Source organism: Pantoea sp. MQR6 (assembly GCF_022761075.1).
Classification (GTDB): domain Bacteria; phylum Pseudomonadota; class Gammaproteobacteria; order Enterobacterales; family Enterobacteriaceae; genus Pantoea; species Pantoea phytostimulans.
This window is the reverse complement of sequence record NZ_JAKYXB010000003.1, coordinates 113,081-169,269: the sequence shown is the minus strand read 5'-3', so window position 1 is coordinate 169,269 and position 56,189 is coordinate 113,081. Positions and strand designations below refer to the sequence as shown.

Below are 56,189 nucleotides of genomic sequence, written 5' to 3'. Positions count from 1 at the left end.
AGAAAACGCCCTGGCAGTCTGCAATAAACTCTTCTACCGTCAGGCTGTCGGCAAATCTGACAGCACCGACTTCTTCAACAAAAAAGTGACCACCTCCACCGACAGGCTCACTAAGTCGGCGGGGTCCATTTCGACAATTTCCTGCGCGGTCAGCGCCGGGGTCGTGACGCGCGGTAATACGGTCATCATGGCGTTCACGTCCATGTCCATCAGCGCCTGCAGACGGGTGCCGCGCAGTGCGCCGGACTGCGGCTTGCGCACGGTCACGCTGGTGATTTCGGTTTTGCCGCGCAGAATGGGGGTGTCCAGTTCGACGGCTTTTTCAGTGGTTTTCTCAGTCATGATTTATTCCAGGCTAATTAAGGTTTGGGTAACGGCACGGTTTCCCGTGCCGGGTTGATTACAGGCCGAGCGCCGAGCGGTGCGCTTCCATCAGGTCGGTGCCGCCCACGATGTGGATCATGTTCACCATATCGACCTCATAGAGCACTTCGCCGTTGATGGTCAGCTTCGCGTAGCTGTTGGTGCTGCTCACCTTCGTGCTGTTGCTGTCGCCGGTCTTCCATTCGCCGGAGTCAATTTCCTTATGACGCCCACGCACAACCAGCTCAACCGCCTGCACTTCGGCAGTGTCATCGCGCTGAATAGATCCGGTGTAGCGCAGCATGACGCCGTCCACGGTGGCGGTGCCCATCTGCTTGAACAGCAGCAGCTCCGTGCCGCCAATGGAGAATTCCGTATCCAGCGCGCCGTCGTCCAGCCCCATGTCAATATCCACCGCGCCCGGCATCCCGCCGCCGCGATACTTTTCAAACTTGCGCGTGAACTTCGGCAGGGTCACGGACTCAACCAGCCCCTGCCAGTTGTCCCCGTCGTTAAACAGGTTCAGGTGTTTCAGCTTGCGTGGTAACGCCATTTTTCAGTCTCCTTATGCGCTGACCTGGCTGGCGAAGTCGATCAGGTACTTGTCAGAAATGCGCTGGCGCAGCATGAGGTTTTCCAGCGGTGGCACCGGCGTGTAGTCGTAATCAAGCGTCAGCTTTCCGGCCTTGAGCGTGTCCTTGTCGTTCACGCTTTCGTCCAGCCAGCAGCTGCCGCCCAGCAGATAACCCTGCGCTACTAGGCTGCGCAGCTTGGCCTGCACGCCCTCGATGATGTCGCGGGCCAGTGACGGGGTCAGCGGCTTGTCCACCGCCCACATGTGCGCCTCTGCCATCGTGTCCATGAGCACCTGCGCCGTGCGGGTGTAGTTCTCAAACGCAAACAGTGAGTCATCGCTCAGGCTGCGGGAACCCCAGAAGCGGAAACCGTCCTGACGGATAAGCGTGGTGATGTCGTTCTGATTCAGCAGGCCCGCATCCGTTGCCGGGTTCTGCAAATCCCAGAACACGTCCGCCGAAATGCCGGTGACGCCGTTCACGCCAACGTTCGACAGGGATTTATGCCAGCCTGTGTCGTTGTCGATTTTGGCGCGCAGGCCGAGCGCGCGGGCGGTAGCGTAAGCCGTCGCATCCGCGTTCAGCACGGTGTCAAAGTTGATAAAGTCAGGCCAGATCAGCATCCCTTCGCGCTGGCTGAAATTAGCGCGGTACGCAATCGCCTCCTCAACGGACCTGCAGCCATAGGCGGACAGGTACGCGAACCCGCGCAGGCTCTGCGCCACGGATAAAAGCTCTGTTGCCACCGCCTGCGTGTCGTGACCCGGCACGCCGAGAATGCGCGGCTTCACGCCCAGCTGTGACTGCGCGGCCAGCAGAGCTTTCATGCCGGTGCGTTTTCCGTCGGTCACGCCGCCAATGATGTTGGACGTGGTTTCCGCTTCGGTCTCGCCCTGTGGGACGCGCACCACCACGGTGACGGGTTTAGCCTGGTCGCCGATGGCATCCAGTGCGCGGGCCAGCGTGCCGGACTCGCCAGCCTTGCCGCTTGCGGTCAGCACATCGGTGAGTAAAACGGGTTTGTTCAGCGGAAAGGCTGCCGCGTCGGCGTCGTCTGCGGTGCAGACCATGCCCACGATTGCGGTGCTTACCGTTGAGATGGTGCGGGTGCCTTCGTTAATTTCCGTAACGCGCACGCCGTGATGGTAATCGTCAGCCATAAGGCGAAATCTCCTGTTAAGGGGGGTTCGCTATGGTGAAAGGTGCGTGCGGATTGCGCATCCTGCGGGCGTTGTGTGGGGAATGGCACAAATGAAAAAGGCCCGCGAACGGGCCTGATGTTATGCGGCGGGTTTGTCCGGCCAGACCACGTAAGGGGCCAGCGTGACGTCCACGGCCTGCAACTGGTCCGCGTAGGTCATCCACTTAATCAGCTTCGCCTTGCTGGCATCGCTGATCATGCCGAGCGCCAGCTGCGTCTGCCACAACTGCGTCGTGGTGTTCACTTCCTGAATTTTGCTTTTACGCAATGCCTCCGCGCTCTGTTCCTGCGCGGCTTTCTGCGCCACTATGTCTGTTACCCAGGTATTATCCTGCCAGACGTCAAAGCCGGTTTCCGGCTCCGTCAGGGTCAGGCCATCATCCAGCGGGCCGATAGCCGTAATAATCACCGCATCGCGGGTTGTCTTGCGGTATGCCTTCGCGCCCCGGTAATCTTCGGTCAGCTCCCATCCGCTGCCGTCTTCGGTGCGGCGTGCCACAAACCCGGCGGACGCGTCAGGCGGCGCGTCCGGCCATGCATACGCGGGCAGGCCCACACCGGCGGAAACGTACTCACGCGTTGAGCCGGTATATTCGCGCGTCACCGGGTCAGCATTGTAGGCCATTGCCCATCCGCTCACCGTGGCGATGCCATTATCAAAAATCACTTCATCCATTATGCAGCCCTCACGATAAAGTTAAACGCCACGTTGCGCGGGCGCATGGTGATCCAGACTGCGCCGCCGGGAATGCCCGACTGAAATTGCGTCGCCTGAATAGAGTTGTCACTCAGGATTGAGCCTAATACCCCGTCGCCAGGGTTTCTGGCATCCGTTGGCTGCCCTTTAGAAACTGAATCCGCCTTACTGTAAGGCGTGCCCACCGTTGCGCCCTCGGTCGTCGTATCAATACCGGGGTAGTCCACGGCAGCGGTTCGGATACTGGTTGCGCCCTGACCGGTTGCGATAACGCGCCCTGAATCCACGCCGCGCCCGTCATCAAAGCCGCGAATAAACTCGCCGCGCAGGTCAGGCACTTTCAGATTTGTATACACTTTTGCCAGCTCCGGGTAAGCCGTGGCGCTGAATGCGGCCCCGTTGCACTTAATCCAGCCATCCGGGACGGTACTCGTCGGCCACGTCATAATGATGCCTACCGGCACCAGATTGCTGGCAATCAGGTCAGTCCGCGCCTGTTCAGCCCATTCACTCCAGCCATTTACAGAGGCGTTGTAAGAACGAATAAACTTTCTGTTGGCGGTCACGGCATGAACGGCCTGCGTGATTGCGCCGCCCGTACCGGTAGCAATGACCTCCACGCTGCCCCAGGCATTCACCATTACAGGCGGGCCGTTTACGAATCCCCCACCGTAATAAATACCGCTCTCAGTAAGGCTGTTCAGGTCTGTTCCGGCTGAAATTTCATTAGGCCGCATCGTGGTCTGCGTCCACGCTGTCCAGGATACGCCGCCGGAATTTGTACCGTAACGCACCCAGCGGCGGTTAGTTGTCGCAGCCGGTGCCTGCGCCGTGGCGAACTCCTGTACGAAGCGAGATGCGTTGTAGTTCAGGTGCGTCAGGACGCCAATTGCGCCGGGATAAGGATTATTCGGCGCATCACCAGAAACCGGATAAATACCGGGATCTGCAATATTGTTAAGGTCAGTTGTAATAACCGGCATGATTGCCAGCGCGCCCACTTCTTTTGCCGTTGGCGGCGCTGATTCGTCGTAAATCCTGCGCCAGCCGTTTGCATTCACCGGAGTGGCATCGAAAGAAAACTTGCCTTCACCGCCGGATGCGGTGCGGATATACATAGCTCCGCTCTGAAACATAATCTGCGTCAGGGACGTACCGGCATCCCAGACGCGGCGGATATTCAGCAGCGTGGCGGTATAAGCCACCGCACCCAGCGGACCATCTTCTATCGTGCCGGAAATGCTCACAAACTGCGTCTTTGACGTAACGGACGAGTCATCCAGCCGCGTAATGTTGGTTTCCATTGAAAACGCTTTGTTGCCCGCCGCACCGAGATTGCCCAGCAGGGTTTTTCGCGTGGTGTCATTCAGCCCGGCAAACTCTGATAAATATTTTGCTGTTTCCAGATACTGCGTGTGCGGGTCTGCCGCGTCCAGATGCGCTTTCAGCAGCGCCTGCACAAAGGCGGCGGTCGCAATCTGCGTGTTACTGGTACTGGCAGAAGGCGTTGGCGCGGTTGGCGTACCGGTCAGGGCCGGGCTTGCCAGTGGGGCCTTGAGCGCCAGCTGATTCGCGATGGTTGTGGCAAAGTTCGGGTCATCACCCAGCGCGGCGGCCAGCTCGTTCAGCGTGTCCAGCGCGCCCGGTGCGGAGGCAACCAGCTGCGCAATGGCCGTCTGCACAAACTGCGTGGTTGCCAGCTGCGTCGTGTTGCTACCTGCCGCCGCCGTGGGCGCTTTTGGTGAGCCGGTGAATGTCGGGCTGTCACTCGCGGCCTTGAGCGCCAGCGCGCTCGCCATTGTTTGATAAAAATTCGGGTCGTTGTTAATCGCCGCCGCCAGCTCTGCCAGCGTGTCCAGCGTCAGAGGTGCATCACCTTTCAGCAGGCCAATCGCTGCCTGCACAAACTGCGTGGTGGCAATCTGCGTGGTGTTGTTGCCGTTCGCCGCCGTGGGCGCTTTTGGCGTGCCGGTCAGCGTCGGGTCTTTCTTTGGCGCGTACTGCGTGTGCGGGTCTGCGGCGGACAGATGTTTCGCCATCAGGTCATCCGCGTAGGCTTTCACCTCGATCACCGCGTCGTCCACGTACTTGCGCGTTGCCAGCACCACGGACGGGTCAATTTTCAGCGTCACTGCGTCGGTGCTGCTGACAATCAGGATCATGCGGATAACCTGCGTGCGGCCCGAACCTTCGGCCAGCAGCGGCTTGTAGGTTTCCGCGCAGTTCGCCACCGCAATCAGGTCCCCGGCTTCGTCAAACAGGCCGATTTCCCGGATCCACCAACCGCCCTCGTTTTCAGGGATAACCTGCTCAGCAATAATCTGGCTGGTATTCAGCGGGTCAACCGACAGCGTGTTAATCGCCGCGCGGCGGTTTTCTTTTACCAGCTTCGTCTGTGAAGCATTTGGTGTCGGCAGCGTGCCGTTCCCGTCGCCCACGGCCATCTGCGTAATTTTCAGCTGCGTGCCCAGCGCGGCGGCCTGCGCCAGTTTCGCCTCGCCGCGTGCGGTCAGCAGGGCATAAAATTTTGCTGCCATGTTAAACCCTCAAAGTGTCGATAAAGTGAATAGCCGCGCCCGTCCATGCGGTGCCGCCCGTTTCAATAACTTCCGGCGTGTACGGGTAAACCGTCAGGACCTCGCCGACGTAGCACCCCGCGCCGGTAAACACGTCGCCGGTGGTCTGCAAATTGATACTCATGTCCAGCATGTGTCTGCTGCACGGCTTCGCGTCACTGATGACACGCTCAAGCTCCGCGTAGGTTTCCTCTGTAATGCCCTGTTCCTGCACGCCGATGTCCAGGCGAAACGTGCCGGGCGCTTCCCCGGTCTTCCACCACTCAATGACGCGGATCAGGAAGCCGAACGGCTGCACGGCCCGGCGCACGGCGGTGATCGTTCCCTTGTGCTGATGGATATAAAACGCATCCTGCACCACCTGCCGTTTCACGCTTTCCGCCCAGCTTTCGTCCCAGCGGTCTACCGAAAATGCCCAGGCGAGATAGGGCAGAAACGAAACCGGGCATTTCGCCGGGTTCCATAAATCGCGCAGCGGCACGTCCAGCCCGGAAATCCCGCTGCACGCCTGCGCAAGACGGCGCTCAAGCGCGGATGAGCCGGGCGGCAGAAGGCTGTTATTCATCGGTTCCCCCGTTCTTCACGCTCCAGTTTTCGCACCATGCGGCCTGCGTTTTATCCAGCACCACGTCTTCTGCCGGTGACGTCAGCTCAACGCGCTGGACGCCCTCAACGTGCAGGGCGGCGTAAATGGCTGACTGACGAATGTCACGCCCCAGCCGTGACTGACTGGCGATGTAGCTTTGCAGCTTCGCCTTTGACGCGGCCAGAATCGGCTCCGCCTCCGGGCCGGGGTACAGGTAGAGCGTGGCGTCAATTGTGTAGGGAACAATTTCAGCCGCCTGCACCGACACCCGGTCAGCCAGCGGGCGTACGCTTTCATCGTTCAGCGCATTGTCCACTGTATTCAGCAGGTCATCCGCCGCCAGCCCGTTGCCTTCACGGCTCAGCACGGTGATCACCACCTGCGCCGGGGCCGGGCTGGTTGCCGACACGTCCGCCACGCGCCCGTCCGCACTTTTGGCGTGAAACTCATAGGCCGCTGTCGGACCGGCAACGGACAACCCCTCAAAGGCGGCAGGCACGCGCAGGCGCAGATCGTCGTCCGATTCCAGTACCGCCTCCACCGGCGGCACGGCGTCCGCGTCGGCGGGCGTGACGGTCAGGCGCGACACGTTGTAATTTGCCGCCATCTGGTCCAGATCGCTGCCGAGCGCGTAAGCCACCATGACGGCCTGCGCCGCCTCATTGATGCGCTGGCGCAGCAGGATTTCCCGGTAGGTACTTTCCTGTAACTGCTTCACGACGGGTTCCGACTCCAGCGTGAGCGTGCGGCGCATGGCGTCCTGCTCGTCTGCCGGATGAAGCGCAATAAACGACTCTTTGCGCTCGGCCAGCAGCGTCTCAAAGTCGGGTACATCAACCACCTGCGGCGCGGGCAGCTGTGAAAGGTCAATTACTGCCACTGTTCACCCCCGTTGCGACAAACAGAGAAAGCGGCGCGCCATCGCTGCGCCGCCCGGTTAACTCAACAACCATTGAGCCGTCAAAGGCGCTGGTGATGTTGATGGTGTCCAGCGTGATGCGCGGCTCCCAGCGGCTCAAAGCCGAATAGGTCGCGGCCATCACCTGCAATTTCGTGGCGGGGTTCTGCGGATCGTCAATCAGCTTAAACAGCAGTGAGCCGTATTCCCGGCGCGCTATCCGGCTGCCTTCCGGGGTCAGCAGAATGTCGCGCACGGACTGTCGGATGTGATCCGCGTCGGTGATGGCTTTGCCGGTCTGCTGATTCATGCCGGTATACATTGTCATTGCGGCCCCCCGGTATTTGCGCTGCCTTTTTCCACACCACTGTGCGTATGAGCATCCAGCACGACGCCGTTTGAACTCATCGCGCCGCCGCCCTGCGTAACGTTGCCGTTCATCACGGAGTCGCCGTTAATCAGGGTCTGGTCAGCCTCAACGCCAAACAGGCTGGTTAATAACTGAATGCCGTCCTCCGCTTCTATCCGCACGCTTTTGATGTTCTTAATCAGCAGCTGCCCGGTTTCGGGTTCGTACTGAAAAAAACCGCCGTCTTTATATACGGTTGTGCTGCCGTCTTCTGAATAGTCAGGCGGCGGGAAGGCGTCGGAATAAATGGCGGGCAGCGCAAAGGCGGTTTCGAGATTGCCGCCGAGGCTCAGCAGCACGACCTGTTCCCCGACTGTCGGTTTCCACCACGTGCGGGTGTTACCGGCGCGCAGGGTCAGCCAGTTAATCCAGTTGGTTTCAAGCTCGCCCACTTTTACCCGGCACAGCCAGTTAACCGGGTCCACTTCGGACACGGTGCCGGTGCGGATCAGGTTGGTGATGAGGCGCATGATTTCGGTCAGTTGTGCATTCATGGCTTCATAGTGCAAGAAGCAAGATGAGAGATATAATCTGTTCAGTTGTATGGCTTACCACACAATAAGTTTTATATATTTTTATTAAGGAGTAATTAATGGAAAGCTATGTATTCCGTACAAACAATGGATTTTTCGGTTATCTTCAAATCGAAAGCGATCAGGAAAACTGTACTCTTTTGTTAAATTGCGGACACTTTAATCTATACAAAAAATACACCTCCAAAATATCAAGCGCCCAGCAACAAATTAATTCACCTCATGTTGATTTATCATGGATAAAATCGACAGACCCCATAATTAAAATGATAAATGTCCTTTGCTGGATAAATGGAGAGTGTAATTCTTTACCGGTAGAAGATGCCCATAAAAATACTTCGCCCGGTGAGTATTACCCAAGGAGTATAAGAGATGCTGCGCAATTATGTGGTGCTATCTCTTCTCCACCATTAAATGAAAGTGAAATACTAAATGAGGTTAGAACCTTTTCAAGTATCGCATCAGGTCTAATCAAAATATTTGATTACATTGAACCAGACGTTGCTAATCTCAATGTTTATGGCAATAAATTGCGAGAGCTACTCTTTTTAGCGTGTGCTGAGGTAGAATATCTTTGGCTTAAATTTTTACAGGCAAACTCATACCCCATTAAGAGGTCATACTCTACAGTTGACTATATAAAATGCCTCCCTCATTTGAAACTTGATGGCTATGAGGTGCAGCTTATCAATTTCCCTTTGCTTGGCAGTTTAAAACCATTTGATGGATGGAGTTCTCAACAACCAACGCAGTCATTATCTTGGTACGAAGCTTATAACTCTGTTAAACACAATCGTGGCGCAAACATGCCAATGGCAACACTTAAAGCTGTGATAAACGCTATTGCAGCAATCTATATTTTGCTAAAGGCCCAGCATGGGCATTCAGAGTTTGGAGCGGTAATCGACATGCCCAACATTGATTTATTTAAGACCATAACTAGCCCAAGCTGGACAATCAGCGAAATCGCGATGCCACTTTTAGGAGATGTAAGCACAAACTGGACTTCCCCAGTCAATATCACACTTTAAATTCTACTTAGTAAGTGACAGTTGAAATAAATGCGTTGACTCATTCAGCAAGCCAGCGCATCAGCGCCTCCCTGACGCTCGCTTCCACATCCCCGTTCACGCCCAGCAACGGACGGGCCGCATATTTCACTTCATCACCGCGTCTGTTTATCCGGTCACGCAGGCCGTAGTGATGCACGCGAGCAATGCGCTGCGCCCGGCCCGTAAACGTTATTTCAGCCTCATTAGTATTCGCCTTTGATTTCAGAAACTTTGCCGTTTTCAGCTTGGTGAACATTCTTCGCTTAACGCGTCCCTGCTTTGTCCGGGCCGTCATGCGGCGGGGTTCCCAGCCACTGCCATCCGGCGAACGCTGCGCGGTGATATTTGCCTGCTGAATGCGGCGCACGTCGCGGGCAACTTCGCGCAGCATCTTCGTGCGCTGCCCCGGCTCAAGCTGGCCCAGCAGTGCTGCCAGCCAGTCCTCAACCGTCTGCAGTTCAGCCACGATTCACCGTCCAGAATTCATCCGGCTGCTCTGGCTCTGGCGCGGCGCTGACCTGCATTGCGCCGTCAACTTCCTGCGCCACGATGCGTTCCGTCAGCTTCAGGTTCAGGCTTAAGTCACACACCCCGTTGCCCAGAATATCGACCTCAAAGGTAAATAGCTGTTCGCGTTCTGCCGCGTTCTGCAGCGCATCGGGCTGGTTGTCACGCAGCCAGAAAAGAATGGGTGCCATCAGCAGGTTCTGGTCTCCGGTGAAGTCCGTCACCACCACGTTCAGGGTGTAGCGGTACTCCCACGAAATCGACGCGGCAGAGGTGGCAACCAGCGAGCCGTTATCCACAAACAGGTGCAGCCGGTCCGGGTTGTCCCGGAGATAGGCAACGGCTTTATTCAGGGCTTTTCGTAAGGACTGCGGCTTGTTCATCGTCTTGTTCCTGGCAGTTCACAATGGTGTCCACTTTGTCGGCGCAATTCGCCCAGGCGGCCTCCGTGGCGTCCAGCTGCCGGTTCAGATCGCCGTTACTGCGCGGGGCTGACTCCGGCAGCTGGCAGCGCGTTATCTTTGGACAGCCACTCACGGTAAGCCTGACCTCCGGTGATGACCGGTCTTGTGCGCAGCCGGACAACAGCATCAGGCAGAGGGGCAGCAGCCCAGCGGCGAAACTCTTCATTTTCACGGGTCAGTTCCTCAATCCGGCGCTGGCGCGTTCGCAGCAGCGCATCCGTTTCTTCGGCAGCCGCATAGAGCCGGGTCTGTTCCCGGCTGTTGGTCTGCGTCAGGATATTCAGGGCAATAAGCTGGCTGTTTTTCTGGCTCAGCCTTTTATCCTGCGAATCAATGACGGCCTCCTGTGCGTGAATTTTCTGGTAGGCGTTGCGCAGATTCCATGACTGCCAAAGAACCAGCGCCAGAAAAAACAGGCACGTCACGATTATGTTTTTCACGCGGCTGTTCGCTTCAGCTCAGGGCCAAGCACCACGCGGATCCCCATAGCCGCGATGTAAACCACTGCTGTCAGCTTCCAGCCCGCCGCGCACATCACGGTGACAATCAAAAGCCGGTGATACCACTTAAGCCGTGCGCTACCGGCAAAAACTGCCAGCCTGCATACCCATGAAAATACCCGCTGACGATCGGTGCCCGTCAGGGTGCAGGCGTAAAGCCCGGCAAAGCTGATCAAGGCCCATGCAAAGAATTCAGCCCACATCAGGGCGGCCAGCGGACAGCCCGCAAAGCTGCCGCTGTGAATGCTGACGACCGTAAGCAGCACCGACAGTACCGCCACCAACCACCACTGTTTAAATAATTTCATTACGTCATACTCCCTTAAGGCACCATGCCAGTTCTCGTCCGCGCCGGTTATCCAGCCCCTGATTAAATACCCCTTTCACATACACCCAGCGCGGCAGCTGATAGCACGCATCGAGCCAGCGCTTTTTCTTCAGCAGCTTCACCATCGTTGAGCCGCACGCGTTGTCGGTCCCGATGTTGAACGCCAGCGACACTAGCGCGTCGTAGACCTGCTGCGGCATCGTGACCGCCACGCAGCGCGCCAGTGCAGCCTCCACTTTCAGCACGTTGGTAATAAACGCTCCCGCCGCCTGCCGCTCCGTGATACTTCTTCCCGGCACCACGCCGTGGGTGTTTCCGATCCCGTCCGTCCAGACCCCGGCGCTGCACTGATAGGGTTTGAGGCGACAGCCTTCGTAATCCGCTATCAGCTTTAACCCCTCAACGGAGGTATGCAGCTGCGGGAAATCGGGTAGCGTGGCGGCAATCGCCAGCACCACACCCACGGCACAACGCTTAACGGTTTGCAGATTCATATTCACCCCGGCTGATGCGTCCGCTGGCGAGTAGCTGGAACGTTTTGCGCCGGTAGTACCAGCTCACAAGAAACATGCCCACGCCAAGCACCATACCCAGCAGCGTCGCAACGTCCTGTAAGTCCCATTTCCCCAGCCAGCCCATCACCACCGCAATGCAGTAGGTGAGAAAGGTGCTGATGCGTTCTGTTGTCATGATTCAGTCCCAAAGCTGTACGGTCTGCGCAGTCGCTGCGGGCGTGACGTCCGGCAGCTCAACGTCCAGCCCGTGAGGTAAAAAGGGGCCGTGTTCAGCCAGACCCGGATTCGCCCGCAGCACCTGCTCCGTCAGCCCCTGCGTGCGCCCGTAGTGACGCCAGCACAGGTCGTCCACCGTGTCATACTGCTGCGCACGCACCTTCATCAGATAAGCTCCACAATGCTGTGCGGCAGATCCTGCACGCGGCTGATGGCCCAGCGCGCATCCCGCCACAGGTCGCCCGTGGCGTCCTCCAGTGCTTCCCCGCGCTTGACGCCCGCTGCCGTGGCGTCATAGTCCTGATAGCGTTCATTCAGCACCGCCCGCGCCCAGCACCACACCGCGTTGCGGTAGTGGTGAACAATCTGGCTTTGTCCGGCCAGCTTCTCCGCCGGGACGTCGGCCAGCGAGGAAAAACCCCGCTGCTGCTGACGCGTGCGGAAGTGGAACAGCTCCGCGTTCACCTCAGAAATGGCGGTCAGCACCACCTGACGCAGACGGGGGCCGGTTACGGTGCCGTCCGTTCGCATGACGCTGCGGAAATCCGCCAGATTAAGGTCCGGCCAGAAAGGCGTGTTTTCGATTAGTTCCGGCGTGTCCGGTGCCTGCTCCGGCGCTACAAATTTCATTGCCGTGTTTCTCCTGAATTAGTCGGGCGGTGGACGGGGTTTTGATGCGGCGCTGCCTGTCGCCATCCCGTGCCGCCCCGCGCGTGGGCACGTCCGGTTATCAGCTGGCGTTACGGATTTTCCGCTCCAGCTGCTCTATGTCTTTTTTCACCCCGCATTTTTCGTCCAGCTGCAGGGCGTGCTTCAGGTGGTTCAGCGCTGACGCGGGACTGCCTTCAGTCAGCAGCCAGCCCAGCGACTTGTGCAGGCGTGCGCGTGACTGGTCCGGCATGTCCAGTGAGCCAATGGCGTCCAGTGTCTGTAAAAGCAGGTCAGGTTCAAACGGGGTCTGCGCCAGAATGGCGGCTTTGGCGGCGTCGGCCATCTCTTCGGCCAGCAGTGTCTGCACGTTGCGGCTGAAGCCCTGCGGCATGACCCAGCCGTGTTTCAGGGCGTGGCGGCCAATGGTCAGCGCACCGGCAAAATCACCGGCGTCAACGCGCCACAGCATCACGTACATCAGCACGTCATCCTGCTGCGCGCCGTCGGCGGACAGCACTCCGTCAACCCACGGGGCATATTTAGGCAGCACTTCCACCTTGATTTCTGCCTTCTTGACCGTGGACTGAATACCTTTAAGGCGGCGGCGGTCCTCGTTAAGCTGCATCAGCATCAGCTCATAGCCGCTGGCGTGGCGAACACTGCCGCCCGGACGGGCGGCCTGTTCAGCCTGGACGCGCTGGCGGTGCTGCCGTGCGGGACTCAGGCTCATGGATTACGCCTCCGCGCCCGCAGCGGCTTCTGTGAACACACCGATTTCGATGTTTTCAACCAGAGCGGCGCAGCGGTAATCCTCCACCACGTAAGCCTCGTTGACCGATTCAAAGTTTTCGATGCGGTCACGCTTCGGATTGTCAATAACCGAGCGGCGGCGGGTCTCTTCCTGCCAGTAAATCGACAGGTTATCCAGACGCGTGATCAGCACGGCATTGGCCGGGAAGTACGGCGCGCGCACCGCCTGCAGGCCGCCCATGCGTTTCTGGCTGATAATCAGGTCAGCGGCCAGCTTTTCGGTGTTGGCCTGATCGCTGTTGACCAGCGGGAAATATTTGTCTGACAGCAGCTCACGGCCACACACCACGACCAGCTCGTCATCGTCCTGGAAAATCGGGTCAATCAGCTCGTTAACGGCATCCATCACCAGCGCGTCGAGGTTGGCATAAACGCCGCCTTTACCCACTTTCACCGGCGCGGCGGTAGTCACGCCGTCTTTCGTGGTGCTGCCCAGCACGTTGTCCGGTGCATCTTCGCGCAGCTTCTGCAGCCAGCCTTTATTCACGTCTTGCAGCAGCGGGTTTTCCACACGGCTTGAGGTTTTGGCGCGCTTCACGCCGTTGAAGCCGATCATGATGCGGTCCAGTGCCTGACGCTTCACGATGGCGTCGCGGATGCGCACCTGAAAGTCCTGAAACTTCGCCCACAGGTCCAGCTTCGCGTAGGTGATCGCGGTGTCAAAGTTGGTCTGCTCACATTTGTATTCGATGTCTGACATCGTGGTCGGGTCGGTCGGCTCGCGGTCTTTCGCGCCGGTGTCCGTGGTGCCTGCGATTGTGCTGCCGACGCCGAGGCCCAGCAGCTGGCCGGACTGATCCGTCACGCCAATCACGTTCACCAGCGTCAGGAACGCGGCGGACTGCTGGATCTGGTCCTCAAGGGTCTGCGCCACGGACGGCTCCACGCTGAACTTGCTGGCAAGCTCCGCCACTTCAACGGAATAGATGCGCGCCAGCTGGGACAGGTAGGCGTTAAAGGCAAAACGGGTATGTTTTTTCATGGGGTTTGCTGCTCCTTTAGCAGTTGGTCAGGGTGCCAGCCGGTGCATCACCGCCCGGCGCGCGCTGGCGGTAGTCTTTGCGGCTGTCTTCGCGGCCCAGCTGCACTTTCAGTTCGGTGAATTCAGCCTGTTGCTCGGCAAACGCGGCCTGCTGTTCCTGCAGTGAGGCTTCCAGCTGGCTCACGCGCTCAGCCTGCTCGCCCACGGCTTTATCATTGCGGATGCTGTAGCTCTGGTGTTCCGTTGCAATAAGCTCCACCGCCTTGTGCACGTCGGTGAAATTCGCATCGGCGGAATGCTTCTGCTTTGCGAACAACGCGGTGACGCGGCTGAACAGGTTCGGTTTTTCTTCCGGCACTTCTTCAAGCTCAATCAGCGTTTCTTCTGCTGCAGAGAACAGGTTGGTGGCGTCCTTTTTACGGTTTGCCAGCGGGTTCTTTTCAGCGGACGCGCTGAACAGCAGCATTTCCGTGCCGAGGCTCGCCGGGTCATCCGTGGCGGCCAGGCCAATAAGGTAGGCTTTGCCGGTGTCGGCAAACTTCGGGCTGATTTCCATTGAGGTGAAAATTTTCTGCCACTTCTTTGTCAGCGCGACTAATTCCGGCGTTGGCTCAATGTCGGCATAAAGCGCCATCTTGCCCGCCAGCGGCCCCTCAGTGATTTCTTCGGCAGCCAGACCGGTGACGCGGCCATAACGTTTGAATTCGCTTTCTGAGGAATAGGATTTGAGGTGCTCCAGATTAATCAGCGCGGTGTAAACCTCCGGGCTGTATGAAGCGGCCATTTCAACCAGCCATTCACGCTGGATTTCGCGCCCGTCCGTGGTGGCACCTTCCACCCCGATACGAAAGCGCTTTGCTTTAACTGCAACTGCCATAGGTCAGGCTCCGTTGGGAAAACTCTGTGAGGCCTTATGTTTGCGGCGCAGGGGGTATCGAAACAACGCGGGAACGTTGTGCGGTAAACCACACAATCAGAGGCGGCAGAAAAGCGACCGGCGGGGCCGTATTTTGGCTGCATGAACACGACACTGGCCCCCGACGACCTCGATCCCCGCAGACAGGCTTTGCTGCTGTACTTTCAGGGATACCGCATCGCCCGCATTGCAGAAATGCTGGGAGAGAAACCCGCAACCGTTCACAGCTGGAAGAAGCGCGACAGGTGGGGCGACTATGGCCCGCTGGACCAGATGCAACTGACCACCGCCGCGCGTTACTGCCAGCTCATCATGAAGGAGACGAAGGAAGGGAAAGACTTCAAGGAAATTGACCTGCTGGCGCGCCAGTCCGAGCGCCACGCCCGCATTGGCAAGTTCAGCAGCGGCGGGAATGAAGCGGACCTGAACCCGAAGGTGGCGAACCGCAACAGCGGACCGCGCAAGCCGCCGGAAAAAAATGTGTTTTCAGATGAACAAATCGAAAAGCTGCAGGAGATTTTTCACGGCTCGATGTTCGGTTATCAGCGCAACTGGTGGGAAGCGGGTAACAAGCACCGTATCCGCAACGTGCTTAAGTCGCGCCAGATTGGTGCCACGTTTTACTTTGCCCGCGAGGCGCTGATTGATGCGCTGACTACCGGGCGTAACCAGATTTTCCTGTCGGCCAGCAAGGCGCAGGCGCACGTCTTTAAGCAGTACATCATTGAGTTCGCCAAAGAGGCAGATGTTGAACTGAAGGGCGACCCGATGACGCTCAGCAACGGCGCGTGCCTGTACTTTTTAGGCACCAACGCCCGCACCGCGCAGAGCTATCACGGCAACCTGTACCTGGATGAATATTTCTGGATCCCGAAGTTTCAGGAACTCCGCAAGGTGGCGTCCGGCATGGCGCTGCATAAAAAGTGGCGACAGACCTACTTTTCCACACCTTCCAGCCTTACGCACAGCGCCTATCCGTTCTGGTCCGGCGCGCTGTTCAACCGGGGCCGCGCCAAGGCGGACCGCGTGGACATCGACCTGACGCACGGCACTTTATCGCCGGGCCGCTTCTGTGATGACGGCCAGTTTCGCCAGATTGTCACCGTTGAGGACGCGGTGCGCGGCGGCTGTAACCTGTTTGACATCGACCAGCTACGCCTTGAGTACAGCCCGCCGGAATATCAGAACCTGCTGATGTGTGAGTTTGTTGACGACCTCGCGTCCGTGTTCCCGCTCACCATGCTGCAGGCGTGCATGGTGGACAGCTGGGAAATCTGGAAAGACTTTGAGGCTCTGGCGCTGCGCCCGTTCGGCTGGAAGGAAGTCTGGATCGGCTATGACCCGGCAAAAGGGACGCAGAACGGCGACAGCGCCGGGTGCGTGGTCATTGCACCGCCCGCCGTGCCGGGCGGGAAGTTCCGCATCCTTGAGCGCCATCAGTGGCGCGGCATGGACTTCCGCGCGCAGGCCGACGCCATTAAAACCCTGACGCAGCAGTATAACGTCACCTATATCGGTATTGACTCCACCGGCGTCGGGCTGGGCGTATATGAGAACGTAAAAATGTTTTTCCCGGCGGTAAAAGAGTTCGTTTACAACCCGAACGTCAAAAATGCCCTGGTGCTGAAGGCTTACGACATCCTTAGCCATCAGCGCATTGAGTTTGATGCCGGACACCTCGACATCGCGCAGTCATTCATGGCAATCCGCCGCGCCACCACGGCCAGCGGCAACCGCCCGACCTACGAAGCCAGCCGCAGCGAAGAAGCCAGCCACGCGGATTTAGCCTGGGCGGTCATGCACGCCCTTGCCAACGAACCATTGCAGGGCGAAGCGGCGCATACCGGCAACATTATGGAGATTTTTTAGATGAGCAAACGCAGGAACCGCACGCGCACGCAGCCCGTGCAGCAGCCAGAACAGATGAGCAGCGGCTCGGCGGCTGAGGCGTTCAGCTTTGGCGACCCGATCCCGGTGCTGGACCGCCGCGAACTGCTGGACTATGTGGAATGTGTGATTATGGACAGGTGGTATGAGCCGCCGGTAAGTTTTGACGGGCTGGCGCGCACGTTCCGCGCCGCCGTGCATCACAGCTCACCCATTAACGTGAAGCGCAACATTCTGACCAGCACGTTTATTCCGCATAAGCTGTTAAGCCAGCAGGCTTTCAGCCGGTTTGTGCAGGACTATCTGGTATTCGGTAATGCCTATCTGGAGAAGCGCACCAGCCGGTTAGGCGGCGTACTGACACTTGAGCCAGCACTGGCGAAGTATACCCGGCGCGGCACGGACTTAGACACCTACTTGTTCGTGCAGTACGGCCTGACGACACAGCCGTATGAGTTTACGCAGGGCAGCATCTTTCATCTGATGGAGCCGGACTTAAATCAGGAGGTTTACGGCCTGCCGGAATACCTGTCGGCCATCCCGTCTACGCTGCTTAACGAGTCGGCAACCCTGTTCCGCCGGAAGTATTATATTAACGGCAGTCATGCCGGGTTCATCATGTACATGACTGATGCGGCGCAGAGTCAGGAAGACGTGAACAACATCCGCAGCGCAATGAAAAGCGCAAAGGGGCCGGGCAATTTCCGCAACCTGTTTATGTACTCGCCGAACGGAAAGAAGGACGGGATTCAGATCATCCCGCTGTCAGAGGTAGCGGCAAAGGATGAGTTTCTGAACATCAAAAACGTAAGCCGGGATGACATGATGGCCGCACACCGCGTGCCGCCGCAGATGATGGGCATCATCCCCAACAATACCGGCGGGTTCGGCGACGTGGAAAAGGCCAGCCGGGTATTTGTGCGCAACGAACTCATGCCTCTTCAGAAGCGTCTTGAAGAACTGAACGCATGGCTGGGAGAAGAGGTTATACGATTTGCACCTTATGATTTAAACGGTGATCAAACAGCCTGATGGCCGACAGCTGCATTTGCGGCTGTCGGCATTTGCCGCCACGGCTTCCAGTCAGTCGCAAGATATTTATGTGGATGGCTGTCTATTCTTCCTCATTCGGCTCAGCTTCAAATGTTCTGAACAATGCCCAGATTTCTTCCTCAAGTTTCAGACGTTCAGCTGCGATGGCTGCATCGTCCTTTCTGGCATTTTGCAAATTGGTGAGCATATCGTTAGGCCGACTGTCATCCGCATTCATATTCATATTCTCCCCCGCTAATACCGGAAAAAGACAATATTATTTATAAAACATTCTCGTTATCAGAACGATAGTTACCTAACGTTATTAAACAAGCGTAAGCGGGGAGAAATAAATTGTTCTACGCTTATGCTTCACTCAACAAAACGGAGCGTATTTATATGACTGGCTTGCGTGGTGGTAGAGGTAATTTTGCAGCTGATCCGAAGCGGGCTGCAGCTGAAGGCAAAAAGGGAGGACTCGTTAGCGGTGGAAACTTCAGTAACAATCCTGAGCGTGCCGCTGAAGCCGGGCGAAAAGGCGGTGCTAAAAGCCGTCGGGGCCCAAGCACTACTAAAGAAAGTTAAGTGCCATATAAAAAAACCCACAGTAAACCGTGGGCTAACCTCATGAGTATTTCATTTATTATTTGGTCCTGCTTAGTAAGCAGAATCTTAAAGTAAGAGTAACAGTCACATCATGCATTGCAAGCGAACATATCTGCTTGCCTTGCGAAGCGTGAATGCAGAGGTTCGGTAGTATTACCAACAATACCGGCGGCTTCAGTGACGTTGAAAAGGCCAGGCGGGTATTTGTGCGCAACGAACTCATGCCACTGCAAAAGCGCCTGGAAGAACTGAACCACTGGATCGGTGAAGATGTGATCCGCTTCGAGCCATATACGCTTGACCTGACCGACGACAGCCGCCCGCTTAAACTTCAACGCTTCCTTACCCCATCAAAGCGCCTCAGCAGCATTCTGCGGGGCGCTTTGTTTTTTTGCCGCTGCGCTTCACCTTCACTCTTTCATCGCCTCAGCGGGTCGCCAGCGAAGCCGTTCCCCCGTGGCTGAACGTGCGAGCGCGCGCTCGTAGCCCCGCCACGCCTGCCCGCTTTATGTAGCGGTTTTCATGCACCTGCATGACATACGCAAAAGCCCGCCAATTCTGGCGGGCTTCAGCATGAGCGATCCTATTTAGATCATGCGATTTCATGCAGCATAGTCATGCACTACCGGCACATTCTTTTTAGCCAAGCCTGCATCACTCAGTTTGGTTCATCGAGAGACTGTATTCATGCTTTCGCAGACGCGCCATTAACTCATCTGTAAGCTCTGACACCCACTCGATAGCCATGTGTTTTTCCTGATCGCTACAGTCACTAACAGCAACAAGTTTTAAAAAGAAATCAATACGCTGGAGTTTTACTGACTCCAAAAGATAGTCCTGCATGTTCCCTCCTCTGCCTTTAAATACTGGTTATACATACAGTATAGAAAAACTTATAGAATTTAAAACTCTTTTTTATCTTTCAATGGGATTGATCTGGAACGGCTAATATTCAATCGGCTCCTCTTGTAATCTGCCGTTCCTATGAAAAAGCCGCATTCTGGCACCTGCATTAAGGCTTCGGCCATCCAGTAAAAGCCCTATCTCCTGTTCATCGCCATTAAAACCTCTGGCTTTTAGTTCCAGCTCTAATCGTCGGCGCTGCGGCCCCGTACAGTTATTGACAGAACTCCAAGGGGCGGCGCTGCCGCCAGAAAAACCAGCCTCCGCTGGCGCTTCGGCTAATTTGGAAACCTTTTCCCACTTAACCAGACGCGTCGGGATTTCAGATCCGTAAACCTGTGGCGAGTAGATGCCCTGGACACGCTGAACATCTTCTGCGTACTCATTTCCCTGCTCGGTGATCTCATAGCAAAGACGGATGACCAAATCCTCACGTGAAACGAGCGGGCCGCCCTGCGCCTGCGTATAAGAAGCCCAGCAGCCAACATCTGCCGCAGCCAGCACCGCGTCCATGCGCGGGTCTGGCAGTTGTTGATCACGCATACGGCGCAGCTCACGCCATACCGTTACCGGCGCACCACCAATTTGCTGAAACTGACGGATGCACCAACGGGATGCCCAGGCAGAAACTGCTTTGGACATGTCACGCAGGCTTTCGCCAGTTTCGCCATCTTTCTCACCATCGAGCGCATAACCATCGATGTTCTTGGAAATGTATTTGGCGATGTAGCCGGTAGCGCTGCCTTTAGAGGGATCAATACTTTCGACATGGAAACGGGCGCGGCGAGCGGCATCGCTATTCATTTCGTGTGCGTCTTCTTCACGGGCATAGCGGGCCATGATGTCGTGAACGCGTTGTTTATGCTCCGGCATCATGAACAACAGCATGTGCCAGTGCGGGGTACCGTCGTGATGAGGCTCTACCACACGGAAGCCAAACACGTGAATATCTTCACGGGACAGCGCCGCACGGATCTTTGACCAGACTTTGCAGAGATAGCGCTGCGTATCGCGTGGGCTCGCTCCGTTCCATTGAGAGACAAAGCCGCCCTGGCTGTAAATTGCATGGTATTTTGATGGCGCGGTCAGCGTATAAAACTCTCCAATACAGCCGGTTTCCTGCGCGATATCTTCAAACCCGCGCATGCGCACCATCAGTTCACAGCGACGAATAGCTGGATTGGCATTGCTGCGGTTAACCATATCCTCCAGCGCAATGCGATCGCCTTCACTGTTAATCAGGTCAAAGCGTTTGAAAAACTCTCGATTGCGTTTCTTCTGCTCAACCCATTCCGCCATGGTGCCGCGTGACACATAAGGCGAGGCCGCTTTCTGTACCTGGCCAACCGCAATCGCCATGTGCTCACGCTGTAAATCGCGCATCTTCTTCAGGCGTCCGCGCCACCACTCTGGCGCCATCATGCGCAGCAGGCCGGACTGCGCTTTGCGTAACGCAAGCGAGCCGCGGCCAGCGTGATATTCAGCCCAGTAAGGCGGGGTTGTTCTAGTCAGGGATGAAAGCTCGGACAGGTAGCGGTAAGCCATCAGGGTGATCGCTTCCTCATCGGCGTCATCGGGCAGGGTTACGGCATCAGTAAAATCAGCGAGGCTTTGGGACATGAACATGCCGACCTTATAAGCCAGATCGCGCACATCCTGACGGCCTAACGTGGGTAAACGTTCCAGCTGTTTAATGAAGGGCAATTCATTTGCCGCTGACTCGGGCAGTTTGTAGCGGCTTTTCACCAGCTGCAGGCGTGGCAATACATTCTGGCCGATTGTCTGGCGTAAAAATGCATTGGCGCGCCGGCGGCCCTGATTACCGGACAGCAATTTCTGGTAGCGATCTTTGAAATAGCCGGCCAGATAATCAGGCATGTCATGAAGGTACTGGCTGCGCCAGCTGTGGTCGTCGGGATTGACGTACCACAGCTGCAGCTCAGCTAAAGAGATGTCATGCGGAGTTTTACCGCCAAACACTTCACGCTGCGTTTTTAGCGCAGCGTGGTAATCACCGTTGTGTTCAGCCGGAATGGCAGCACTGACTGTCACTGGTCGGCATCCGTATGGTGGCAGCTCATACGGCGCTGCCCTTGTAATGCATGCTTTTTAGTTCGCTAATCTGCTGACAGTTCACGCAGCGGGTAACCCCTTGCACAGCGCGGCGACGCGCTTCAGGTATATCCACACCACAGTCCAGGCAGAAGAATTCGCTAATCACAATTGGCCGGCCGGTGACGTTTGCCAGATTACGCTCCAGCTCCTGCTGAACGCGCGCCTGAACCAGATCCATTGAATCAGCCATTAATGCAGCTCCCGTGATTCATGCTCAAAGCGCTCAGCTTCCTGCCGCAGCAGTTCAGCGGCTTCAACGCCGTTCAGCCCTTTTTTGTGGATATGCACTGCCAGAGCAGCAAGGCGAACAGAAAACTTAAGCGCACGGTCTTTGCGCTCTTCATTGCGTGCCGCGGTGAGCAGGTTCTGCATAGCCAGCTCGTCAGCTTCAAAGCGGTGTGTTTCGATATTTCGCATTTCTCTATCTCCGAAATTTGGGCAAAAGAATGCCCGGCGGGTTTACGCCATTTATTTTTTGGGTTTATTTAATTAGGCAGCGTCAGTCTTTTGGGAAATAAGCTCACAACAGCACGGAAATGATTCATCGCCACTATCAACGCATTCTTTTCAGCACCGGTTAGTTCATTAAACTGCAAGTCATGACGCTCTTTGCTAATGTTGGCCAGGAAGAAAATCGCCGCTAACGCTCTTTTGTTCTGCTCATACTGCGCATCACGCTTGTCATTCATATCTGCCAGAAAACGCTTTAACTCATTTCCGCAATTGTCGCCCCATAGCTGGGCGCGGATCGCGGCGATATGGTTTAAGCCGCTAACACGCTGGCCTGCATTTAATTGAACAGCGTTGCTTTCAGTTTCGATTGCCATTTTTTCTTGCTCCCGTTTCCGGTTAATTCGTTTAACAGCTCACGCTGTGAGTAACTTGGGTGCCAGCGTTTACCGTCTTTGCTCATGATCCAGCCATGTCCGAAAGCAGGTAGCTGGTTTTGCCGCTTTAAAAGCGGTGCGATAGAGAAAGCCATTTGCCTCAACTGATCCCCATGGAAGCGCCAAGCCCACCTACTGCATCCAGAGTGGATGCCAGCGCAGGATTGCTATGAATGCGCGCGTGAACTGCCAACGCGGCCAGAGAGAGATACCGCACGCCGGAGTTGATGTTGCTCACTAACGCATTTCTCCGTCCCGGCGTCATTTTCTCACCGGAGGCGGCAAAGGCGGCCAGTTGCCCTACTTCGGCTGTTGCTCGCAATGCGTAGATATCCAGCTTCTCCGTGGTCAGCTCGTTGACCGGCACGGATGGCAGGCAGTGCATTTGGGAAAGCAATGCATCTAAAAGGCTGGCGTCTTCTGTTACGTCGGTGATCCGCATCAGGTCAACGCAGGTCAATTGATGCTTTTGCTCGGGGTTGAGTTTGTTCCGCAGCATTTGAACGTTCATGCCGGCGGCCTGCGCAACTTCAGTAAGGTTATGACGAAGCGCAAACTCACGGCAGGCGTTATCAAAGTGTGGGTGTTTAGAAACCTGAAAATCAAACATGGTGAATAACCTCGATTAATCCCAATATGGAATCCATCAGCCCTGCATTGTGATTTCACAGCCAGCGGCTGCTTCAATCGTCAATGCAACCATGTTGATCTCGATGAGACCGTTAACGCCCTCTTTCTTCCTGATGGGCAAACGGTTCTCGCGGTACATCTGGCGCACGGTGCCCTCCTTGTAACCAGTGCGGCGGCAGAACTCTTCAACCGTGATATAGGGTTCAGAGATTACAAGATTGATGCTTGGACGCATTGATATACGGTTTCCCATGAGGCAGTATCCTTAAGTTTGTGTAGTTTTAACTGTATTTAGCGATATTCAACACACCACAAAATCGATATTAGGATCACTAAAAGGTTATGTCAACAACAAAACCGAACGAGACGATAAACACAAAATTTAACTTTCCTTCCCAAAGTGGTGGGAAAGCTGCAATAGAACGCATCCTGGAAGCTTACGGATTCAAGAACAGACAGGCGCTGTGCAACCATTTGGGCGTATCCCAAAGCACAATGGCTAATCGCTACATGCGGGATAACTTCCCTGCTGACTGGATACTTACTTGCTCGTTAGATACTGGAGCCTCACTTTTATGGCTAGCCACTGGCCAAGGTGAAATGAATGAGACCGTTAAAGTCGTAGACAATACCGTTTTGAAAAGAATAAATATCTCAAATGGGATTAAAACCACAATTGAGCCTGTAACTTATGACTCAAAGCTGTTACCTGAGACGCTGACTTCACCTTTCGTAGTTAATTACGATAAAAAAGTTTTTATTGTGGATGTCTACGAAGGCGAGGTAACAGATGGCCTCTGGCTGATTGAAATGGACAAACTGGCAAGCATCAGGGAGCTGAACCGTTTACCTGGTAATCGCATCCGTGTTGAGAACGGCAAAGCTTCATTTGAGTGCAAGGCAGAAGACATCAAAGTGCTGGGTAAGGTTGTTGCTCGCACCGAATATCTGTAAGGCAGGATATGGCTGTAAGTAAATTAGCCAATGGGAAATGGCAGGCTCAGGTTTTCCCAAACGGGCGCGATGGTAAACGCATCCGCCGCCAGTTTGTGACCAAAGGCGAAGCCCTGTCTTTTGAGAAGCACATCAAAGATCAGGCGCAGGATAAACCCTGGTTGGGTGAAAAGACGGACAAGAGGCGCCTTATCGACTTAGTTGAACTCTGGTTCAACGCTCATGGCATCACACTGGCTGATGGTGAAAAGCGTCGAAGCACAATGGCGTTTGCCTGCGAGGCAATGGGCAATCCCCTTGCGACTGAGTTTAACGCCAGGGTTTTTTCTGCTTACCGTGAGCAGCGGTTAAGCGGAAAGATTACCCGCTCCACGAGAGTTAAGACTGTCACTCCGCGAACAGTTAACCTCGAATTGGCGTATTTTCGTGCGGTGTTTAACGAGCTGCGCCGGCTTGATGAATGGAAAGCCCCGAACCCGCTGGAGAACATCAGGGAATTTAAAATCGGTGAGTCAGAAATGACATATCTCACCACCGATGAAATCGGTGTGCTACTGGCTGAGTGCGATAAAAGCCGCTCTCAAGATTTGACGGCAATCGTCAAAATCTGCCTGGCTACAGGCGCACGTTGGAGTGAGGCGGAAGGCCTTAAGGGAAATCAAGTTCGGGCGGGTCAGATCATTTATGTGAAAACTAAAGGCAAGAAAAACCGGGCGGTGCCGATAACAGAAAAATTACTGGCAGAACTACCTGCTAGCCGCAAAGCGCAACCCCTTTTCACGCCATGCTATTCGGCGTTCAGAAAGGCTATGCAGCGTGCAGGTATAGAAACGCCAGCCGGACAGCTAACGCATGTGCTACGTCATACCTTTGCGTCACATTTTATGATGAATGGTGGCAATATTTTGGTACTTCAACGAATACTGGGACACACAGATATCAAGGTGACTATGAGGTATGCACACTTTGCGCCGGATCATTTGGCTGAGGCCTTGCGACTCAATCCGCTTAGTAAAATGGAATGGGGATAATAATTACAATTCAAACTGAAAATTCATGATCACAAGAAAATATTGATGTATTTTAATCCACATAATTATCTATTCGTAAATTAGCAGATAATCCCTAATAAAACCCTGAAACAGCACGAACTAATTTTTAAAAATAGTTTGTAGCAAAAGACGCATATAAAGTCTTAAGTTTAAATCTATCATCTAATATTAGTTTTAAAAAAGTGACGTTATAAAATATGAGTTTACACGGCTGGGCGCATTCAGACAGAATCAACAAGAATTTATATAAAGAAAGCAAAGGTACATTTTTGTACATTAACTAATTTAAAGCAGAAAAGTATCATACCCTATACTTTGCGCACTCCTCTTTAAGTCATTTACTATTCCTTTTCAAATCATATCCAATAAAAAAAATAACCATAAACCAACAGGTTAGTTAAATGGTGATTTATCTTACTCCTGAGTCAGGCAAACATATTTCAAAGCTTAAACCATTAAATTTATATTGGTATACGAAAGGATCAGCCATGGAATCTAACTGCCCGTGAATTAATGCATATTTAATTTCTAATTCCTCCGCTATCAAATTAAACCTTAGCGAAATATTTTTCTTTAATCTATCCTGAGCTAAAGAAGAAACATAGATTTCCAAAAGCTTCAGTTTATCACTTTCATTAAATCTGCCTTTAATCTCACCAATTAAAATTGTATTATTTTTGATAGCAATAACATCTGGGAAAACAGTTTTCCTACGATCATAAACTGTATACGAAATACTCATGTGAGCCTGCCCGCCGGAGCAAACCAATTGGCATATTTCCCATTCATGGCAGCGCAAGTATTCTCTAAAAAAATTAGCTATAATTATCTCATCAGAAAAATTAACCGGCATTAAATAAAACCCCGTCCTTAAATATTATTATATCCGCCAACTCAGCATATATTCTTACCGGTTTTGACTTTGTTTCCTTGCAACCACTCTTTAAATGATAATTGTATATCTTTGAATTCCTTTCATTTATTCCTTTTTTGAAGGGGCATATATTATCAACATATTTAGACATGACATCAGTTACCTCACTTATAGAAACATTTTCTGCATATGCTATTAGGTTATAATATCTTTCTCGAGTACTTTTCCCAAATCTTGTGAAGGCAATATCATAGTAACCAATCATACCTACATATGGGTCGCCAGCGTGAGCTGTTATGCGTGTGGGATAAAATACTAACGATTCCTCTCTATCGGTTATGAATGTAGGCGCTGTATCACACAACGCTTTGTGTAATGAAGATTTTTCTGAAATCTCCTGCATTATATCTTTTGTATTCACTAAATCGAGTTTAACTGAAGAGTTTTTATTACCTCCCGCTGGATTACTTATGGAGGGAACACCATTTCTATATGCTTGCGTACGTATTAAATCAGTGAGTCTATTAACTACCTTCTTCTTTGAAAGAGATTCAATATAATTTACATCTTCGCGAGAGTTAATACACTCTGAAATAAATTCTTCTAAAGATTTAATACCTTCACTTTTAATGGCTGGATATTGGGTTCCTTGCTCATTCATTAAGAAAAAATTTTCATCAGTGGGCCAATCCAAAATGAAGCATGAAGTTTTGAATATATCCATCAACCGTACGGCGCCATATTCAATAGCGGCACTTCTTTTATAAACTCTCTCGCCAGAATTTTCTCTTTTAATAGCAGGAATAATTAATACACTAGGACAGCCGGTACTAATTGAGGCAAGCATTCTCGAAAATCGTTGCAAAGCATGCTGATACTGAGGAGTACATGAAGCAAACTCTATAGAGAGTAATGGTTTCTCATGTCCATCATGCTGCATAGATATAATTAAATCAGGCTTATCTAAATATAATATATCTGATACATAAGCAGGCAAGTCTGCATATTCATTGGTGTCATTTCTCACAGGCATTTTTTTATAGATAACATTCGCACTGACAACAGAAGAAAACCAAGTTTTCACTGAGTCATCACCTTCATAATAAGCTATAAGATTCATATTAATTACCAAAAACTTGTTTATATGCTTTAGATAGAACTTCAGAAAACACAGGAGGAACAGCGTTACCAATCAAATAATATTGAGTTACCAAACTTCCTTCGAAAACAAAACTATCGGGAAATGATTGAATTCTTGCACATTCCCTAGGTGTTAATAAACGATGTTCTACTGGATGCAAAAAACGGCCAGCAGTAATCTTATCCATTCCAGCAACTATAGTACCCGAAGGAGCATTCCAATCCATTCGACCATAGATATTTTTAGCATGTCCACCACTACCATATTTACCATCTATCATATTAATTAAATGGTCTGTCAATAAATGTCTTGGCACATCGAGTAATCCGCCATTTTTAGGTACATGTTCAAACCGTTCGACAAGCTTTTCACCATGCTTCATCGCTTTATGATTGAAAATTACGCCATTTTTATCGACGTATTCTTCACCTGGGCCAACTTTTGGAAGATCACCAATAAGCTCATACAAGGTAGAAAAACTATCCACTTTTTGAGCCGCTATAGCATCTAAATATTCTGCTAGCAGCTCTGATTCATCGACTTTGCAAGCAAATAAAAAGAACCTTTCTCTTGTTTGTCCTAAGCCGAAATCCAAAGCGTTAAGAATTATTGTTTCATATGCAAATCCTGCCTGGGTTAATTTATTGTTAATAACATCAATAAAATGACCACCGTCGGGATGTTTTTTTGAACGGATAGCTTTCACATTTTCCATTATTATGAAGCGAGGGTTGATAGCTATAGCAGCATCTAAAAAAGAGTCTACTAAAATACTTTTTTCACAATTCAACTCTCTTTTTCCAAGGGTGCTAAATCCCTGACAAGGAGGCCCGCCAATAACAATGTCACACTTATCCTTAACTAGGTTAATTATACTCTGTGTATCACTCGGATCTGAAAAGTCTTTTACATAAAAGTCTACATCTTTATGATTAAGATCATAATTTTTCTTGGCTTCTTTCCAGACATCGGAAGCTAATAACCCTTTAAAATCAGGAGAATTGTAAAAACCCCATGATAAGCCGCCACATCCCGAAAACAAATCTACATAAGTTATTTTTTTTGACATAAAATCATCACTTGATCTGCAATTGATTTTGCTAACAAAGGCGGTACAGAGTTTCCAACTTGGATATATTGTTCTCTCATATTGCCCACAAACTTAAAATGATCAGGAAAGCTTTGAATCCTTGCTGCTTCTCTGACGGATAAAGTTCTTGTCTCGCTTGGATGAATATATCTATAACCATCCATACCTATATGTGCCAATATTGTCCATGATGGTTGCTCCATCACTAGTCTTTTCAACCTATCCTGAAATCTACCTTCTTGAAAAGGAAGAATTTTCCTTACCTCTGGTGGAAGGTCCATGTAATTATCACCTGGCTTCATAAATTCAAATATTTGCTTCGCCCGAACATTCGACATTCGACAAATATTATTACCAACCAAGCCCGTACTGTTTCTCATGGAAAGTTGGAATTCCGTCAGTAATTCACTCTTAGAGTAAGGTAGTTCATCTGCTCTAATGCCGTCATGGATAATTGGCAGGTCACTGATTGCATCAAAGACTGTTCTTGGATTATTTTTATGAGTTTCAGCTGCAAAACTAAAGTCGCCCTCTAAACGGTTACCAACTATAAAAAGTCGTTTCCTCTTTTGAGGCACGCCGTAATGAGAAGCATCAAGGATTGAATAACTAATTTTGTATCCCTCCGCCTCGCAGATCTCCAATATTTTTTTGAATATCTCACCATTATAACGCGTCTTTAAATTCGGGACGTTTTCCATAACAAACACATCTGGCTTAAAGTAAGAAACATACTCTAAATAGTTTTTAAATAAATAATTCCTAGGATCAAGCTTAATATCAGCCTTAGAAACAGACTCAATTTTAGAGCGACCAATATTAGAAAATGTTTGACATGGGGGACCACCAATTATAATTAATGGTTCTCCAGGAGTTATATTGGTTTTTAATCCAAACTCAAGTGGAGATATATTTGTTATATCCCCAGAAATAGTCTGGCAATCAGGGAAATTTAAAGCGTGAGTTAGAGCATATTTCGGCATTAATTCGATTGATGCCGAAACCCTGAAACCGGCCATTTCAAATCCAGAGCTCATGCCACCTGCGCCTGAAAATAAATCGATTATTTTGTAACTTTTCATATCTTAATATTTTACATGTATAAATAAACAGTTAGGTGCTACTTTAGCATGCAGTTTCGATAAAGAAAAACAAGAAATCATCCTTTTTTTTTCCAAGATGTAAAACTAAAAACTATCAACATTCAATGGTAAGATCTTGTTTTTAATGGATTCTCCAGTGTAACGGTTAGCTCTCTTGGCTTGCTATCGCACATTGACAATAGCGCCATATTAGCAATATTAGCTTCCAGTGTAATGCGTCAGCTATGTAAACGTTTGTACCAATAATGTCCAGAATTGAGCAGTATTTTTTGAAAAGTAATCGTTTAAAACCTATAAAAATCCAAATCAGAACCAAGCATTAGAGGGTTGACTTATACTGCATTATCACACTTTATTACTCTGATTAAGGTTAGCTTTTTACCATCTCAAAAGCTTTACTATAAAGTGGCAGCAAAGTGGCAGCAGAGCGCAACGCTATGTGCCACTCTTCATCACTATTCGGTCTAAAGAAAAGCTAAAAATCAGTAAGTTCCTGATTTCACTCGTTTCGAATTGGGACTCATAATCGCTTGGTCGCTGGTTCAAACCCAGCAGGGGCCACCAAATAAAACAAGGGGTTAGATGAGAAATCGTCTGACTCCTTTTTCTTTGGGTGCGATTCAAATTTTGTAGTGAGTGATGTAATAGAGGCTGAGTGACGTAAGAAATAACATTTGCTCTGATAACCGTTTCTGCAAGTGCCCTACACCATTAATGAACTGCGCTCTAAACCTATCAGCCGTCCAGGCTTATCAATAATGTATCCTTTAAGCCATTCCTACCTTTCAGGACTAACTTCAAATCATGAGTTTCTAATTCCATTCAGCTACTGCGTAACGAGCAGCGTGCAAACCAAATAGATACTGAGTGATTTGTCAGTATAAAAAACTCATCTAACAGCTTAATTAGCGTTACGTAGATCAGAGCTAAACACCTTGTGCGCTATTCAAAACCGAGCTGGAAATTCGGCGTGAAGGTGTAACCGTTTGCAGAAAACCGTGAAAAAACCGGCGACGAAGCGCCTCAGTAGAATCCTTTCATTGGACTGTTTCCATCACGAATCCGCATGCTATCTTGTTCGTTTGCTTTATTTAGTGGACACAGATTGATGACTAAATTGCGGGTAGGCATTGTGTTTGGCGGGAAGTCAGCTGAGCATGAAGTATCGTTACAGTCGGCAAAAAATATCCTCGACGCCATTGATAAAACGCGTTTCGACGTAGTGATGCTGGGCATTGATAAACAGGGACTCTGGCATCTTAACGATGCGTCGAACTTTCTGTTAAATGCTGAGGACCCAGCAAGCATTGCACTGAATCGTTCAACAGATAACGTCGCGCTGATTCCAGGTCAAACTCAGCAGCAGCTGATCATCAGCCACAACTCACATCCGCTGTCTCAGGTTGATGTCATTTTCCCCATCGTACACGGCACGTTAGGGGAAGATGGTTCTTTGCAGGGCTTACTGCGTATGGCGTCGTTGCCTTTTGTTGGTTCTGATGTGTTAGGTTCCGCGGTCAGCATGGATAAAGATTTCACCAAGCGCCTGTTGCGGGATGCGGGGTTGCAGGTAGCACCCTGGATTAGCGTCACACAAGCACAACGCGCGCAGTTGGATGTAAAAGCCATGATTGCCCAACTTGGATTGCCCCTCTTTATTAAACCGGCCAATCAGGGATCGTCTGTCGGTGTCAGCAAAGTAAACCGCGCCGAAGAATTCGACGAGGCTTTGGATCTTGCCTTCTCTTTTGACAGAAAAGTTCTTATTGAACAAGGGATTAAAGGCCGAGAAATTGAATGTGCCGTATTGGGTAACGACCATCCTCAAGCCAGCCCTTGCGGCGAAGTTGTGGTTCATGATGCGTTTTATTCTTACGACACCAAATATATCAGCGAGAGCGGTGCACAAACTGTTGTGCCAGCGGTAATCTCGCCCGAAATCAGCGATGCCATTCGTGACGTCGCGATCAGCGCTTTTAGCGCATTGGAATGCTGTGGCATGGCGCGCGTAGATGTTTTCTTAACAAAGAATAGCGAAATAATCGTTAATGAAGTCAATACATTGCCAGGCTTTACTAACATCAGCATGTATCCAAAATTGTGGCAAGCGGCGGGCGTTAGCTATCAAGATTTGATCACCCGGCTGATTGAGTTGGCGCTAGAGCGCCATCAACAAGCCAGCCAGTTGAAAAACAGCGTAAGCTAAAAGCCCCTTCAGGCAACGTTGCTGGTGAATTCGTGTTTAGCGTTCACCGGCGACGTCTGATTACGGCCATTACGCTTTGATATATAAAGATTTTTATCTGCCGATGAGATTAAACGATTGGCGAGGCTTTGCCATTCACGCTCTTCGGCAGGTCTGTCTAATGCCAGTCCAAGGCTAACGGTGACGGTGACAGTATTCCCATGTAACCAGAACTTCTCTTTCACCATCGTTTGGCGAATCGCCTCGGCTAATTTGTAGAGCTGATGTTGGTTTTGATCAAAGAGCACAACGACAAACTCTTCGCCACCAAAGCGACAAATGTGACCTTCATTACCGACTACGCGCTGCATACGCCGAGCGATCTCTTCTAATACTTTATCGCCTGCATCGTGGCCAAAATTGTCGTTAATTGCTTTGAAATAATCGACATCTAACAAGATCACGCCCATATTGCGATCCGCGCTAAATTTCTCTTGTTTCAAACTTTCATACAGACCCGAGCGGGAGAGAAGTTGAGTCAGGAAATCATAATCGGCCCGTAACGCTAAACGCTGGTTGAGTTGGCGGATAGCATCCATGCTCACCGCAACGATTAATGGGCTGAGTGCGACGGTGGCGACCCCTAAACGTGCCGAGGTGAGATGACTTAGTGGCAACAAATTTTCGTTGCCCTCAATGTTCATTACGCCATGTGAAACCAATATGATTTCAGCGATGCCCGTGATTAAAATCACCAGACTCGTCATCGGAACGGGCAAGGCAATTGCGCACCATATCAATGCGGGAACCGGAAACGTCAGGCTACCTGCCCCACCCATCATTGCGCCCAGGCCTAATGATAAAACCACAGCAATTACGGGCGAAATTTTGTTGATCTGTAAAAGATGGCGAAACGACGTAGATTGCCAGTGACGAATCAACAAACAAGGCAGCAACATCGCGCCAGTAGAAAATTGCTCACTAAACCAATCCCCCCACGCGGTAGCCAGTTGCATATTAAATTTCCCTTCTTGCGCCAGTGCGCCCCAGGTTGCGCAGGCAAAAGCAGCCAGCAAACAGGCGGGGAAAATACGCAGCGCGTGGGTAATGCGCTCGCTGCCGGATTGTTCCTGAAAATGTTTTATCAGCATCGAAACCGCAACCAGAACAAACAGAATATTGGCAACGTTGAGCGTAAAAGCAGGAAGTGCCCAGCCAGAAAAAACGGTGTCGTTAAAAACCATGGCGGAGAAACAGGCGAGGTAATAACGCGCCTGATGCAAAAAAGGATTGCGTACCATCAACCCGGCAATCAGGGCGTTTACGGGCCAAAAAAGTGACAGTTCTTCTGGGATCCGCAAATGACTGCCGACAAAACAAAACAGCAGTGTGATGAGAAATAGCGAAAGGGCATTTTTTTTAAAATTGTGCTCTTCAAACAGCTTAACGCGCATACGTCTGGACCTTGTACCAGGAACACTTGCTGTACACGCCAATATAGAGGTGATTGGCGTCAGAATAATTAAACGCTATTCGCCACCGAAGTTATCCTTTGAAAAGCGCAACTTCATGACCTTACTTCGAAAAAAAGCAGAATTCGATGCAGGTTAAGCCTAACGGCAGCAAGAAACGGCGCCAATTATGCGCCTTAAATAAAAAAATCGGCTATCCGAGATATCCGATTTTTTCTTATGTAATGCCTTTTTCAGCGGCAGTTTATGACTATTTTACTGCTACCGGCCACTGACTAAGTCGAATGCCTCGTTTATCCGCATTATCACCAAAATCCTTCAGCACTGCTTTGACATCCGGATCGATGTATTCAGCATTATCGTTGTCGACAATAAGCACACTGTTCTCTGGTATCTCATCCAGCAACCCTTGCAGCTTAGGATTGTGCATAAAAGTCAGGTTTTGCTGAAAGCGTAGAACATAGTGATCGTCATAACGTGTCAGTTGCAGTGCATTATGATGACTTTTATAGATGCTGCACAAAATTTGCGTGGCGATACCGATGCCAATTCCTACCAGCATTCCCAGCGTAATGATGCCGACAATGGTTGCCAGGAATGGCACATATTGTTGCGGCCCCATGCGGAATTGTTCAATAAAGAGACGGGGTGTAGCCAGCTTATAACCGGTATAGAGCAGTACCGCAGCCAGGCTCGCCAATGGAATCGCATTCAGCATTTCACTGAACCACAAGCCGCAAATCAGCAGCAAAGCGCCATGAATAAAGATCGACAGCTTAGTTTGTGCACCAGCACTCACATTGACCGAGCTACGCACGATCACGGCGGTGATTGGCATTGCACCTAAAAAGCCTGCTGTCAGATTACCAATACCTTGAGCAAACATCTCTTTATTCGGCGAAGGCGCAGGGCTTTGCGAACGCAACTTTTTCAACGCTTCCTGACTGAGTAATGTTTCAAGACTCGCGACCAGCGCTAAAGTCACCGCCACAATCCATACCTGTGGATTTTGCCAGGCCATCCAGTCCGGCGTTTCGAGTTGACTCATTAACGCAGATACACTGTCGAAAGCGGGTAATGAGATACGCGGTAAAGCGCCAGCAAGGTCGGGAAAAAAACGTCCACCGAACACAGTTGCCAGACAACCAAACAACACTGCGATCAGCGGTCCGGGAATCCATGCCAGCGCTTTAACGCTTTTCACCACCGATGTCGTCCAGAACCAGAGAATAACCAAGCCAATGGCGGCTACTGCCATCGCGGGTAGCGAGAATGTCATCTCGCCATTGACCACGGAAATGAGCTCAGCATCGCTTGAGGCGCCAAGTGCTACCGGAATTTGCTGCATGATAAGCAAAATACCGATGGCGGCGAGCATGCCTTTAATCACGCTGCCTGGCACCAAAGAAATAAAGCGCCCGGCTCGCAGTAATCCTAGCAGGCACTGCATCGCGCCTGCGATGATCAATGCGGTGAGAAAGGCAGAGAAACTGCCCAGCGAGGCCATCGACGCCACCACGATAGTGACAAGTCCCGCCGCAGGTCCACTTACGGCAAAGCGCGATGGACTCAGTGACGTTACCAGCAAACCGCCAATAACGCCGGTCAGTAAGCCAGCAAAAGGGGGTAATCCACTGGCCTGCGCAATGCCAAGACAGAGCGGCAATGCGACCAGAAAAACCACTAAACCGGCGGGCATATCCCGGCGCAAGGTATCAAGGTTCATGGTAAAGGCTCCTCTGCTGATTGCTGAATCAACTCTTTCAAATGGCCTGATTGCAGATCGTAAACGCAACCAAACACAGCCAGTTCCTGGCCCGACTGCCAGGCTTTACGTACCGGTTCTACTGCCACCAGATGGGAGAATTGGGCGATAACATTGGCTTCAACTAAACGATTGAGCTTAACCATTTCATTTTCATTTGAAGCGCTAAGCGCGGTTAGCCCATGTTTTAAATCATTACGTAACGTTGCAATACGTCTGGCTAATGCAGAGTTCTCGTCTGCCAATGGGCTTTCGGGCAAATTCAACGCAGCCTGAACCCCGCCACAACCATAATGTCCGCTCAATACGATGCGCTTTACGCCAAGATAGAAAATGGCGTACTGCAAGACGCTCAGCAGGTTGTCATCGTTGGCAACCACCATATTGGCAATATTGCGATGAACAAAAAGCTCACCTGGATGCGACCCGGTTAATACTTCCGCCGGTACGCGACTGTCCGAACATCCTATCCATAATGAATGCGGTTTTTGCTGATGAAGATATTTTTCGAAGTAATTTGGATTGCGCTGGCGGCGCTGTAATGCCCAACTGCGATTTTTCGCTAATAAGGGTTTAAGTGTCGTCACATTCATCTTCTCTTCACGGCCGGGAATATCGGTTCCAGGTAAAACACGGAGTAAATCAGCTCACCTAATAATGTTGAGCCGTATAGAAATAAGCACTGCATCACAGAAAAAGGTTATAGACGCTAATGATTCAGATTGCACCATTAATGATTCAAGTAATTAAAATACAATTCTAAATGTAAATAATAATTCAATTAATGTCAGTGGCAGGTAAAAATCATTAAACGCTAAACAGGAATCAAGCAAAAAGAAATAAATAAAAAAAACTTTAAATTCAATATATTGAAAGGGATAAAGAGCGCAAAGGTATTTTTACTGTTGACGTAAAAATACACGTACTAACTATAGCGCTATTCATTACGGGCAATAATGATGCGCTAGTGTTAGGAATACTCTTAATTATAAAAACTTACCATTAGCGAGATGCACTGGGTAAAAACCGGTTTACCAAAATTTTATGCTTGAAGTGCGTTTAATTTAAAGCGAGAGATAGGTATTTTAATTTGCAGGGATATAGTGACGCAGAAAAGTAAATCAGATCCACTTTTAAGAAGAGCCTGAAGAGCTCAGGCTCTTTTTCTTGACGAATTATTTACCGTTCCAACTTTCTAGTCGTGATGCGCGTGTCGAAAGCTGCTGCTCAGGCGTTAACTTATTGTAGTTTTCAGCCATTCCGCTTTCCCAGTCACCGTAAAGCGGATTGGGCAATACAATAAACTGCGTACCAAAATGTTGATGATTAAGGTTCACAAATTCACGGCGTTGTTGATTACCTTGATGCCAGGTTGCGCCGCCAAAATCATTCAGGTTATCGCCAATATAAAGTGCCACGTTGTAGCCTTCATTTTTAATGGCATCAAAGCGCGCCTGCTTATTAGATGTTTCGGTATTCAAACGCACGGTTTTCTCGCTCACGCCCGTAAAGCCCAATTGCTGCATGTTGGCCACGGTTGCAGCGTAATCCTGTTGATCGCGGTTAGAGACATAAAACATTGTGCCGCCGTGGCTGTTAACGTAACGCGCAAACTCAACCGCGCCAGGAACTGCTTTAGCCTGCTTTGCCTGCGTCCATGCTGACCAGGTTTTTGCTGTAAAAGGTTGATCCCCTTTCGCCTGCCAGGCGCTATAAGCGCTGTTATCCAACATGGTTTCATCTAAATCGACAATCACTGCTTTAGGTTTACCCGTCAGAGAAGGCGCATGATCAAATGCCAGTCGTGCGCTGTTAAACGCTTGCCAGGTCAACGCTTCATATTCACCCGATTGCTGGAACCAGTTAACTGCTGATACTGTTTGTTGGTTAAGCTGCTGTTGTGCCTGGCGTTGAGCGGGTTGCGCGCAGCCAGTTAGCAGCAGCGCCGTTATGCTGGTAACAGCGAAAATCGCTGAAGTTTTCATCGTTTCATCCTTAAGGTGTGAAAGGTCAGTTTGCGTAAAGCTTCAAAAATGTAGCAGTTAACGTAAGCTGTGGGCAGCAGAACACGCGCCGTTATGACAGGAGATTCTTATGTCCGTGAACCCACGCTCACCGTTGCTTAATTCACTCGGTTGGGTCGATTACGCTTTTCAACCTGCAGGAATGCCACCACCCGCCGATGCGGCTTACGGACATCAGCGTCATAGTGCGAACGTGGTTTTAGCGAGTCAGAACTTCCCCCCCAAGCGTTGTGAATCCGATGGTGTAATTGCCACTGATGAAAGGCCAGTAGCGGTGTATACCGCAGACTGCTTACCGGTGTTAATTGCAGATGCTAAACAGCAAAACGTTGCTGCGGTACATGCAGGTTTGAAAGGTACGCTCAAGGGCGTGCTTTATCGCACAGTAGAAAAGCTCTGTGCATTGGGTGCGACGCCACAAAGTCTTTACGTTGCTATCGGACCCGCTATCGCGCCCTGTTGCTATGAATTGGGTGAAAGCATGCTGGCAGAAATCGAACGAACAGAGGGCGTGCCGCAGCACATAAAGTGGCATCAATCACAGCCGAAAAATTCTCATGCTCAACGCAAACAAGCCATTCCCCAACAAAACGGAATTTGGTTTGATCTTCCTGAGTTAGCGAAGCAGATGTTGATTCAGGCGGGCATCCCGGACAGCCAAATCGGGAATGTTAACATTTGCACTTACTGTATGGCAGAAGCAGGTTCAAGTTATCGCTATAACACGCATTTTAATAGTGATTATCAATCACGCTTCTCGTGGATTCGACGGAAATAAAAAGGGCGTACAGAGCCAAGGCACTGTCAATAAATTGGCAAATCTGTTACCCAAATTTTAACGAGGCGACTACTTTATGGGCAGCGATTCGCCTTTTGCCTCTCGCTGCCGTTAGGGTTAATTGCCGGACATTAGGTCATGGCTATATTTGAATAATTCTGAGTCTGAACGTAATCCCAATTTTTTGAGTGCCGACTGCTTTTGGCCACTGACAGTTTTGCGACTCCGTTTAAATTTTACCGCGATTTGTGAAACACTTAACCCGTCTAAAAAACAGCGGACAACTTCAACTTCACGCGGGCTCAGAAGTTTGACCTTCTCATACATATTGCCTTTGGTGCCCAGATCGAAATTTTCTTGCAGCGCTTTTTCATTCACTACATAGAGATGTTCAACTTCGTAAGCGACTTCCTGGGAAAGATACAAGCGCCCCTGAGCGACCTGCCGAATTGCATGAATAATTTCCTGCATTTTGTGACTCTTGCCTATAAAGCCTTTTACCCCAGCACTAAGCACCATTTTGACAATGGCAGGGCTCTCCATTGAAGATGAAATTAAAATGTTTTGATCGGGATAATGATTTCTTAATTGTTTCACTAACGCTAAACCGTCTAACTCGTTCTCACCAAGTAAGAAATCAAGTACCAGTACATCAACAGTGGATTGCTTAAGTTGATTGAAAATTTCGCCGCTGGATCCCCACGTTCCGATTAATTCTATGTCTGCTTCTTGTTTCAGACACATCTCAAATACAGTGCGGACCATAGGATGGTCATCTAGTACAGCAACACGTACTGGCTTGTTGTGGGCGTTCATCATTAAATTCCTATTGTTACAGTGAAACCACTCAACCCTATTTGATAACCACACCAATTGAAGCGTAGAAACTTCTTAGACTAAAATTCTCCGGGAGGATTTCGGCCTTTGGAATAAGGAAACAGACATCTTAAATAAAAATAAAAAAATAAAAGCAACTCAGCTTTCATTTCTTATTGGCGTCATTATGTACAAACACGCCAATGCAATAACCCAACAGCCTGCTACATCTTATTTACAAATAATAACCGCCCGTTAGGAAAATCTTTACTGATTGATTTATTTATAAAACCCAACAAACAGATGCTAAATTCGCCGCATAGCTGATGAAAGAAATTCTGACGCAGAAAACAGACAAGACCACACAAGACATTTCTTAAACATGCAATTTAAGCAGCAATTTTATTGCCACAGCCTATCAATTATAATTTTTAACGCAAGAAACGCCCATCCTATAACAGTAATTTGAGAATGGTCGCAAAAAAGCCTAACAAATGAGAAAGCGCTCATAATTTCCTTAGAACTCCTTATAATCACGCCCCATTAGTTATTCAAATCTTTTAATAGCTTAATTTATTCTTTCATATAAAGAGAAACCGCTGTGTATAAGCAAGTTATTTTCTCGCTGCTGTTCGTTTTTATTAGCGTAATGCTTACGGTGCTGGACACGCATGCTGCGTTACGTCCGCTGCAATTACAGCCCGGATACGACAATGCTCAACCGATACTGCACATGCCTATTTCTGTGCAGAGGGAAATTAAGGATAAAACGGTCAAAGTCGCTATCGCCGGGAAGCCACAACCGCCTCTTTATATGGATGCAGATAGCCGACGCTTTGAGGGCATTGCAGCAGAATATCTTTCGCTGTTGCAAACCATGCTGGAAATTGATCTTGAGCTTTATCATTTTGAAACCCAGGAGGAAGCGTTACGCGCAGTTAAGAGCGGTGAAATGCAGCTGATGGCCCTGTATCAACCTCAGCAAACGCCAGAAGCATTACAGCTCATCGCCGGGCCGCCATGGCTGCTGGATTACAGTGTTATTGGCCAAATCACGGCAAACATGGACTCTTCCTCGAAAGACGTAGAGACGCTGGCCTGGACAGGTAGCGAAACATTAAATACTTCGTTGCTGCAGAAATTCACTGCCCTAAAATCTCAACATTATCCCAGCCAGTATGATGCCGTAGCAGCCGTAATTTACAACCAGGCTGACAAGGTATTGGGCAACGCAGCCACTTTAACTCATCTCAATCACTATTTTTTTTCCGATGCCTTAACGCTTTCACGCCATGAAAACTCGGTCCCGTTGAATGTCAGTTTTGGTATCAGCCCACATTTCCCCGAGTTGGCAGAAGCAGTGAATCAAGCAATGTCGATGATTCCCTTAGCAAATCGTATGCAAATTGCTAACCGCTGGCAGCTCAATTCACGCCATGTCATGCAGAGCAATCCGCTGGGATTAACACCGGAAGAGGAGACATGGCTGCAAATGCACCCCTCTATTTTGGCAACCATGACAACAGAGTTAATGCCACTGATAAAACAGGAAAAAGATCAGCAGTCGCAAGGTATGGCACAAGACTTATTAAACATGCTCGCACACCAAGGAAATTTAACCTTTATCACTTCAGGGCCCACTGTTCATGATTCACGCCAGGCTCAACTGCCACGCATTAATCCGTTAAAAATCATGGAGAAAACGGATAAAGATCCAACAGTATTGACGCGTCCTTGGTTGGTTTCACATTGGGTTGTTGTCACACGAAAGGCAATAAAAGAAAAGCAAAAGAGTGCATTATCAGGCCGTAATCGCGTTGCCGTCCTTAAAAACGAGACCACACAAGCGTGGTTAAATGAGCAATATCCTAGACTACAGATTTTACCGATTGAAAAACCGCTTGAGGCACTTAATGATTTAAAAGCGCAGAAAATAGATGCCGTAATCTTGCCAAAAATCTTTGCGGATTATCATCTGCACAACCGTTTTTCCAACGTGCTAATTATCGAGAAAGCATTAGATGTTGAGGCTGCACGTTTCGTCATGAGCGTTGATAAAAAGCATCCTGAATTAGTGTCAATTCTCGATAAAGCTTTACTGGCCACACCACCCCAAACGTTATTCAAGCTGCTGGCAGGATGGCGTCAGGCCGAAACGCCCTTATTAATCACCTCATGGCAAAATTATAAGCAAACCATTTTACTGGTAATCACTATTTCTGCCGGGTTAATGCTGCTGGTCATTCTGTGGAATTACCATTTACGTCAGGTCATTCAAAAGCGAACCCAAGCTGAAAATGCCCTGAAAAATCAGCTTAATTTTACTCACACACTATTTAATGATTCGCCTGTTGCCATGTGCATTCGTGACAAGCAAATGCGGCTGGTTGACTGCAATAAAGCTTATCTCCACTTTTTTAATGTCGATGAGAAAGATGTGCTAGGTAAAAAGCTTTCAGACATTATCGATAGCAATAATGCGATGATCGACAGCATTGAACAAAGCTACCAGCAAACTTTACTCAGTGGCGAAGTGGTTATAAGCGATATTGAAGTGAACGTTGAGGAACAAACTTACTCGCTTTATCACTGGACATTGCCGTTTCGCGATCGGCTTGAAGAGGTTGTGGGTGTTATTGGAGGTTGGGTTGACGTTAGTGAGCGCAATGTTTTACTTCGTGAACTGCAACTGGCAAAAGAAGAAGCTGAAAAAGCTAACCAGTCTAAAAGTGATTTTCTGGCCAGTATGAGTCATGAAATTCGCACCCCACTCCATGCCATTATCGGTCTGCTGGAAATGGAGAACCGCCAGCATCCTGAAAACCTATCAGAAAATGTAAAAGTTGCTTATGGATCCGCACGCGCGCTGCTGGCCTTGTTAGGCAACATTTTGGATCTTTCTAAAATCGAATCAGGGCTTCATCAGCCGACATTAGAAACCGTTTATTTGCCCGATGTGGTCAATAAAATCGCAGCGCTTTTCTACGCCAAGGCGAGCAACAAAAAATTACAGCTTCTGTGCGAGATCGATGTCAATACAGGCTGGATCAAAACCGATCCGCTTATTCTCAATCAAATTCTGTCCAATTTATTAAGTAATGCGATTAAGTTCACCGATCAAGGCGCGGTCAGCATCGTGCTAATACAGGGTATTGACGAAGAAGCCGGCTACGGTGAATTTGTCGTTGAAGTCAGTGACAGTGGCTGTGGGTTAACCGAAGAGCAGCGACAGGCGATTTTTGAGCCCTTTGTCCAGGTTGGATCGCGTCAGCAGCAGCAACTGGGAACCGGATTAGGCTTAAGTATTTGTCGCCATCTGGCCGACCTGCTGAACGGAGAGCTTCGCGTGGAGAGCGAACCAGGGGAAGGATCCGTTTTTTCTTTCGCCTTTCGCGCTTCGCATAGCCAGCCCTCAGAATTTGTTTTCCAACCTGTCGACGCGTCGCCTCATCCAGAACAGTTATCGATTTTGATCATTGACGATCATGCACCAAATCGTCTGTTGCTGGGTAAGCAACTGGAATTCGCCGGTCATCAAGTCATGGTGACTGAAAGTGCCTCGCAGGCGTTAGCTGTGTGGAATGAAGATCCGCAGCGCTTTGACTTGATCATTACCGATTGCAATATGCCCGGCATGAATGGATTCGAATTTGCCCGCGCCTTACGTAAAGAAGAAGCTGAACGCGGCTTAATGCCCGCTACGCTTTATGGGTTAACTGCATCGGCTGAACGTCAAACCATCCAGCGCTGCCTTGACGCCGGTATGGATGACTGCTTATTCAAGCCGTTGGATTTGGGAGCGCTGCAAAATTATCTTACTCGGTGCACCCATAAACGTTCAGGTGAACCCGCGTCAAAACAGTTAATTTCACCACCGGTGAAAGCACCAGGAGAGGCAAACTACACACCACTTTTCTCTCCTCTGCTGACACAACTTGCTGAAAAAGATCCTGCCGGATACCTAATGATGCTGCAAAGTATTCAAACCAGCCATGCAACGTTGCTGAAGGCGATACAACAATCCACCGATCGCGATACGCTCTCAGAGTTAGGCCATAAGCTAAAAGGCGGCGCACAAATACTTAATGCTACCGTGCTTGAACAATTGGGGCGTGAGCTGGAAAACAATCGTACAAACGAGGTTGCGTTAGCGCCATTAATTGAAAACATTACGAATGAAATTAAAAATATCGATCAACAACTGATTAATTCTCAAGGGTGATGCAACTGAGTTAGTTGTAAAATAATAATTTTTTATCGGGACGTTTCTCGATTCATAAAATTAAACTCAAGGAGATAATATTTTAAAAATATATAATCCCTGGCACCCCTGATCGTGCCAGCGGAAAGGGGAAGTTATGTTTAATGCAAAAATACTCATCGTCGATGAGCATCGCTTAGTTTCATCGGGTATCCAGGCCCTATTATTAATGTCTGGCTTTAAGTATGTCGATGTTGTGAATACTGTTAACGATGGGATAAACGAAGTAACCCATCATCACGTTGATATTGTGATTCTTGATCCTGAATTTAAACATAATAATGGCATTGCCTTTTTACGCGACATCGTAAAATCAAAGCGATACATTAAAGTAATCTTGTTAAGTCAAAGCAGTAACGAAAACTTGATTATGCAATCTGTTCTCAACGGTACTAATGGCTTTGTCTCAAAACATGAGCACATCCAAACACTGATTACAGCCATTAGTTGTGTCTATAACTGCGTAGACTACTTACCGGTCGAACTGGTTAAACGTAAAAAAGATTATTTAGGTGAACAACATTTACTGTCAAAATTAACCACACGGGAAATGTTGATTCTTCGCCAACTGGCCATGGGGAAAAGTAATAAAATGATTGCGAGTGAACTGGGTTTACACAACAAAACCGTCAGTACCTATAAAACAAAAATATTCCAAAAACTTGAAACTAAAAACTTGGTGGAAATTATCGAGCTGGCTCGCAGGAATGGAACCTGTTAGGTCATTAATTGAGACAGGTCTTGCTGAATATTATCAGTTCACAGATTATGATAAATCATACTGATTTATTTCAGTGTTAAATGCCAGGTTATATTGAAAACAGGAATTCATTACAAACAGAGCTAATCTTATTAGCCGGTCTTCATGCTTTTACAGGGTTCTGAGTATCTTCCCGTGCCTGTACGACAGAAATCCACTTCTGTCGCCTGCGACTCAGAACCCTGCTCTTTTTTGATATCTCTCACAACCTCATATCGTCCTCCTGTTGTTTAATGCAGAACTCGCTAAAGTAAACTCATCCGACCACTTATTTGAGAGTGATGATGACTGAGCGCAATGCATCTTATCCCGCATTATTTTCCCCACTGGATTTAGGCTTTACCCGGCTAAAAAACCGTTTCCTGATGGGTTCAATGCATACCGGGTTGGAAGAACATGCTGAAGGTGCGGCTCGGCTAGCTGCATTTTATGCCGAGCGTGCACGCGAAGGTGTTGCGCTGATTGTCACCGGCGGCATTTCACCCAATGCACAGGGGGTTGGCATGGCACATGGCGCCCTGCTGACTCATGAAGATCAATGCGCCTGGCATCAGCAAATAACCGACGCTGTTCATCAACATGACGGGAAGATTGCCCTACAGATCTTGCATACGGGCCGCTACAGCTATCAAAAAGATTTGGTGGCCCCCTCTGCTCTTCAGGCTCCTATCAATGCCTTTACCCCCAAAGCGATGAGCGATTCAGAAATTATGCAAACCATTGCAGATTTTGCCCAGTGCGCGCGCCTCGCCCAACAAGCGGGCTATGACGGTGTGGAAATCATGGGTTCGGAAGGCTATCTAATAAATCAGTTTTTGGTTAAACACACCAATCAACGGGACGATCGCTGGGGCGGCGATTTCAATCAGCGCATGCAGTTCGCACTCGCTATCACACGTGCAGTCCGCCAGGCAACCGGCGACAGATTTATCATTATTTTTCGTCTGTCGATGCTCGATCTTATTCATCAAGGCAGCTCTCTGGAAGAGACGTTATTACTGGCCCATGAACTTGAGCAGTGCGGCGTGACACTCTTCAATACCGGTATCGGCTGGCATGAAGCACGCATTCCCACCATTGCTACTTGTGTACCGCGGGCCGCTTTTGCCTGGGTGACCAAGCGTCTGCGCGCCCATGTTTCTGTACCGGTGATCACCACCAACCGTATTAATCATCCTGACGTCGCTGAACAACTTTTGCAGGATGGCTGCGCGGATATGGTCTCGATGGCGCGCCCTTTTCTCGCTGATGCCGCCTTTGTCAGCAAAGCACAGCGCGGCGAACCAGACAGCATTAATAGCTGCATTGCCTGTAATCAAGCCTGTCTCGATCAAATCTTTGTCGGGAAAGTGACCTCTTGTCTGGTGAATCCTCGTGCCTGTCATGAAACACTGATGCCCGTGCTTGCCAGCGAAGCGCCGAAAAACCTCGCCGTTGTGGGCGCGGGTCCCGCAGGCATGGCGTTTGCTTTACAGGCGGCACAGCGTGGTCATCAAATCACCCTTTATGAAGCCGCATCTGAAATCGGTGGGCAGTTCAATATCGCTCGCCAAATCCCCGGTAAAGAAGAATTCAATGAAACGCTGCGCTATTTCCGCCACCAATTAGCTGCGGCGGGTGTGACAATAAAAACTGCCTGTCGAGCGGATATCGCGCTGTTAAAGGATGCTGATGAAGTGATTTTAGCGAGTGGTATCAAGCCGCGTACGCCGCTAATTCCAGGCGTTAATCATCCTAAAGTACTCACTTATCTTGATGTCATTCAGGATAAAAAACGGGTCGGAAAACGTGTTGCGATTATTGGCGCAGGCGGAATTGGTTTTGATACCGCAGAATATTTGTCGAGCCCCAACGGTGAAGAGACCTTGAGTACCTTTTTTGCCGAGTGGGGAATTGACCGCAGCCTGACGCAACGCGGCGGACTGACCGCTCCGCATCCGCATCCGTCAACGCGTCAAATCTGGCTGTTACAGCGTAAAGCGGGTAAACCCGGTGCAACACTGGCGAAAACCACGGGTTGGATCCATCGTGCCAGCCTGCAATCTCGCGGCGTACAGATGTGGGGCGGCGTTGAATATCTATTGATTGATGATGAGGGTCTGCATATTCGGCGAGAGGGAGAAGTGGTGCTGTTACCCGTTGATAATGTGATTATTTGCGCTGGGCAAGAGCCGCAGCGCGAGCTGGAAGCTGCGCTGCGTGAAAATGGGAAAACGGTAAGACTGATTGGCGGTGCTGATGTAGCAATGGAGTTAGATGCGCGACGCGCCATTGCACAGGCAACGCAACTGGCATTAACAATCTAAAATTTAACGCATTTTTACCGCACGTAAGATAACGAACTTTTGATTCGATGCCACCAGGGTGCAGTTGCCAAACAGTTTTTTCAACTTGTGGTGATAATCGAGGTGGCGGTTACCGACAATGCGCAGTTCGCCGCCATATTGCAGGCAACGTTTGGCATCACGGAACATTTGCCATGCCAGATGATCGGTAACGGCGTGCTGCTGATGAAACGGCGGATTGCACAACACCGCATGTAAACGGTCAGAAGGATATCCGCTCAACACGTTATTCACGCGGAACTGGCAACGCGCCAGATCGTCTGGACGATTGATCTCTACGTTCAGGCGGCTGGACTCAACCGCCATGTAGGACTCATCCAGGAAATGCACTTCAGCCTGCGGGTTGCGTTCCAACGCCATCAACCCAATCACACCGTTGCCGCAACCTAAATCAACAATTTCACCTTCAATGTTCTCAGGCAGATGCTGCACAAACAGTCGCGCACCAATATCCAAAGAGGATCGGGAAAAGACGTTGGCATGGTTGTGGATCTGGTAAGGCGTATCATCCAGCGGCCAAACGGTCGTGAGCGGTTGCTCACGCAAAGCGGGCTGAGTGAAGGTGCTGTAAATCACTCGCGCTTTTTTCCACGCCAGCGAAGTTTTGGTTTCACCAATGATCTGCTCAAACAATTGCAGCGTTGAATTGTGAATTTCCTTGGCACGCGCGGCAGCCAGAATCACCGTTTCCGCAGTGATCACCTGACGTATTGCGCGCAGTTGCTGCTCTAGCAAGGCCAGCGTTTTAGGGACCTTAATCAGTACCGCCGCGGGCGCGGCAGGCAATGTCGCAAGGCTATCAAGGAAATGGACTTCACCATCATCAAGTTCATTAAGAATCAGGTTTTGACGCGTTGCCTGTTGGCTTAGCCATGAATCGCTGATATGCCAAACCGGACGGGGATTCAGCGCACACGTCAGCGCACCGAAGCTGTCGTTAAATACCAGTATCGGACCTTCTGGCAGCGCCTGCTGCAAAAGGTATTCATCAGCCGCATCCCAGGCTTGTAACGGACTTTCGTCACGCATCTGCGGGAAACGATGCAGGATCAGTGTGCGATCGTTCAGTTCAAGTTGGCTCATGAATTCTCCGGCATGGTACACTTTGGTTGATTTTCGCCCCAAAAAGGGGGCGCAGTATACTGTCTTTCACCGGGAATCCCTAATGTCCTCACTGATCTACCTTCAGGGTTATCCTGAGCCCATTCTTGAGCAGGTTCATACGTTGATTGAACATCAGCGTTTAGGGACATTTCTGCAAGAACGGTATCCCGATACGCACAATGTTATCAGCGATAAAGCCCTGTATGACTTTACGCAATCGCTTAAAAACCGCTTTATGCGAAATGCACCGCCCATCAGTAAAGTCATTTGGGATAACAAAATTAAAGTGATGAAGCATGCATTGGGTTTACATACCGCCATTTCTCGCGTGCAGGGCGGCAACCTTAAAGCCAAGGCGGAAATCCGTATTTCCACCTTCTTTCGTATGGCGCCCGAACCCTTTCTGCGCATGATTGTGGTTCACGAGCTGGCGCATCTTAAAGAGAAAGAGCACGACAAAGCTTTTTATCAGCTCTGTTGTCACATGGAGCCAGATTACCACCAGCTCGAATTTGACGCTCGCCTGTGGATGACCGATCAAGCCATGCGCGGTAACGCCGCTTAAAGAAACTCCTGCGCTTTCTGAATCAGACTGGTTTTGGTTAGCGCCCCCAGGAAGCGGCGTTCGTGTGGATTATTGAGCACCGGCAAGCGCTCCAGCGTCACCAGCGCGAAGGCTTCCCAACCTTCTCGCATACTTTGATTCTGATAAACGCAGGGGAAGTTGTCATCCATCACCTGCTGTACCGGCGAATCCAGCGTAATTTCCTGTGCCAGCACTTTGCGCGATATTTCGTGAATCGATACCACGCCAAGAAACGCGCCCTCGTCATTAATCACATAGACATAACGCTCACGCTTTAGTGAGCTCACGGCCAGCGCTTGCCCAACCGACTCTTGGGGTTTCAGGGCCGCGCCAGGTATGATCAGCTCAGCCACTCGCATATTATCAAAGTCATATTTGGCTTCTGAACGGTTGAAATGATTGCTCACGACCGGATAGGTACTGGCGGATTGCAGGCGATAAACCACCATCGATGCCAATACTGCCGCAATCATCAGTGGGAACAGCAAGCTGCTGTTGAGCGTCATCTCCAGCACCATTAATATCGCCATGAGCGGCGCCTGGCTAACCGCAGCCAGCACCGCCGCCATACCAATTGCGGCATACAACAAGCTATTACCAAGGGGCAAATGCAACGCCAGTCCGCACGTCGCCAACACCACACCTAACAACGCGCCAATCAACAGCGATGGCGTAAATAGCCCCCCTACCGCATTTGATCCCACCGACAAACTGGTCGCCAGCGTTTTCAATACCAGCAGCAACAGCAATCCTGGCAACAGATAATTTCCCGCCATGACTTTAACGATGACTTCATATCCGTTACCCAAAATATCGGTTGAGACGATCGCCAGTAAACCCACCGCAAAACCCCCTGCGCCTAGCCGCAGCGGCAGCGAGCTAACACGGCTAAACAACTTTTTGCTGCGCGCAATCAACGTGATCAACAGCCAACCTGCCAGCCCGGCGCAGAGACCGATAATCACCGTCATGAATAAACTACTGGCGTCCATGTGGAAGTTAACATCAGCCAGCGGGTAAAGCGCGCTGCGAAAACCCAGCGTCCACATTGTCATGACCGCGACGGCAGAAGAGATAATGAGTGGGATAAGGCGCTGAAGCGCTGAAATACCAAAGGCGATCTCAGCCACAAAAATCGCCGATGCCAGCGGGGCGTGATAAACCGAAGAGAGGCCAGCCGCAGCGGCCATTGCCACTACATCACTGTTTTTGAGGTTCAGCGAGGCGGGCAAAAATTTCCCTATCATGCTGCCGCACAGCGCTGAAAGCTGCACCATCGGCCCTTCTTTACCGATAGAAGCGCCGCTACCGATACTGGCAATCGAGGATAACGCCCGAAACAGCGACGTTTTCGTCGGCACCGCATCAAGCCGTGCGTTAATCACTTCGAGATAATCAGTTTTAAGCGTTTGCTGCTGCTCAATGTTCACGGCATAACGCAAGAAAAACCCTGCCAGCAATCCACCTGCACCCACCAGCAGCGGCCAGAGGATCCACGGCCAGACATGCATCGCCTCGGTAATTTCACTACTGCTACCAAAAAGCAGATGATTAATCAGCTCAATAATGCCGCGAAAAGCCAGCGTAACCAGTGATGCAGCGAAGCCGACCGGAATGGCAATTAACAAAGTGGTCCAGTTTAGTGCGTGTTTACTTCCTTTCACCTGCGCCTCTTCTTTCTGCCATAAACCGTTGCTTGATCATAATATTGGAATGCGGATCGCAGGATCAAATTCACATTGGTCGACTGCGTTGCGTGACACGTGGGACATGCTACTCTGCCGCTTTACCTCTGCAGGAGAACCATCGTGATTCGTTTTGCCATTGTGGGAACCAACTGGATAACTCGCCAGTTCATTGATGCCGCTCATGAGAGCGGAAGCATGAAACTCAGCGCGGTCTATTCGCGTAGCCAGCAGCAGGCAGACGCGTTTCTTGAAGATTATCCCTGCAACCAGACGTTTACCTCACTGGAGGCGCTGGCAGCCTGCGCGGATATTGACGCCGTTTATATCGCCAGCCCTAATGCGCTGCATTGCGAACAGGCCTTGCTGTTTCTCTCGCACGGCAAACATGTGATTTGCGAAAAACCGTTGGCTTCTAATCTCAAAGAAGTTGAAGCGATGATCGCCTGCGCGCGTGAGAATCAGGTAATCCTGTTTGAAGCCTTCAAAACCGCCAGCTTACCTAACTTTTTGCAGCTGCAACAGGCGCTGCCGCAGTTGGGGAAATTGCGTAAAGCGCTGCTCAATTATTGTCAGTATTCCTCGCGCTACCCACGCTATCTCAACGGCGAAAATCCTAATACCTTTGATCCGCGTTGGTCCAACGGTTCAATTATGGATATTGGCTATTACTGCTTAGCCAGCGCCATCACGTTGTGGGGTGAACCGAAAAAAGTTCAGGCACAGGCCACCTTACTGGATACCGGCGTTGACGCACATGGCGTCGTGGTTTTGGATTATGGTGATTTTGACGTAACCATTTTGCACTCCAAAGTCAGCGATTCCGCCCTTCCCAGCGAAATTCAAGGTGAAGCGGGCGCGTTAGTCATTCAGAAAGTCTCCGAATGTCAGCAAATTAGCTTTATTCCGCGCGGCGGCGATAAACAAGATCTGACTCAGCCGCAGCACATTAATACGATGCTTTATGAGGCTGAAGCCTTTGTGCGTCTGGTTGAACAACGTCAGGTTGACCATCCTGCGCTGGAAATTTCACGCATCACTGCCGCGCTATTGACTCAAATTCGTCAGCAAACCGGGGTGATATTTCCAGCCGATCAGGGTTGAGTGTAAATATTTCTAAATATGACTGGCCGCGATTGCTTCCTGTCCGTGAAGTCCGTAATTTACGGTTTGCAAAGGGGAGTAACTTGTAAGCTGATTGATCGTCATTACGGTGCGCAAGCATCCGGTAATCAGGCAACCTGGAATAACATTCTGTGTTGTAAGTGAGACCTTGCCGGAAGGCGAGGTTTGCTTACATCAAAATAAGCGGCTGATGTCTTCTGACTTCAGCCTTTTTTATTTCTAAACAGGATACGATTATGCAAACTGTAGGAACGCCATTGCTTTGGGGCAGTTTTGCAGTGGTTGTGCTCATCATGCTGGCGATCGATCTCTTATTGCAGGGACGTCGTGGCGCACAAACCATGTCATTTAAACAAGCTGCCATTTGGTCGTTGATCTGGATTTCCGTCTCGCTGCTGTTTAGCGCCGCCTTTTGGTGGTATCTCGAAGGAAGCGCAGGTCGCGAAGTCGCGAATACACAAACCCTCGCCTTCCTGACCGGTTATGTGCTTGAAAAAGCGCTGGCGGTCGATAACGTGTTCGTCTGGCTGATGCTGTTTAGCTACTTCTCTATTCCCGCCAACCTGCAACGCCGAGTGCTGATTTATGGCGTGTTAGGTGCCATCGTTCTGCGTACTATCATGATTTTTGCTGGCAGCTGGCTGGTTACGCAGTTCAGCTGGATCCTTTACGTCTTCGGTGCGTTCCTGCTGTTTACAGGCTTGAAAATGGCGTTCGCAAAAGAAGATGAAGGTGGCGTCGGAGAGAAGCCGGTGGTGCGTTGGTTACGTAGTCATCTGCGTATGACAGATTCGCTGGAAGGTGAAAAATTCTTCACCCGTAAAAATGGGGTACTGTTCGCAACGCCATTGCTGCTGGTATTGATCATGGTTGAGCTGAGCGACGTCATCTTCGCGGTCGACAGTATTCCGGCCATCTTTGCTGTTACCACCGATCCGTTTATTGTTTTAACGTCTAACCTGTTTGCGATTTTGGGCCTGCGCGCCATGTACTTCCTGTTAGCGAACGTGGCGGAACGCTTCTCGATGCTGAAATATGGCCTGGCGATCGTGCTGGTCTTCATCGGTATTAAGATGTTGATTATTGATCTTTACCATATCCCAGTAGGCATCTCGTTAGGTGTGATTGGCGCTATTCTCGCCTCAACGCTGCTGGTTAACGTCTGGGTTAACCACAGAAACGACCAAAAGAACATCTCGAAATAATTATCTACAGGGGCAGCTTCTGCCCCTGTTTTATTTTGCATCAGCAAAATCAGACATTCCTTATCTCTGTCACACTTCCTTTATTCAGCATAATAAAAATTCGACATGGCCCACATTGGCGGAATTATCTCTTTTCTCAACAGATCTTTTCCTTATACTCCGCCAGGCAAACCGTTTTGGCCGCAGGATAGATCGCGACTAAAGCTACATCCCGCGACAAATACAGAAAAAACTATGCAGAAAACACTCTCCGCACGTCTGGCCGCACTGTTCGCAGGAAGCCTGGTAAAACAAATCATGATCGGGCTGATTGCCGGTATTGCTCTGGCCTGGTTTTCACATGATGCCGCTTTAGCCGTTGGTCTACTGGGCGATCTGTTCGTTAACGCATTGAAGGCCGTAGCGCCTTTACTCGTATTGGTGCTGGTCATTTCATCAATTGCGAACCATAAGCAGGGCCAAAAAAGCAACATCAGGCCCATCGTCATGCTTTATCTGCTCAGCACCTTTTTTGCCGCTGTTGTCGCCGTGATATTCAGTCATTTGATGCCACAAACGCTGACGCTGGCGGTAGGCACCACCGAAATTACGCCGCCATCAGGCATTACTGAAGTGCTGCGCGGTCTGCTGATGAGCATGGTAGCTAACCCGATTACGGCATTAATGAACGCCAACTACATTGGCATTTTAGTCTGGGCGATCGGTTTAGGACTGGCTTTCCGTCACAGCCAGCCCAGCACGCGTGCGTTTTTAAATGATGCATCGAACGCAGCAACCTGGCTGGTGCGCTGTGTGATTCGCTGCGCGCCGATCGGTATTTTTGGTTTGGTTGCGTCGATTCTTGCATCCACCGGTTTCGGTGCGCTGTGGCAATACGCGCATCTGCTGACGCTGCTGATTGGCTGTATGGTGCTGATGGCATTAGTCGTCAATCCCCTGCTGGTTTACAGCAAAATCCGCCGTAATCCTTATCCGCTGGTGTTTACCTGCCTGCGTGAAAGTGGCGTAACCGCCTTTTTCACCCGCAGCTCTGCGGCCAACATTCCGGTCAACATGGCTATCGCCAAACGCCTGGGTTTGGATGAAGACACCTATTCAATATCCATTCCGCTGGGCGCCACAATCAGCATGGCGGGTGCATCAATCACCATTACCGTGCTAACGCTGGCGGCGGTGCATACATTAGGTATTAGCGTGGATGTACCCACCGCGATTCTGTTGAGTCTGGTGGCATCATTGTGTGCGTGCGGTGCGTCGGGCGTGGCGGGTGGTTCACTGCTGCTGATTCCTGTTGCCTGCAATATGTTTGGTATTCCCAACGATTTGGCCATGCAGGTTGTTGCCGTAGGTTTCATTATCGGCGTGCTGCAGGATTCTGCCGAAACGGCGTTGAACTCCTCAACGGATATTTTATTTACTGCGGCCGTTTGTCAGTCTGAAGCGGAGCGCGCGCCAAGTCGCGCTTAAAACAGATGGCGGCCTACTCAGGCCGCCATTTTTATACGCTTTATAGCGTGACGCCGCTTTTAAAAATCGCCAATTCCCTGAAATCATTCTTCTCATTATTTGTCGCCTGACCATTCGCAATGGTTACGATGGTATCGACAAAATCTGCCAGCATCTCATCCATGCTCATGCCGTGGATCAACCGTCCGGCGTCAAAATCTATCCAGTGTGGTTTTTTCTCAGCCAACGGCGTATTGGTTGCGAGTTTGACGGTAGGCACAAATCCTCCGTAAGGCGTGCCGCGTCCGGTGCTGAACAACACCATATGACATCCTGCTCCGGCCAGCGCGCTGGTGGCAACGGCGTCATTACCCGGCGCGCTCAGCAGATTCAGACCCGGCGTTTTCAGTCGCTCGCCATATTTCAAGACATCAACAACCTGGCTTTGCCCCGCCTTTTGCGTACAACCCAGCGACTTCTCCTCCAGCGTAGTGATGCCACCCGCTTTGTTGCCAGGAGAAGGGTTCTCATAAATCGGCTGTTGGTGATCAATAAAGTACTGCTTGAAATCGTTGATCATCGCCACGGTTTTATCAAAAGTGCTTTCATCGCGGCAGCGGCTCATCAAAATGCGCTCTGCACCAAACATTTCCGGTACTTCCGTTAACACTGTCGTGCCGCCGTTGGCGATCATCTGATCGGAGAAACGCCCCAGCAGCGGGTTGGCAGTAATCCCCGAAAAGCCGTCAGAGCCGCCACATTCCAGGCCGAACTTAAGCTCGCTGAGTTTGCCTGGCTCACGTTGGTCGTGACGCATTTTTTCATACAATGCATGCAAACGCTCAAGGCCGGCCTCCACTTCATCGTCATGTTGCTGGCAAACCATAAACTCTACGCGATCGCTTTCAAAACTGCCCAACGTGTCACGAAACGCATCAACCTGATTGTTTTCACAACCAAGGCCAATCACTAATACCGCGCCCGCATTGGGGTGCCGCACCATATTTTGCAGCATGGTGCGCGTATTGTCGTGATCCTGCCCCAGCTGTGAACAGCCAAAGGTATGGCTGAACAGGAACGCACCATCAATATCCGCAGCGTCCTGCGTTTCCTTCAGAAAACGTTGCAGGATTTGACGCGCAATGCCGTTGACGCAGCCGACGGTTGGCAATATCCATAACTCATTACGAATGCCAACGTCACCGTTGGCGCGGCGATAAATCTGTACCTCGCGGTCGCCCGGCTGAGGCGGCACATCAACGAATTCAGGTTGATATTCATACTCATCCAAATCGCTGAGGTTGGTACGCGAATTTTGTGAATGGATCACTTCGCCTTCGGCGATTGGCTGGGTAGCATGACCAATCGGCAGACCATATTTGATCACTAAATCGCGCTGCGCGATGGGTTGCAGCGCAAACTTGTGTCCTCGTCCAACCTCTTGTTGCAGCGTTACCGCCACATCAGACAATTCAACGGTGCTGCCTGCTTCTAAGTCGCGCAACGCCACGGCAACATTGTCGCGCGAATGAATTTTAATTGCGTCTTGCATAGCGTTATCTCAGTTGGCTCAGCGCCTCACGCGTCCCGTGAACGATGATGTTTTGCAGGTGTTGGGTAACCGCTGCGGTCAATCCCGGTTGCAGGGTTAAATCTTCTCCCCAGTGCTGCGCATTGCTTAAAACGTTGCGCACCAATTGTTCCGGAGAAATTTCATCCGCTTTCAATGCGGTCCAGCCTTCAGCGAAGCATTGCAGCCATTGCGTGTCGTCTTGCAACGGCCAGCTTTTCTCTTCTGACTCGCCGCGATAAAAAGCGATTAACGCAGCAAATGCGAAGGTCAACCGTGGCGGCCAGTTGCCGGTTTGCTGATGCGATGTCAGCAGCGGCGTCAGGAGGCGCGTACGGAATTTAGTCATGCTATTCAGGGCAATCGACAGCAAAGCATGGCGGATAAAAGGATTACGGAAGCGACGCTGTACCGCATCGGCAAAGGTGTGCAGCTCGTCACTCGGCAGATCCAGTGTCGGGATCACTTCATCACGCAGCAGGCGATCAACAAAGCCCGCAATTGCGGCATCGTCCATCGCTTCGCCCACGCTTTCTAACCCGGCCAGATACGCCACCGGCACCATAGCAGTGTGAGCGCCATTCAGGATCGCCACTTTTTGTGCTTTGTAGGGCGCGATGTCTTCAACTCTGCGCACCTGCGGGGCGAGCACATCCAGTTTAAGCTCATCAACCAGCGCGGCGGGGCCTTGAATCACAAACTGGTAATAGACTTCACCCGCAACCAGATAGCGATCTTCATAACCTAGCTCAGCTTCAATTTGCGCACTTTCCTGCGGAAAACCGGTCACGATGCGATCCACTAGCGTGTTGTAGAAGGCACAATGGTCGCTGACCCACGCTTTAAATTCTGACGAAAGCTGCCAGTGATCGGCATAGCGCAACACCGTTTCACGCAGCATGTCGCCGTTGTGGTCGATCAATTCGCACGGCACGATTAACCAGCCTTTATCGCTCGCACCGCTGAAATGGTTGAAGCGCGCCCACAGCAGTTGAGTGAGCTTGCCAGGAAAGCTTGAGGCGGGTTGATCGGTTAACGTATCCGACTCGACAAACGCAATACCCGCTTCGGTGGTATTGGAGAACACGAAACGCATCTGCGCATTTTCAGCTAATGCCAGAAAATCGTCGTACTGCTTGTAAGGCTGGATTTCGCGATTCAGGCTACGAATCAGGCGTGTTTCACTGACCTGTTCGCCCTGCTCGTTGAGGCCACGAATCAGCGTGGTGTAAAGACCCTCCTGCTGATTCAAGCTGTCGCTGACTTCACGGTTGCGCGGCCGCACCACTACAATCCCCGCATCGGTGCCGTGATGCTCATTCAGCCAGTCGATTTGCCAGTCGATAAAAGCACGCAGAAAGTTACCTTCACCGAATTGAATCACGCGATCGCTATAGCGGGCGCCGAGAAAATCGTTACGATTCAGCCGCTGCATAATCATGCTCCTAACTCAATGCCGAAATAGTCGCGGGCATTGTTGAAGCAGATGTTCTGCACCATTTGGCCTAACAACGCTTCATCTTCCGGCGCTTCGCCCCGCTCAACCCAATTTCCTATCATCTGGCACAGCAGGCGGCGGAAATATTCATGACGCGTATATGAGAGGAAGCTGCGACTGTCGGTCAACATGCCGACAAAGCGGCTTAACAAACCAATTTGCGCGAGTTGTGTCATTTGACGCTGCATACCATCGAGCTGATCGTTAAACCACCAAGCCGATCCAAACTGCATTTTTCCTGCTTCGCCTTCACCCTGGAAATTGCCCGCCATGGTGGCCAGCACTTCGTTGTCGCGTGGATTCAGGCAATAAAGAATGGTTTTTGGCAACGCGTTATGGAGATTTTGCGCACCTAACAAACGCGCCAGCGGTTCAGCCACTGGATGGTCGTTAATAGAGTCAAAACCCACATCCGGGCCAAGCAATTCAAATTGACGTTGATTGGTGTTACGCAGCGCACCAATATGATATTGCTGCACCCAGTTGCGACGTGCATATTCGCCGCCCAGCC

The 56,189-nt window shown here is 50.5% G+C and carries 60 protein-coding genes and 1 pseudogene (2 of these 61 running past the window's edge); 16 read left to right on the top strand and 45 right to left on the bottom strand.

Annotated elements, in window-relative coordinates:
- The 10 genes from MUG06_RS13620 to MUG06_RS13575 form a co-directional block, all read right to left on the bottom strand.
- On the bottom strand, positions 1 to 25 hold the 5' portion of the coding sequence (locus tag MUG06_RS13620) for a GpE family phage tail protein (protein WP_243079098.1). It extends 98 nt beyond the left edge of the window; the window shows 25 of its 123 coding nt (coding positions 1-25); its start codon is at positions 23 to 25; the stop codon falls past the left edge of the window.
- A gap of 14 nt (positions 26 to 39) precedes the next feature.
- Entirely contained in the window at positions 40 to 342 is a 303-nt protein-coding gene (locus tag MUG06_RS13615) for a phage tail assembly protein (RefSeq protein WP_243078916.1), read from the bottom strand.
- Positions 343 to 400: 58 nt separating this feature from the next.
- The gene (locus tag MUG06_RS13610; RefSeq protein WP_243078915.1) at positions 401 to 916 is read right to left on the bottom strand and encodes a phage major tail tube protein; all 516 of its coding nucleotides are present in this window, start codon (positions 914 to 916) and stop codon (positions 401 to 403) included.
- Between the two features lie 12 nt (positions 917 to 928).
- Positions 929 to 2,098 carry a phage tail sheath protein gene (locus MUG06_RS13605; protein WP_243078914.1) on the bottom strand — a complete coding sequence of 390 codons (1,170 nt, stop codon included), beginning with the start codon at positions 2,096 to 2,098 and terminating at the stop codon, positions 929 to 931.
- Between the two features lie 120 nt (positions 2,099 to 2,218).
- Entirely contained in the window at positions 2,219 to 2,815 is a 597-nt protein-coding gene (locus MUG06_RS13600; RefSeq protein WP_243078913.1) for a tail fiber assembly protein, read from the bottom strand.
- Complete coding sequence (locus tag MUG06_RS13595; RefSeq protein ID WP_243078912.1) at positions 2,815 to 5,373, bottom strand: phage tail protein; 2,559 nt, start codon at positions 5,371 to 5,373, stop codon at positions 2,815 to 2,817. The genes MUG06_RS13600 and MUG06_RS13595 overlap by 1 nt, the downstream gene beginning before the upstream one ends.
- A 1-nt stretch (position 5,374) precedes the next feature.
- Entirely contained in the window at positions 5,375 to 5,977 is a 603-nt protein-coding gene (locus MUG06_RS13590) for a phage tail protein I (RefSeq protein ID WP_243078911.1), read from the bottom strand.
- Positions 5,970 to 6,878 carry a baseplate assembly protein gene (locus tag MUG06_RS13585; protein ID WP_243078910.1) on the bottom strand — a complete coding sequence of 303 codons (909 nt, stop codon included), beginning with the start codon at positions 6,876 to 6,878 and terminating at the stop codon, positions 5,970 to 5,972. The genes MUG06_RS13590 and MUG06_RS13585 overlap by 8 nt, the downstream gene beginning before the upstream one ends.
- Positions 6,865 to 7,224: a GPW/gp25 family protein gene (locus MUG06_RS13580; protein ID WP_243078909.1), complete on the bottom strand. Its 360-nt coding sequence runs from the start codon at positions 7,222 to 7,224 to the stop codon at positions 6,865 to 6,867. The genes MUG06_RS13585 and MUG06_RS13580 overlap by 14 nt, the downstream gene beginning before the upstream one ends.
- Positions 7,221 to 7,799 (bottom strand): phage baseplate assembly protein V, encoded by a 579-nt coding sequence (locus tag MUG06_RS13575; RefSeq protein WP_243078908.1) that lies wholly within the window; start codon positions 7,797 to 7,799, stop codon positions 7,221 to 7,223. Before MUG06_RS13575 ends, MUG06_RS13580 begins: the two co-directional genes overlap by 4 nt.
- 98 nt (positions 7,800 to 7,897) lie before the next feature.
- Here MUG06_RS13575 and MUG06_RS13570 point away from each other — a divergent pair, with 98 nt between their 5' ends.
- Entirely contained in the window at positions 7,898 to 8,869 is a 972-nt protein-coding gene (locus tag MUG06_RS13570; protein WP_243078907.1) for a hypothetical protein, read from the top strand.
- A 40-nt stretch (positions 8,870 to 8,909) separates the two neighbouring features.
- Here MUG06_RS13570 and MUG06_RS13565 read toward each other — a convergent pair whose 3' ends face one another.
- From MUG06_RS13565 to MUG06_RS13510, 12 genes are all read right to left on the bottom strand, one after another.
- Entirely contained in the window at positions 8,910 to 9,356 is a 447-nt protein-coding gene (locus tag MUG06_RS13565; RefSeq protein WP_243078906.1) for a phage virion morphogenesis protein, read from the bottom strand.
- Complete coding sequence (locus tag MUG06_RS13560) at positions 9,349 to 9,780, bottom strand: phage tail protein (RefSeq protein WP_243078905.1); 432 nt, start codon at positions 9,778 to 9,780, stop codon at positions 9,349 to 9,351. Before MUG06_RS13560 ends, MUG06_RS13565 begins: the two co-directional genes overlap by 8 nt.
- Positions 9,743 to 9,988: an Rz1-like lysis system protein LysC gene (lysC, locus tag MUG06_RS13555; RefSeq protein ID WP_243078904.1), complete on the bottom strand. Its 246-nt coding sequence runs from the start codon at positions 9,986 to 9,988 to the stop codon at positions 9,743 to 9,745. Before lysC ends, MUG06_RS13560 begins: the two co-directional genes overlap by 38 nt.
- Positions 9,876 to 10,301, bottom strand: coding sequence for an Rz-like lysis system protein LysB (gene lysB, locus MUG06_RS13550; RefSeq protein ID WP_243078903.1), 426 nt, complete (start codon positions 10,299 to 10,301; stop codon positions 9,876 to 9,878). The genes lysC and lysB overlap by 113 nt, the downstream gene beginning before the upstream one ends.
- Complete coding sequence (locus MUG06_RS13545; RefSeq protein ID WP_243078902.1) at positions 10,298 to 10,669, bottom strand: DNZ54_00345 family protein; 372 nt, start codon at positions 10,667 to 10,669, stop codon at positions 10,298 to 10,300. The genes lysB and MUG06_RS13545 overlap by 4 nt, the downstream gene beginning before the upstream one ends.
- Before the next feature lie 4 nt (positions 10,670 to 10,673).
- Entirely contained in the window at positions 10,674 to 11,183 is a 510-nt protein-coding gene (locus tag MUG06_RS13540) for a lysozyme (RefSeq protein ID WP_243078901.1), read from the bottom strand.
- Positions 11,164 to 11,379, bottom strand: coding sequence for an HP1 family phage holin (locus MUG06_RS13535; protein ID WP_243078900.1), 216 nt, complete (start codon positions 11,377 to 11,379; stop codon positions 11,164 to 11,166). Before MUG06_RS13535 ends, MUG06_RS13540 begins: the two co-directional genes overlap by 20 nt.
- 3 nt (positions 11,380 to 11,382) lie before the next feature.
- On the bottom strand, positions 11,383 to 11,586 hold the full coding sequence (locus MUG06_RS13530) for a tail protein X (RefSeq protein WP_243078899.1): 204 nt from the start codon (positions 11,584 to 11,586) through the stop codon (positions 11,383 to 11,385).
- Positions 11,586 to 12,050: a head completion/stabilization protein gene (locus tag MUG06_RS13525; RefSeq protein ID WP_243078898.1), complete on the bottom strand. Its 465-nt coding sequence runs from the start codon at positions 12,048 to 12,050 to the stop codon at positions 11,586 to 11,588. The genes MUG06_RS13530 and MUG06_RS13525 overlap by 1 nt, the downstream gene beginning before the upstream one ends.
- Positions 12,051 to 12,150: 100 nt before the next feature.
- Positions 12,151 to 12,801 carry a terminase endonuclease subunit gene (locus MUG06_RS13520; RefSeq protein ID WP_243078897.1) on the bottom strand — a complete coding sequence of 217 codons (651 nt, stop codon included), beginning with the start codon at positions 12,799 to 12,801 and terminating at the stop codon, positions 12,151 to 12,153.
- A gap of 3 nt (positions 12,802 to 12,804) precedes the next feature.
- Positions 12,805 to 13,863 carry a phage major capsid protein, P2 family gene (locus MUG06_RS13515; protein ID WP_243078896.1) on the bottom strand — a complete coding sequence of 353 codons (1,059 nt, stop codon included), beginning with the start codon at positions 13,861 to 13,863 and terminating at the stop codon, positions 12,805 to 12,807.
- Positions 13,864 to 13,879: 16 nt separating this feature from the next.
- The gene (locus MUG06_RS13510; protein ID WP_243078895.1) at positions 13,880 to 14,740 is read right to left on the bottom strand and encodes a GPO family capsid scaffolding protein; all 861 of its coding nucleotides are present in this window, start codon (positions 14,738 to 14,740) and stop codon (positions 13,880 to 13,882) included.
- Between the two features lie 141 nt (positions 14,741 to 14,881).
- Here MUG06_RS13510 and MUG06_RS13505 point away from each other — a divergent pair, with 141 nt between their 5' ends.
- A complete protein-coding gene (locus MUG06_RS13505) occupies positions 14,882 to 16,648 on the top strand; it encodes a terminase ATPase subunit family protein (protein ID WP_243078894.1) in 1,767 nt (588 codons plus the stop codon).
- Complete coding sequence (locus MUG06_RS13500; protein WP_243078893.1) at positions 16,649 to 17,698, top strand: phage portal protein; 1,050 nt, start codon at positions 16,649 to 16,651, stop codon at positions 17,696 to 17,698. It abuts the gene before it with no gap.
- A gap of 82 nt (positions 17,699 to 17,780) precedes the next feature.
- On the opposite strand, the gene MUG06_RS13495 is transcribed toward MUG06_RS13500, so the two are convergent.
- Entirely contained in the window at positions 17,781 to 17,942 is a 162-nt protein-coding gene (locus MUG06_RS13495) for a hypothetical protein (RefSeq protein WP_243078892.1), read from the bottom strand.
- A gap of 155 nt (positions 17,943 to 18,097) precedes the next feature.
- Between MUG06_RS13495 and MUG06_RS13490 the strand changes: the two genes are divergently transcribed.
- Positions 18,098 to 18,283, top strand: a complete 186-nt coding sequence (locus tag MUG06_RS13490; RefSeq protein ID WP_243079097.1) for a general stress protein — start codon at positions 18,098 to 18,100, stop codon at positions 18,281 to 18,283.
- A 179-nt stretch (positions 18,284 to 18,462) separates the two neighbouring features.
- A pseudogene (locus MUG06_RS13485) lies at positions 18,463 to 18,624 on the top strand (capsid portal protein); the annotation flags it as partial.
- A 334-nt stretch (positions 18,625 to 18,958) separates the two neighbouring features.
- Here MUG06_RS13485 and MUG06_RS13480 read toward each other — a convergent pair.
- The 8 genes from MUG06_RS13480 to MUG06_RS13445 all read right to left on the bottom strand — a co-directional run bounded on the left by MUG06_RS13480 (position 18,959) and on the right by MUG06_RS13445 (position 23,092).
- On the bottom strand, positions 18,959 to 19,147 hold the full coding sequence (locus tag MUG06_RS13480) for a hypothetical protein (protein WP_243078891.1): 189 nt from the start codon (positions 19,145 to 19,147) through the stop codon (positions 18,959 to 18,961).
- 102 nt (positions 19,148 to 19,249) lie between these two features.
- Positions 19,250 to 21,259: a replication endonuclease gene (locus tag MUG06_RS13475; protein ID WP_243078890.1), complete on the bottom strand. Its 2,010-nt coding sequence runs from the start codon at positions 21,257 to 21,259 to the stop codon at positions 19,250 to 19,252.
- 25 nt (positions 21,260 to 21,284) lie between these two features.
- Positions 21,285 to 21,512 (bottom strand): TraR/DksA family transcriptional regulator, encoded by a 228-nt coding sequence (locus MUG06_RS13470; protein WP_187493573.1) that lies wholly within the window; start codon positions 21,510 to 21,512, stop codon positions 21,285 to 21,287.
- On the bottom strand, positions 21,512 to 21,739 hold the full coding sequence (locus MUG06_RS13465; RefSeq protein ID WP_243078889.1) for a DUF2732 family protein: 228 nt from the start codon (positions 21,737 to 21,739) through the stop codon (positions 21,512 to 21,514). Before MUG06_RS13465 ends, MUG06_RS13470 begins: the two co-directional genes overlap by 1 nt.
- Positions 21,740 to 21,807: 68 nt before the next feature.
- Positions 21,808 to 22,149 carry a DUF5347 family protein gene (locus MUG06_RS13460; protein ID WP_243078888.1) on the bottom strand — a complete coding sequence of 114 codons (342 nt, stop codon included), beginning with the start codon at positions 22,147 to 22,149 and terminating at the stop codon, positions 21,808 to 21,810.
- Positions 22,113 to 22,304 carry a phage filamentation protein Fil family protein gene (locus MUG06_RS13455; RefSeq protein ID WP_243078887.1) on the bottom strand — a complete coding sequence of 64 codons (192 nt, stop codon included), beginning with the start codon at positions 22,302 to 22,304 and terminating at the stop codon, positions 22,113 to 22,115. The genes MUG06_RS13460 and MUG06_RS13455 overlap by 37 nt, the downstream gene beginning before the upstream one ends.
- A gap of 5 nt (positions 22,305 to 22,309) precedes the next feature.
- A complete protein-coding gene (locus MUG06_RS13450; RefSeq protein WP_243078886.1) occupies positions 22,310 to 22,819 on the bottom strand; it encodes a phage regulatory CII family protein in 510 nt (169 codons plus the stop codon).
- 36 nt (positions 22,820 to 22,855) lie between these two features.
- The gene (locus MUG06_RS13445) at positions 22,856 to 23,092 is read right to left on the bottom strand and encodes a regulator (RefSeq protein WP_187493568.1); all 237 of its coding nucleotides are present in this window, start codon (positions 23,090 to 23,092) and stop codon (positions 22,856 to 22,858) included.
- A gap of 89 nt (positions 23,093 to 23,181) precedes the next feature.
- Between MUG06_RS13445 and MUG06_RS13440 the strand changes: the two genes are divergently transcribed.
- Entirely contained in the window at positions 23,182 to 23,793 is a 612-nt protein-coding gene (locus tag MUG06_RS13440) for a phage repressor protein CI (RefSeq protein ID WP_243078885.1), read from the top strand.
- Positions 23,794 to 23,801: 8 nt separating this feature from the next.
- Positions 23,802 to 24,824 carry a tyrosine-type recombinase/integrase gene (locus tag MUG06_RS13435; protein WP_243078884.1) on the top strand — a complete coding sequence of 341 codons (1,023 nt, stop codon included), beginning with the start codon at positions 23,802 to 23,804 and terminating at the stop codon, positions 24,822 to 24,824.
- Between the two features lie 430 nt (positions 24,825 to 25,254).
- Here MUG06_RS13435 and MUG06_RS13430 read toward each other — a convergent pair whose 3' ends face one another.
- From MUG06_RS13430 to MUG06_RS13415, 4 genes are read right to left on the bottom strand one after another with little or no spacing between them, the layout of a single operon-like run.
- Positions 25,255 to 25,698, bottom strand: a complete 444-nt coding sequence (locus MUG06_RS13430) for a hypothetical protein (RefSeq protein WP_243078883.1) — start codon at positions 25,696 to 25,698, stop codon at positions 25,255 to 25,257.
- Complete coding sequence (locus MUG06_RS13425) at positions 25,688 to 26,803, bottom strand: hypothetical protein (protein WP_243078882.1); 1,116 nt, start codon at positions 26,801 to 26,803, stop codon at positions 25,688 to 25,690. The genes MUG06_RS13430 and MUG06_RS13425 overlap by 11 nt, the downstream gene beginning before the upstream one ends.
- A 37-nt stretch (positions 26,804 to 26,840) precedes the next feature.
- Entirely contained in the window at positions 26,841 to 27,929 is a 1,089-nt protein-coding gene (locus tag MUG06_RS13420; RefSeq protein ID WP_243078881.1) for a DNA cytosine methyltransferase, read from the bottom strand.
- Complete coding sequence (locus tag MUG06_RS13415) at positions 27,914 to 29,032, bottom strand: DNA cytosine methyltransferase (RefSeq protein ID WP_243078880.1); 1,119 nt, start codon at positions 29,030 to 29,032, stop codon at positions 27,914 to 27,916. Before MUG06_RS13415 ends, MUG06_RS13420 begins: the two co-directional genes overlap by 16 nt.
- A 1,129-nt stretch (positions 29,033 to 30,161) precedes the next feature.
- On the opposite strand from MUG06_RS13415, the gene ddlA reads away from it, so the two are divergent.
- A complete protein-coding gene (ddlA, locus tag MUG06_RS13410; RefSeq protein ID WP_243078879.1) occupies positions 30,162 to 31,259 on the top strand; it encodes a D-alanine--D-alanine ligase in 1,098 nt (365 codons plus the stop codon).
- Positions 31,260 to 31,267: 8 nt separating this feature from the next.
- Here the strand turns inward: ddlA and MUG06_RS13405 are convergent, their stop codons facing one another.
- From MUG06_RS13405 to MUG06_RS13390, 4 genes are all read right to left on the bottom strand, one after another.
- Complete coding sequence (locus tag MUG06_RS13405; RefSeq protein WP_243078878.1) at positions 31,268 to 32,692, bottom strand: GGDEF domain-containing protein; 1,425 nt, start codon at positions 32,690 to 32,692, stop codon at positions 31,268 to 31,270.
- Between the two features lie 268 nt (positions 32,693 to 32,960).
- A complete protein-coding gene (locus MUG06_RS13400) occupies positions 32,961 to 34,436 on the bottom strand; it encodes a SulP family inorganic anion transporter (protein ID WP_243078877.1) in 1,476 nt (491 codons plus the stop codon).
- The gene (locus MUG06_RS13395; protein WP_243078876.1) at positions 34,433 to 35,068 is read right to left on the bottom strand and encodes a carbonic anhydrase; all 636 of its coding nucleotides are present in this window, start codon (positions 35,066 to 35,068) and stop codon (positions 34,433 to 34,435) included. Before MUG06_RS13395 ends, MUG06_RS13400 begins: the two co-directional genes overlap by 4 nt.
- 582 nt (positions 35,069 to 35,650) lie before the next feature.
- Positions 35,651 to 36,460, bottom strand: coding sequence for a 5'-nucleotidase, lipoprotein e(P4) family (locus MUG06_RS13390; RefSeq protein ID WP_243078875.1), 810 nt, complete (start codon positions 36,458 to 36,460; stop codon positions 35,651 to 35,653).
- A gap of 109 nt (positions 36,461 to 36,569) precedes the next feature.
- Between MUG06_RS13390 and MUG06_RS13385 the strand changes: the two genes are divergently transcribed.
- Positions 36,570 to 37,277: a polyphenol oxidase family protein gene (locus MUG06_RS13385; protein ID WP_243078874.1), complete on the top strand. Its 708-nt coding sequence runs from the start codon at positions 36,570 to 36,572 to the stop codon at positions 37,275 to 37,277.
- Positions 37,278 to 37,394: 117 nt separating this feature from the next.
- Here the strand turns inward: MUG06_RS13385 and MUG06_RS13380 are convergent, their stop codons facing one another.
- Positions 37,395 to 38,096: a response regulator transcription factor gene (locus MUG06_RS13380; protein WP_215845537.1), complete on the bottom strand. Its 702-nt coding sequence runs from the start codon at positions 38,094 to 38,096 to the stop codon at positions 37,395 to 37,397.
- Between the two features lie 1,345 nt (positions 38,097 to 39,441).
- On the opposite strand from MUG06_RS13380, the gene MUG06_RS13375 reads away from it, so the two are divergent.
- The 3 genes from MUG06_RS13375 to MUG06_RS13365 all read left to right on the top strand — a co-directional run bounded on the left by MUG06_RS13375 (position 39,442) and on the right by MUG06_RS13365 (position 45,420).
- A complete protein-coding gene (locus MUG06_RS13375) occupies positions 39,442 to 42,315 on the top strand; it encodes an ATP-binding protein (RefSeq protein WP_243078873.1) in 2,874 nt (957 codons plus the stop codon).
- 136 nt (positions 42,316 to 42,451) lie between these two features.
- The gene (locus tag MUG06_RS13370) at positions 42,452 to 43,075 is read left to right on the top strand and encodes a response regulator transcription factor (RefSeq protein WP_243078872.1); all 624 of its coding nucleotides are present in this window, start codon (positions 42,452 to 42,454) and stop codon (positions 43,073 to 43,075) included.
- A gap of 320 nt (positions 43,076 to 43,395) precedes the next feature.
- On the top strand, positions 43,396 to 45,420 hold the full coding sequence (locus MUG06_RS13365; RefSeq protein WP_279234002.1) for an NADPH-dependent 2,4-dienoyl-CoA reductase: 2,025 nt from the start codon (positions 43,396 to 43,398) through the stop codon (positions 45,418 to 45,420).
- A 3-nt stretch (positions 45,421 to 45,423) separates the two neighbouring features.
- Here the strand turns inward: MUG06_RS13365 and rlmG are convergent, their stop codons facing one another.
- A complete protein-coding gene (gene rlmG / locus MUG06_RS13360; protein ID WP_215845530.1) occupies positions 45,424 to 46,542 on the bottom strand; it encodes a 23S rRNA (guanine(1835)-N(2))-methyltransferase RlmG in 1,119 nt (372 codons plus the stop codon).
- 82 nt (positions 46,543 to 46,624) lie between these two features.
- Between rlmG and MUG06_RS13355 the strand changes: the two genes are divergently transcribed.
- The gene (locus tag MUG06_RS13355) at positions 46,625 to 47,128 is read left to right on the top strand and encodes a M48 family metallopeptidase (RefSeq protein ID WP_215845529.1); all 504 of its coding nucleotides are present in this window, start codon (positions 46,625 to 46,627) and stop codon (positions 47,126 to 47,128) included.
- On the opposite strand, the gene MUG06_RS13350 is transcribed toward MUG06_RS13355, so the two are convergent.
- The gene (locus tag MUG06_RS13350) at positions 47,125 to 48,813 is read right to left on the bottom strand and encodes a chloride channel protein (RefSeq protein WP_243078871.1); all 1,689 of its coding nucleotides are present in this window, start codon (positions 48,811 to 48,813) and stop codon (positions 47,125 to 47,127) included. The two genes, MUG06_RS13355 and MUG06_RS13350, sit on opposite strands and share 4 nt — an antisense overlap.
- Before the next feature lie 144 nt (positions 48,814 to 48,957).
- On the opposite strand from MUG06_RS13350, the gene MUG06_RS13345 reads away from it, so the two are divergent.
- The 3 genes from MUG06_RS13345 to sstT all read left to right on the top strand — a co-directional run bounded on the left by MUG06_RS13345 (position 48,958) and on the right by sstT (position 52,631).
- Entirely contained in the window at positions 48,958 to 49,938 is a 981-nt protein-coding gene (locus MUG06_RS13345; protein WP_243078870.1) for a Gfo/Idh/MocA family oxidoreductase, read from the top strand.
- A gap of 257 nt (positions 49,939 to 50,195) precedes the next feature.
- Positions 50,196 to 51,164 (top strand): TerC family protein, encoded by a 969-nt coding sequence (locus MUG06_RS13340; RefSeq protein ID WP_243078869.1) that lies wholly within the window; start codon positions 50,196 to 50,198, stop codon positions 51,162 to 51,164.
- 234 nt (positions 51,165 to 51,398) lie between these two features.
- Entirely contained in the window at positions 51,399 to 52,631 is a 1,233-nt protein-coding gene (gene sstT, locus MUG06_RS13335) for a serine/threonine transporter SstT (RefSeq protein ID WP_215845527.1), read from the top strand.
- Between the two features lie 40 nt (positions 52,632 to 52,671).
- On the opposite strand, the gene MUG06_RS13330 is transcribed toward sstT, so the two are convergent.
- The 3 genes in view from MUG06_RS13330 to uxaC are tightly spaced (at most 4 nt apart) and all read right to left on the bottom strand, a layout consistent with a single transcriptional unit that may run on beyond the window.
- Complete coding sequence (locus tag MUG06_RS13330; RefSeq protein WP_215845526.1) at positions 52,672 to 54,162, bottom strand: altronate dehydratase family protein; 1,491 nt, start codon at positions 54,160 to 54,162, stop codon at positions 52,672 to 52,674.
- Positions 54,163 to 54,166: 4 nt separating this feature from the next.
- A complete protein-coding gene (locus MUG06_RS13325; protein ID WP_243078868.1) occupies positions 54,167 to 55,615 on the bottom strand; it encodes a tagaturonate reductase in 1,449 nt (482 codons plus the stop codon).
- A gap of 2 nt (positions 55,616 to 55,617) precedes the next feature.
- A protein-coding gene (uxaC, locus tag MUG06_RS13320; protein WP_215845525.1) for a glucuronate isomerase crosses the window boundary here: on the bottom strand, positions 55,618 to 56,189 show its final stretch. It continues 844 nt past the right edge of the window; the window shows 572 of its 1,416 coding nt (coding positions 845-1,416); its start codon lies off the right edge, out of view; the stop codon is at positions 55,618 to 55,620.

Excerpts from the sequence above, each read along its gene's own strand:
- MUG06_RS13615 (WP_243078916.1), bottom strand. The coding sequence starts at position 342 with ATGACTGAGAAAACCACTGAAAAAGCCGTCGAACTGGACACCCCCATT.
- MUG06_RS13610 (WP_243078915.1), bottom strand. The coding sequence starts at position 916 with ATGGCGTTACCACGCAAGCTGAAACACCTGAACCTGTTTAACGACGGG.
- MUG06_RS13605 (WP_243078914.1), bottom strand. The coding sequence starts at position 2,098 with ATGGCTGACGATTACCATCACGGCGTGCGCGTTACGGAAATTAACGAA.
- MUG06_RS13600 (WP_243078913.1), bottom strand. The coding sequence starts at position 2,815 with ATGGATGAAGTGATTTTTGATAATGGCATCGCCACGGTGAGCGGATGG.
- MUG06_RS13595 (WP_243078912.1), bottom strand. The coding sequence starts at position 5,373 with ATGGCAGCAAAATTTTATGCCCTGCTGACCGCACGCGGCGAGGCGAAA.
- MUG06_RS13590 (WP_243078911.1), bottom strand. The coding sequence starts at position 5,977 with ATGAATAACAGCCTTCTGCCGCCCGGCTCATCCGCGCTTGAGCGCCGT.
- MUG06_RS13580 (WP_243078909.1), bottom strand. The coding sequence starts at position 7,224 with ATGACAATGTATACCGGCATGAATCAGCAGACCGGCAAAGCCATCACC.
- MUG06_RS13575 (WP_243078908.1), bottom strand. The coding sequence starts at position 7,799 with ATGAATGCACAACTGACCGAAATCATGCGCCTCATCACCAACCTGATC.
- MUG06_RS13570 (WP_243078907.1), top strand. The coding sequence starts at position 7,898 with ATGGAAAGCTATGTATTCCGTACAAACAATGGATTTTTCGGTTATCTT.
- MUG06_RS13560 (WP_243078905.1), bottom strand. The coding sequence starts at position 9,780 with ATGAACAAGCCGCAGTCCTTACGAAAAGCCCTGAATAAAGCCGTTGCC.
- lysC (WP_243078904.1), bottom strand. The coding sequence starts at position 9,988 with ATGCTGTTGTCCGGCTGCGCACAAGACCGGTCATCACCGGAGGTCAGG.
- MUG06_RS13545 (WP_243078902.1), bottom strand. The coding sequence starts at position 10,669 with ATGAAATTATTTAAACAGTGGTGGTTGGTGGCGGTACTGTCGGTGCTG.
- MUG06_RS13540 (WP_243078901.1), bottom strand. The coding sequence starts at position 11,183 with ATGAATCTGCAAACCGTTAAGCGTTGTGCCGTGGGTGTGGTGCTGGCG.
- MUG06_RS13535 (WP_243078900.1), bottom strand. The coding sequence starts at position 11,379 with ATGACAACAGAACGCATCAGCACCTTTCTCACCTACTGCATTGCGGTG.
- MUG06_RS13530 (WP_243078899.1), bottom strand. The coding sequence starts at position 11,586 with ATGAAGGTGCGTGCGCAGCAGTATGACACGGTGGACGACCTGTGCTGG.
- MUG06_RS13525 (WP_243078898.1), bottom strand. The coding sequence starts at position 12,050 with ATGAAATTTGTAGCGCCGGAGCAGGCACCGGACACGCCGGAACTAATC.
- MUG06_RS13520 (WP_243078897.1), bottom strand. The coding sequence starts at position 12,801 with ATGAGCCTGAGTCCCGCACGGCAGCACCGCCAGCGCGTCCAGGCTGAA.
- MUG06_RS13515 (WP_243078896.1), bottom strand. The coding sequence starts at position 13,863 with ATGAAAAAACATACCCGTTTTGCCTTTAACGCCTACCTGTCCCAGCTG.
- MUG06_RS13510 (WP_243078895.1), bottom strand. The coding sequence starts at position 14,740 with ATGGCAGTTGCAGTTAAAGCAAAGCGCTTTCGTATCGGGGTGGAAGGT.
- MUG06_RS13505 (WP_243078894.1), top strand. The coding sequence starts at position 14,882 with ATGAACACGACACTGGCCCCCGACGACCTCGATCCCCGCAGACAGGCT.
- MUG06_RS13500 (WP_243078893.1), top strand. The coding sequence starts at position 16,649 with ATGAGCAAACGCAGGAACCGCACGCGCACGCAGCCCGTGCAGCAGCCA.
- MUG06_RS13495 (WP_243078892.1), bottom strand. The coding sequence starts at position 17,942 with ATGAATATGAATGCGGATGACAGTCGGCCTAACGATATGCTCACCAAT.
- MUG06_RS13490 (WP_243079097.1), top strand. The coding sequence starts at position 18,098 with ATGACTGGCTTGCGTGGTGGTAGAGGTAATTTTGCAGCTGATCCGAAG.
- MUG06_RS13480 (WP_243078891.1), bottom strand. The coding sequence starts at position 19,147 with ATGCAGGACTATCTTTTGGAGTCAGTAAAACTCCAGCGTATTGATTTC.
- MUG06_RS13470 (WP_187493573.1), bottom strand. The coding sequence starts at position 21,512 with ATGGCTGATTCAATGGATCTGGTTCAGGCGCGCGTTCAGCAGGAGCTG.
- MUG06_RS13465 (WP_243078889.1), bottom strand. The coding sequence starts at position 21,739 with ATGCGAAATATCGAAACACACCGCTTTGAAGCTGACGAGCTGGCTATG.
- MUG06_RS13460 (WP_243078888.1), bottom strand. The coding sequence starts at position 22,149 with ATGGCAATCGAAACTGAAAGCAACGCTGTTCAATTAAATGCAGGCCAG.
- MUG06_RS13455 (WP_243078887.1), bottom strand. The coding sequence starts at position 22,304 with ATGGCTTTCTCTATCGCACCGCTTTTAAAGCGGCAAAACCAGCTACCT.
- MUG06_RS13450 (WP_243078886.1), bottom strand. The coding sequence starts at position 22,819 with ATGTTTGATTTTCAGGTTTCTAAACACCCACACTTTGATAACGCCTGC.
- MUG06_RS13445 (WP_187493568.1), bottom strand. The coding sequence starts at position 23,092 with ATGGGAAACCGTATATCAATGCGTCCAAGCATCAATCTTGTAATCTCT.
- MUG06_RS13440 (WP_243078885.1), top strand. The coding sequence starts at position 23,182 with ATGTCAACAACAAAACCGAACGAGACGATAAACACAAAATTTAACTTT.
- MUG06_RS13435 (WP_243078884.1), top strand. The coding sequence starts at position 23,802 with ATGGCTGTAAGTAAATTAGCCAATGGGAAATGGCAGGCTCAGGTTTTC.
- MUG06_RS13430 (WP_243078883.1), bottom strand. The coding sequence starts at position 25,698 with ATGCCGGTTAATTTTTCTGATGAGATAATTATAGCTAATTTTTTTAGA.
- MUG06_RS13420 (WP_243078881.1), bottom strand. The coding sequence starts at position 27,929 with ATGTCAAAAAAAATAACTTATGTAGATTTGTTTTCGGGATGTGGCGGC.
- MUG06_RS13415 (WP_243078880.1), bottom strand. The coding sequence starts at position 29,032 with ATGAAAAGTTACAAAATAATCGATTTATTTTCAGGCGCAGGTGGCATG.
- ddlA (WP_243078879.1), top strand. The coding sequence starts at position 30,162 with ATGACTAAATTGCGGGTAGGCATTGTGTTTGGCGGGAAGTCAGCTGAG.
- MUG06_RS13405 (WP_243078878.1), bottom strand. The coding sequence starts at position 32,692 with ATGCGCGTTAAGCTGTTTGAAGAGCACAATTTTAAAAAAAATGCCCTT.
- MUG06_RS13400 (WP_243078877.1), bottom strand. The coding sequence starts at position 34,436 with ATGAACCTTGATACCTTGCGCCGGGATATGCCCGCCGGTTTAGTGGTT.
- MUG06_RS13395 (WP_243078876.1), bottom strand. The coding sequence starts at position 35,068 with ATGAATGTGACGACACTTAAACCCTTATTAGCGAAAAATCGCAGTTGG.
- MUG06_RS13390 (WP_243078875.1), bottom strand. The coding sequence starts at position 36,460 with ATGAAAACTTCAGCGATTTTCGCTGTTACCAGCATAACGGCGCTGCTG.
- MUG06_RS13385 (WP_243078874.1), top strand. The coding sequence starts at position 36,570 with ATGTCCGTGAACCCACGCTCACCGTTGCTTAATTCACTCGGTTGGGTC.
- MUG06_RS13380 (WP_215845537.1), bottom strand. The coding sequence starts at position 38,096 with ATGATGAACGCCCACAACAAGCCAGTACGTGTTGCTGTACTAGATGAC.
- MUG06_RS13370 (WP_243078872.1), top strand. The coding sequence starts at position 42,452 with ATGTTTAATGCAAAAATACTCATCGTCGATGAGCATCGCTTAGTTTCA.
- MUG06_RS13365 (WP_279234002.1), top strand. The coding sequence starts at position 43,396 with ATGATGACTGAGCGCAATGCATCTTATCCCGCATTATTTTCCCCACTG.
- rlmG (WP_215845530.1), bottom strand. The coding sequence starts at position 46,542 with ATGAGCCAACTTGAACTGAACGATCGCACACTGATCCTGCATCGTTTC.
- MUG06_RS13355 (WP_215845529.1), top strand. The coding sequence starts at position 46,625 with ATGTCCTCACTGATCTACCTTCAGGGTTATCCTGAGCCCATTCTTGAG.
- MUG06_RS13340 (WP_243078869.1), top strand. The coding sequence starts at position 50,196 with ATGCAAACTGTAGGAACGCCATTGCTTTGGGGCAGTTTTGCAGTGGTT.
- sstT (WP_215845527.1), top strand. The coding sequence starts at position 51,399 with ATGCAGAAAACACTCTCCGCACGTCTGGCCGCACTGTTCGCAGGAAGC.
- MUG06_RS13330 (WP_215845526.1), bottom strand. The coding sequence starts at position 54,162 with ATGCAAGACGCAATTAAAATTCATTCGCGCGACAATGTTGCCGTGGCG.
- MUG06_RS13325 (WP_243078868.1), bottom strand. The coding sequence starts at position 55,615 with ATGCAGCGGCTGAATCGTAACGATTTTCTCGGCGCCCGCTATAGCGAT.